This window comes from Neisseria sp. P0009.S010 (genome assembly GCF_051958545.1).
Lineage (GTDB): Bacteria > Pseudomonadota > Gammaproteobacteria > Burkholderiales > Neisseriaceae > Neisseria > Neisseria subflava_A.
Map to the genome: position 1 here is coordinate 111,999 of NZ_JBQCVH010000004.1, position 57,671 is coordinate 169,669.

The following is a 57,671-nucleotide window of genomic DNA, read 5'->3' on the forward strand; positions in this document are numbered from 1 at the left end:
TTTGGCTTAACGATAGAAGATTTAACAGAAACCCTAGCACCATATTTAACAATGGCTGAAGGGCTAAAATTAGTTGCACTTACGTTCGATAAAGATATTTCGAAATTATCTTGTTGTGCAGGCTAAGGGAACTTTTTTAGGATTTTGAGATTTAAGTTATTTGAGGTCTGTAATGTAGACAGCTCAATCTACCTTAAAAAGGTCGTCTGAAAACCCTGTTTCCAAGTTTTCAGACGACCTTTCCTAATTACAGCAATTAATGTCGAATCAGCTTTACACCACGATGTTCACCAGTCTGCCCGGAACGACGATGATTTTCTTCGCAGGCTTGCCTTCCATGAATTTCACTGCGCCTTCGTTGGCAAGGGCGGCGGCTTCGAGGTCGGCTTTGGATGCGTCGGCGGCAACGGTGATTTTGCCGCGCAGTTTGCCGTTGACTTGAACCATCACTTCGATTTCGGATTTGACCAAGGCGGCTTCATCGACTGTCGGCCAGCCTGCTTCCCACAGTTTTGCGCCGTTCAATTCGCTCCACAGGGTTTCGCAGATGTGCGGCACAATCGGCCACAGCAGGCGTACGGCGGTTTCCAATACTTCTTGGGCGACGGCGCGGCCTTGTTCGCCGTCGGTGTCGGTTTTGTCATATTGGTTGAGCAATTCCATCACGGCGGCGATGGCGGTGTTGAACTGCTGGCGGCGGCCGTAGTCGTCGCTGACTTTGGCGATGGTGGAATGCAGTTTGTGGCGCAGGTCTTTGAGTTCTTTAGACAAACCGTCTTGGTTGCCTGCGAACGCTTTGACTGCTTCGCCTTGCTTCAGGTATTCGTAAACGGTACGCCACAGACGACGCAGGAAGCGGTGTGCGCCTTCGACGCCGCTGTCGCTCCATTCGAGGGACTGTTCGGGCGGTGCGGCAAACATCATGAACAGGCGGGCGGTGTCCGCACCGTAGGCGTTAATCAGTTCTTGCGGATCGACGCCGTTGTTTTTGGATTTGGACATTTTTTCCGTGCCGCTGATGACGACGGGCAGACCGTCGGCTTTGAGGATGGCGGAAACAGGGCGGCCTTTGTCGTCGAAAGTCAGCTCGACATCGGCGGGGTTGATCCAGTCTTTGCTGCCGTTGGCGTTTTCGCGGTAGTAGGTTTCGCAGACGACCATGCCTTGCGTCAGTAGGCGTTCAAATGGTTCGTCAACATTGACCAAGCCTTCGTCACGCATCAGTTTGGTGAAGAAACGCGCGTACAAGAGGTGCAGAATCGCGTGTTCGATACCGCCGATGTATTGGTCGACCGCGCCCCAGTATTTTGCGGCTTCTGCTGATACCATGCCTTCTGCGAACTTGGGCGACATATAGCGGAAGAAATACCAGCTCGATTCCATGAAGGTGTCCATGGTGTCGGTTTCGCGTTTCGCCGCGCCGCCGCAGCATGGGCAGGTGGTTTCGTAAAACTCTGGCATTTTTGCCAGCGGCGAACCCATGCCGTCGGGTACGACGTTTTCAGGCAAAACGACCGGCAGTTGGTCGGCAGGGACGGGAACGTCGCCGCATTTTTCGCAATGGATGATAGGAATTGGGCAGCCCCAGTAGCGTTGACGGGAAATACCCCAGTCGCGCAGGCGGTATTGGGTTTTCGGTTCGCCTGCGTCTTGGCTTTGCAGCTTGGTGGCGATGGCGTCGAAGGCCGTCTGAAAATTCATGCCGTCCAAGTCGCCGCTGTTGACCAATACACCGTTTTCTTTGTCGCCGTACCATTCTTGCCATTGGTTTGCGTCGAATTCGTTGTCGTCGACAGCAATGACTTGTTTTTTCGGAAGATTGTATTTGGTGGCGAATTCGAAATCGCGTTCGTCGTGCGCCGGAACCGCCATGACCGCGCCGTCGCCGTAGCCCCACAATACATAGTTGGCAATCCACACTTCCAGCTTGTCGCCGTTGAGCGGGTTGACGACGTAGCGGCCGGTCGGCACGCCTTTTTTCTCCATCGTCGCCATATCGGCTTCGGCAACCGAGCCGGCTTTGCACTCGGCGATAAATGCCTGCAATTCGGGTTTGTCGGCGGCTGCGGCGGTTGCCAGCGGATGCTCGGCGGCAACGGCGATATAAGTCGCGCCCATCAGCGTGTCGGGACGGGTGGTATAAACTTGCAGGAATTTCGCGTAATCGCCTTCCAAGCCCTGTTTGCTGTCGTCTGAAACAGCGAAGCGCACGGTCATACCGCGTGATTTGCCGATCCAGTTGCGCTGCATGGTTTTGACTTGTTCCGGCCAGTGTTCCAGCTTGTCCAAATCGTTGAGCAGCTCTTCGGCGTAATCGGTGATTTTGAAGTAATACATCGGGATTTCGCGTTTTTCGATCAACGCGCCTGAACGCCAGCCGCGTCCGTCGATGACTTGCTCGTTGGCAAGGACGGTTTGATCAACAGGGTCCCAGTTTACCGTGCCGTTTTTGCGGTACACGATGCCTTTTTCAAACAGCTTGGTAAACAGCCATTGTTCCCAGCGGTAGTATTCGGGTTTGCAGGTGGCGACTTCGCGTTCCCAGTCAATCGCAAAACCCAAGCTTTTGAGCTGGGTTTTCATGTATTCGATGTTGTCGTAGGTCCATGCGGCAGGGGCGACGTTGTTTTTCATCGCCGCGTTTTCCGCAGGCATACCGAACGCGTCCCAACCCATAGGCTGCATGACGTTGAAGCCGTTTAAGAGTTTGAAGCGGCTCAATACGTCGCCGATGGTGTAGTTGCGTACATGCCCCATGTGCAGCTTGCCGCTGGGGTAGGGGAACATGGAGAGGCAGTAGTATTTGGGTTTGGAAGCGTCTTCGGAGACGTTGAAAATACGCTCGTCGTCCCATTTTTTCTGCGCCGCAGGCTCGATGGCGGCGGGTTGATATTGTTCTTGCATGATGTTTTGCTTTATACAAAAGGCGTTGGAAAATAAAATCAAACGCAGATTATAGCGGATTCAGAAGCGGATTGCTTGTGTCGTAACATCATGTCAAACCGCTTTGGCATTGTTGTTTCCCGTTTGTTTTGACGTGGAAGAACGCAAACAATCAAAAGGCCGTCTGAAAACAGGGTTTCAGACGGCCTGAGTATGAAACGGTTAACGGTAAGTCTGGCAGCGGTCATCATCAGCATCAGGCATAAAAAGGAAGCAATTTTTTGTATCATGGAAGAAAACCTTTCTAATACAAAACAGCGATATAGAGTCAAATCTTCTTTCACTTTAAGGCCATCATCATGCTTTGACAAGGCGAGGGAGGCCGTCTGAAACAAAATTTTCAGACGGCCTTAAAAATATCGACTTGAGTTTTTTGCCTTTCGCCCACATATCCGACCCAGTTCAAACTTATTCAAAACACTATCAAATTATGAGTACCCAAGATTATTACGAAACCCTTGGTGTTGCCCGCAGCGCTAGCGACGATGAAATCAAAAAAGCCTACCGCAAGCTGGCAATGAAATACCATCCAGACCGCAACCCTGACGACAAAGAAGCGGAAGAAAAATTTAAAGAAGTCCAAAAAGCTTACGACACCTTGTCTGACAAGGAAAAACGTACCATGTACGACCAATACGGCCATGCCGCGTTTGAACAGGGCGCAGGTGCGGGCGGATTCGGTGGCTTTGGCGGTTTCGGCGGCCAAGGCGGATTCGGTGGTGCGCAAGGCTTCGATTTTTCCGATATTTTCAGCCAAATGTTCGGCGGTGGCGGCAGCGCAGGCGGCCGTCAGCCGGATTACAGCGGCGCGGACTTGCAGGTTGGCATAGAGATTTCGCTTGAAGAAGCCGCCAAAGGCGTGAAAAAACGCATCAACATTCCGACTTACGAAGAATGTGATGTCTGCCACGGCTCAGGTGCCAAACCGGGCACATCCGCATCGACTTGTTCGACCTGTCACGGCTCAGGTACGGTACACGTCCGCCAAGCCATTTTCCAAATGCAGCAGACTTGTCCGACTTGTCACGGCACAGGCAAAGAAATCAAAGATCCTTGCGTCAAATGCCGTGGCGAAGGCCGCACCAAAACCAGCAAAACGGTTGAAGTCAACATTCCGGCAGGCATCGACGACGGTCAACGCATCCGCTTGAGCGGCGAGGGCGAGCCGGGTCAACACGGCGCGCCGGCAGGCGATTTGTACGTCAATGTCCGCGTAAGACAGCACAAAATCTTCGAGCGCAACGGCTTGGACCTGCATTGCGAACTGCCGATCAGCTTTGCCATTGCCGCATTGGGCGGCGAAGTCGAAGTGCCGACTTTGGACGGCAAAGTCAAACTGCACATTCCGAAAGAAACGCAAACCGGCCGCCGTATGCGCGTAAAAGGCAAAGGCATCAAGTCTCTGCGTTCCAGCTCGACCGGCGATTTGTACTGCCACATTTTGGTTGAAACACCGGTTAACCTGACCGACCGTCAGAAAGAGTTGCTGGAAGAATTTGAAAAAATCTCCTCCGGCCTTGACCTCAGCCAAACCCCGCGCAAAAAATCGTTTTGGGAAAAAGTAGGAGATTTGTTCTCCGATAATTAATCGCTGTAGAAAGGCCGTCTGAAACATGTTTACATTGGGTTTCAGACGGCCTTTTGTTTTTCTTTTTGTTGCTTCAAGCCATGGTTTGCCTTATAATTCGCGCCTCACTCTTACGGGAGTAGCCATTCGGCGCAATGCCGAAACCGTTGTCAACATAATCGGCTTGTGCGGCCGTGGCGGCGGTATCTTCTCTGCTTTATCGGAAGACAGGCAAGACGTAAGCGTTGTCCATACCCTTGCGGGCGGTATGCACAGCGCTTTTTGTTTGCCCGCTTTTCGGTTGAGTATCTTAAATCATGGAAGCTTTTTTCTCCTCGACGCTGGGCGTTGCCATTGCCGAAATCGGCGATAAAACGCAATTGCTGGCGCTCTTTTTGGCAGCACGTTTTGCCCACAAAAACGCGATTGTTGCCGGTATTTTTATTGCAACCCTGTTGAACCATCTTGTTTCAGCCGCACTCGGTGTCTGGCTGGCATCTGCTATTTCGCCCGAAGTCATGAAATGGGTGGTCGGCGGCAGTTTTATTGCAGTCGGATTATGGCTGCTGTTGCCGGATAAAGACGAAGACCCTGATGGCAAATGGCTGAAATACGGCGCATTTACGGCGACGGTCGTCCTGTTTTTCTTGGCTGAAATCGGCGATAAAACGCAGATTGCAACAGTTCTTTTAGCAGCAAAATACCAATCTATCCTGCTGGTCGTATTCGGCAGTATTGCCGGTTTGATGATTGCTTCTGTGCCTGCAGTGTATTTGGGCGAAATGCTGATGCGCAAGATTCCGGCCAAAGCAGTGCGCATTGTTGCGTGTATCTTGTTCTGCCTGCTGGGCATTTTGACCCTGCTTGGCGACGGTATTGTGTTGAAGGCCGTCTGAAATGTGGGACATTGTTTTTGAACATAAAGACTTTGTGGTCATCAATAAGCCTTGCGGCGTATCGGTGCAGAGCGAATCGGAAGGGGATGTTTGCCTGACCGCTTCGCTGGCGCAGCAGCTCGGCGTTGAACGCGTGTGGCTGGTTCACCGTTTGGATAAAGCCACCAGCGGCCTGTTGCTGTTTGCGTTAAACCGCGACAGCGCAGCGGCTTTGTCGGCACAGTTTGCCGAAAAAACCATGCGTAAAACTTATTTGGCACTCGGTACGCACAAGCCGGCGAAAAAGCAGGGCTGGGTGAAAGGCGGTATGGCGCGTTCGCGGCGCGGTACATGGAAACTGACGCGTGACGAGGATAATTTTGCTGTTACCCGTTTCAGCAGCCAAAGCCTGAAGCCTGGTTTGCGCCTGTTTGTGTTGCAACCGTTTACCGGCAAAACCCATCAGCTGCGCGTGGCCATGAAAAGCATAGGTAGTCCGATTTTGGGCGATACGCTGTATGGCGGCGATAAGGCGGAACATCTGTTTCTGCACGCTTGGCGTTTGGTTTTCGACTATCGCGGCAAGCATTTCGATATTCGGGTTACGCCTGATAAAACATGGCCGTCTGAAATCGATTTGTCGGCATGTTTGGGTTCGGATGAATCTGAAGAGAAGCAGTGAAATTTTTGTGTATTGAAAAGGCCGTCTGAAAATTGTTCAGACGGCCTTTTGATTGTTTCAAGTTTACATTTCCAATTCGCTCAAGCCCGGCAAATCGGCAAAACAGCGGTCATGCGTGATTTGGCAGAAGTTGTCCAAATAGCCTTTGTTGGCGTCTTCCGTACGAATGGCGGCATAAAGTTTGCTTTGCAGGCCGTCTGAAGTGATTTTGCGATGAACGACGTAGCCTTTCTCCAAGTACGGCATGACCGTCCAGTAGGGCAGGGTGGCGATGCCGCGTTTGCTGGCAACCAGCTGAATAATGGCAATGGTCAGTTCGCTGTGGCGGCGCGGCGGATTAATGCCTTTGGGCAGCAGCACTTTTTTTGGTAAATCCAGCATTTCGTCGGGGACGGGATAAGTAATCAGGGTTTCGTCGATAAAATCTTCCGCTTCCCAAACGTCTTTCTCGGCAAGCGGATGGTCTTCTGCGCAGATGCCGACCATTTCATAGGCAAACAGAGGGCGGTAGCTGATGCCGTTGAGCGGCTCAGCTTCGGAAACGATGGCAAGGTCGGCGCGGTGTTGCAGCAGCAGCCCGACCGGATCGGCTTGGAAACCGGAAACGATGTCCAATTCAACTTGCGGCCATAAGGGACGGAACTCGCCCATGGCAGGCATCAGCCAGTCAAAGCAGGTGTGGCATTCGACGGCAAGCCTGAGTTCGCCGGCTTCGCCTTCAATAATCCGCACCAAATCACGTTCGGCGGCGGCAACTTGCGGCAACAGCTCGCGCGCCAGTTGCAATAAGCGCATACCGGCCGGAGTGAAGCGCAAAGGTGTGGATTTGCGTTCAAACAACGGCGTTTCGTAATAATTTTCCAAGGCGCGGATTTGGTGCGACAGGGCAGATTGGGTCAGGAAAATCCGTTTGGCGGCAAGGGAAACGCTGCCGGTTTCTTCTAAAGCCAGCAAGGTTTTGAGATGACGCAATTCGATAATAGAGTCCATGTGTTTTCAGACGGCCTGTGGGTAAGGTGGGATATATTAAAATAATTCATGATGATGTGCAAATGATTAATGTTGGGAATGATTGCTGAAATCGGAATGTAAGAATTTGAGGCATAAACAGATTTTGCGGTTAGAATGCGAAGCTGTTTTTGAAGATAGATATAAGGAGCGGAATATGGCTTTACGCCGTGAAATTCTGGCTTGGTGCGATGAGACATTGCAGGTCGGGCTGTTTAAGGACTATGCGCCCAACGGTCTGCAGGTCGAAGGCAAAGAAGAAATTGCTAAAATCGCCACTTCGGTTACCGCCAGCAAAGCAGCAATCGATTTTGCCGTAGCGCAGGGAGCGGATCTGCTTTTGGTTCACCACGGCATGTTTTGGAAAAGCGAGCCTGTCACGATTACCGGTTGGAAAAAAGCACGCATTGAAACCTTGCTGCAACACCAAATCAATATGGCGGGCTACCATCTGCCACTGGATGCGCACCCGCAATTGGGCAATAACGCGCAGTTGGCCGAGAAACTCGATTGGGTGCTCGAAAAACAATTCGGCGAGCAAAATCTGTTGAATACAGGCCGCCTGAAAACCACGCAAACGCTGGCGCAGTTGTCTGAACGCATTGAGGCGGTATTCGGACGCAAGCCGACCGTTATCGGCGATCTTGAACGCGAAATCAAACGCATTGCCTGGTGTAGCGGCGGTGCGCAGGGATTTTTTCAGACGGCCGCAGACGAAGGTGTTGATGCGTATCTGACCGGTGAAATTTCCGAAGCGCAATATCATCTTGCCAACGAAACGGGTGTGGCATTTATCAGTGCCGGCCACCACGCGACAGAACGTTACGGCGTCCGCGCCTTAGGCGATGCCGTGGCAGAAAAATTCGGTATCGAAGTGGTTCACTTTGATGAAAACAACCCTGCCTGAGTATTGAGCAATATCATAAAAACTTTACCTTATTTTAAATAATGCTTTGAGTATTACAACAAACTAGGTAGAATTACGCTGTTTAATGGCTCGGTATTCCCAAAAATTTAGGACGACTGAATAATGGATAATCAAGAAATCAACAACGGCCGCCGCCGTTTCCTGACACTGGCTACTTGCGGTGCAGGCGGTGTGGCGGCTCTGGGCGTAGCTACGCCTTTCGTGGCCAGCTTCTTTCCATCGGAGAAAGCTAAGGCTGCCGGTGCTGCTGTCGAAGTAGATGTCAGCAAAATCGAAGCAGGCCAAATGCTGACTGCCGAATGGCAGGGTAAACCGATTTGGCTGGTCAACCGCACAGATCAACAGCTCAAAGACTTGAAAAGTTTGGATGGCGCAGTTACGGATCCTAATTCCGAAGTGGATCAGCAACCGGAATACGCTAAAAACGAGCACCGTTCGATCAAGCCGAACCTCCTCGTCGCTATCGGTATCTGTACCCACCTGGGTTGCTCTCCGACTTACCGTCCCGACATTGCTCCCGCCGACTTGGGCGCAGACTGGAAAGGCGGTTTCTTCTGCCCTTGCCACGGTTCGAAATTCGACATTGCAGGCCGAGTATACAAAGGTGTTCCTGCACCGACCAACTTGGTTGTACCGCCTTACAAATATCTGAGCGATACAACTGTTTTGGTGGGCGAAGACTAAAAATAAGGAACGATAATTATGGCAAACCAAACCAATAGCAAAGCAAAAGCATTGTTAGGCTGGATGGACGCTCGCTTCCCTCTGTCTAAAATGTGGAATGAGCATTTGGCTCAATACTATGCGCCGAAGAACTTTAACTTCTGGTATTACTTCGGCTCTTTGGCCCTGCTTGTCCTTGTAATTCAAATCGTCAGCGGTATTTTCCTGACCATGAACTACAAACCGGACGGCAACCTAAACGCCTACCACCTGCCTGCTGCCTTTACCGCAGTAGAGTACATCATGCGCGACGTGTCCGGCGGCTGGATTATCCGCTACATGCACTCCACCGGCGCATCTTTCTTCTTCATCGTCGTTTATCTGCACATGTTCCGTGGTCTGATTTACGGTTCATACAAAAAACCTCGTGAATTGGTGTGGATTTTCGGTTCCCTGATTTTCTTGGCATTGATGGCAGAAGCCTTTATGGGTTACCTGTTGCCTTGGGGTCAAATGTCCTTCTGGGGTGCGCAGGTAATTATTAACCTGTTCTCCGCCATCCCTGTTATCGGTCCTGATTTGTCCACTTGGATCCGCGGTGACTTCAACGTATCCGACGTTACTTTGAACCGCTTCTTCGCCCTGCACGTTATCGCAGTACCTTTGGTATTGCTCGGCTTGGTTGTGGCTCACATCATCGCCCTGCATGAAGTGGGTTCTAACAACCCTGATGGCGTTGAAATCAAGAAAAACAAAGACGAAAACGGTATTCCACGCGATGGTATCCCATTCCATCCTTACTACACCGTTAAAGACATCTTGGGTGTCGTTGTATTCCTGATTGTCTTCTGTTCTGTGTTGTTCTTTGCACCTGAAGGCGGCGGCTACTTCTTGGAAGCGCCAAACTTCGATGCAGCAAATGCGCTGAAAACACCTCCTCACATTGCGCCGGTATGGTACTTCACTCCGTTCTACGCAATTTTGCGTGCGATTCCTTCCTTTGCCGGTACTCAGGTATGGGGTGTAATCGGTATGGGTGCAGCAGTTGTCCTGATCGCCTTGTTGCCTTGGTTGGATAAAGGCGAGGTTAAATCTGTCCGCTATCGCGGCCCAATCTTCAAAACTGCGTTGGTTCTGTTCATCATTGCCTTCATCGGTTTGGGTATTTTGGGTGCAATGGTAGCAACTGATACTCGTACTTTGGTTGCACGTATCCTGTCTTTCGTCTACTTTGCATTCTTCCTGGGTATGCCGTTCTATACCAAACTGGATACCAACAAACCAGTTCCTGAACGCGTAACCATGAGCACTACTAAACAAAAAATTATGTTCTTTGTTTACGTCGGTATTACCGTTGTCGGTGCTTACTTGTTTGCAACCAATATCTGATGAGGGCAGCGAAAATGAAACAAACTTTGAAAAACTGGTTTGCTGCCTTATTGCTGGCAGTGCCTATGAGTGCAGCCGTCGCCAGCGGCGGCCATGCAAACTACGAAAAAGTCGATATCGACCTGCGTGATCAAGTCAGTCTGCAGCACGGTGCGCAAATCTTTACAAACTACTGTTTGTCTTGCCACTCTGCAAGCGGTATGCGCTTCAACCGTCTGAAAGATATTGGTTTGACTGAAGATGAAATCAAGAAAAACCTGATGTTCACAACAGACAACGTTGGTGACGTCATGGTAGCGGCAATGGATCCGAAAGATGCCTCCAAATGGTTGGGTGCGCCTCCTCCGGATTTGACCCTGATTGCGCGTTCTAAAGGTGCAGACTACCTGTACGCCTATATGCGCGGCTTCTATAAAGACCCAACTCGTCCGACCGGTTGGAACAATACTGTTTTGGCCGGTGCGAGTATGCCTCACCCACTGTGGGAACAACAAGGTGTTCAGGCTGTTGAGTTGGATGCCAAAGGTCAGCCTGTTATGATTAAAGACGAGCATGGCAACCTGACTCCTAAGCTGTATTGGGAATCTACCGGTTTGCACAGCCGTCGCCTGCCTAACGGTAAAGTGATCCAAAAAGAGTACGATACTTATGTACGCGACTTGGTGAACTACTTGGTGTACATGGGCGAGCCTGCTCAGTTGCAACGCCACCGCATCGGCTACATGGTTTTGGCATTCCTGTTTGCGGTAATGCTGCCATTGGCTTACTTCCTGAAAAAAGAATTCTGGAAAGACGTTCACTAATTCTTTTGAATCAAAAAGGCAAACCTGTTTCAGGTTTGCCTTTTTTGTTTGTGAAATCAGTTTATGCGGAAATAATGTAAATTTTAAAATTACTTAATATAAACAATGTGATATGTGAAATTTCTGGATTAAGTGTTTGAAATTATGTATAATTCTGTCTGAATTTTTATAAGGCTTAAGGCCGTCTGAAAAGATTTATCAGGAGTAAAAGATTATGATGACATTGTATTCAGGTATTACTTGTCCATTCAGCCAACGTTGCCGTTTTGTGCTGTACGAAAAAGGCATGGATTTTGAAATCAAAGATGTGGACGTGTTCAATAAACCTGAAGACTTGGCTTTGATGAATCCGTATAACCAAGTACCGGTTCTGGTTGAGCGTGATTTGATTTTGCACGAATCAAACATCATCAACGAATACATTGATGAGCGTTTCCCTCATCCTCAGTTGATGCCGGGTGATCCTGTTATGCGCGGTCGCGGCCGTTTGGTGCTGTACCGCATGGAAAAAGAATTGTTCAGCTTGGTGCAAGTGTTGGAAAACCCTGAATCTACCAATAAAGAACAAGCTAAAGCGCGTGAAGCCATTGGCAATGGTTTGACACTGTTGGCACCGTCTTTTACTAAAAACAAATACATCTTGGGCGATGACTTCTCCATGATTGATGTTGCCTTATCTCCACTGTTGTGGCGTTTGGACTATTACGACATCAAACTGGGTAAATCTGCTGCGCCTTTGCTGAAATACGCCGAGCGTATTTTCCAACGCGAAGCCTTTATTGAAGCATTGACGCCGGCTGAAAAAGCCATGCGCCGCTAAAGGACGGATCTATGGCAACTTCAACCAAACCGTATTTGTTGCGTGCTTTGTATGAATGGTGTTTGGATAATAACCAAACACCGCACATCGTAGCTTGGGTAAATGAACATACCCGTGTGCCGATGCAGTATGTGCGCGACAATGAAATTGTTTTAAATATTGGTCCTACCGCCAGTCATAACTTGAATATCGACAACGAATGGGTCAATTTTTCTGCACGCTTTTCCGGCGTAGCGCACGAGATTTGGATTCCGGTCGGTCATATTGTCAGTATATTTGGCCGCGAAAGTGGAGAGGGTATGGGGTTTGAGGTAGAACCATATCAGCCTGCTTCTGTCGAAGCTGCAGCAGCGGAAGATAAAAAAGCTGAATCTACGGAAGAAAAACCGAAAAAAGTATTGAAGCTTGTGAAGTAATTAAAAGATAAAAGGGCGTCTGAAATGTTTCAGACGGCCTTTATTGATTGGGTATTGAAATGGCAAAATTAATGAGCAATTAATTATTAATTAAACCAAACAAAAAAGCTCTTGCGTTTAACAAGAGCTTTTTTGTTTAGTGGTGGAGGTAAGCGGGATCGAACCGCTGACCTCTTGCATGCCATGCAAGCGCTCTACCAACTGAGCTATACCCCCGAAATTTGGTGGCGAATCAGGGACTCGAACCCCGGACACAAGGATTATGATTCCTCTGCTCTAACCGACTGAGCTAATTCGCCGTTTCGTGAAGTCGCTATTATAGTTTTTTTTGAATATTTGGCAAGCGCTAATTTTGCTTTTTTTTATTTCTTATTGTTTTTAAAAAATAAAAAGTAAGTTGTCAGGCTATAGCTTATGGCAAATATCGCCGTGGCTAAAGCCTGTCCAATCAATATCGATGTCTTTGCCAAAAGCGATCACTTTAAAAAGTTCACCCATTTCGTGCTGATGTATCAGTTTCTGTACTGCTGCTGCGGCTTGGATATATTCAACCGAATCCGGGCTGCCGATTTGTGCCAGCAGATCGGTGATGCCGAGATTGAGCAAGAAATAAGATTGGGGCAGGTAGCCGATTAAGTCCAAACCTGATTCCGTGCCGGCGCGTGCGATATCGGTGAAGTTGACGTGCGCAGTCAAATCGGTCAGGCCGATATTGAAAAACGGATCATGGATGGTGTGGTGGCGATAGTGGCCGATAAATGTGCCTTCCTTGCGTTGCGGATGGTAATACTGAGCGGCATCGAAGCCGTAGTCGATAAATATCATGCCGCCGCGCTGCAATTTGGCGGCCAGGGTTTGGATAAAGGCATATTGTGCCGGATGCAGCTCGCTTGTGTATGAGGGAAGGGGAGGGAAGTATAAGGCGGCTGTTTGCGTAAGTTCGGCTTGGGTTAATAGTCTAATGACTTCGATTAGCTCGTCATTCTCTAGGCTAACGCCGATTTGTTGAAACCCTTCATCTTGATAAATCAAGCGTTCCACCGGCATGGCATCCAATACTTCGTTGCCGATGATGATGCCGTCAAAATGTTCGGGCAATGTGGTGAGGTGGATGACTTTGGCGGCTACTTCTGGGGAGGTATGTTCAATAATATATTGGCGTTGTCTCTCTGTAAGTTCTGCCGATAGCTCAATAATATAGTAATGATTCAGGTCGTCTGAAAGGTTTTGCAAGAGTGTAGCAGCGAGATGACCTGTACCTGCACCAAATTCATAGATATTGCCTGCTGTTTGCGGCAGTAATTCGGCAAGTTGTTTGGCAAGGGTTTGTCCGAATAGGGGGGAGAGGGTGGGGGCGGTAATGAAGTCGCCGTCCGTACCAATTTTATGGCTGCCTCCGCTGTAATAGCCGTATTGAGGTGTGTAAAGGGCAAGCTCCATAAAACGGGAGAAGGGTATCCAGTTTTGATGTTGTTCAATTTCGTTTTTTATAAGCTTGGTCAGGTGTGCTGAAGAGGCTTGTGCATCAGGGGAAGGAAGGGGGAGTTGAGGCTTCATGACTGTTAGATAATGTAAAAAAATTGAATTTGTTTGTATATTATAGCTCCTTATGAGAGGGGTGGTAATTGAGTATAAAAATACTATATATAGTATTTTTATACTATGAATAATACTACATATAGTATTTAATGCTAAACGAGACACTTAATAAACCCATATGTCATGCATCATTATATATATAAGATATTGAATTTAAAGTGTTTAGTGTTTTATTTCAGATAAGAAACGGATTTGACCTGATTGCCAAAATTTCTTATAGTGTCGGTTAGTGGGGCATAGTGGGTGAAAGTGGTTACTTTTTCCTAAAAAGTGTTCCGTAGAAGTGAAAACGAAAGATTTTAGAAAGGTGGGATTTTTAATCCCACTCTGTTTTATTTTAATCGAATTTGGGGTGTGATGTGTTTGGCGGTGCTCATGAATTGAGTATGGACAGTAAAGGGCGGTTGGCAATTCCTGCCAAATTCCGCGATATTTTGCTGCGCCGTTATACGCCTGCGATTGTGGTCACACTGGATTCCCGAAAAAAATTATTGATGTACCCCGAGCCCGTTTGGGAAGAAAAAGCCGAGCAGATTTTGAAGTTGAAAGTGGCCGGCAATGAGTCTTTGCAACGGTATCAGAATCTGCTGCTGCACAATGCGGAGATTTTGGAGTGGGACAGCGCCGGACGTGTTTTGATTCCGGCGAATCTGCGTAAACGCGTGGATTTTGAAAAAGAAGTTACTTTGGTTGGCCGTGCAAACCGTATGGAGTTGTGGGGCCGCGAACATTGGGAAGAGGAAATGAATCAGGCTTTGGATATTGATCCTGATGAATTGGCTTTCCAATTGAGTCAAACGGATTTGCAATTGTGAGTAAAGTTGAAAATTATCAGCATGTTACTGTCTTGTTGTATGAGGCGGTGGATGCGTTGGCAATCCGTGAAGACGGGATTTATGTGGACGGTACGTTCGGTAGGGGAGGGCATTCCCGGCTGATTTTGTCGCGTTTGGGTGAGCAGGGTCGTTTGGTTGTTTTTGATAAAGACCCCGAGGCGATTGCGGTAGCTAATGAGCTGGCGGCGCAAGATAAACGTGTCAGTGTCGTACACAATGGTTTTGAAACATTTCAGACGGCCTTGGATGAATTGGGCATCGATAAGATTGACGGTGCGCTTTTTGATTTGGGGATTTCGTCGCCGCAAATTGACGATGGCAGCCGCGGATTCAGTTTCCGCTTTGATGCACCGTTGGATATGCGGATGGATCCGACTCGCGGGATGTCTGCGGCGGAATGGATTGCAACCGCATCCGAACAGGATTTACACGAGGTCATTAAGAATTATGGTGAAGAGCGGTTTAGTCGCCAGATTGCGCGCGCCATTGTTGCGCAACGGGAGGAAAGTCCCATCGATACAACCCGCAAGCTGGCGCAGCTTGTGGCGCAAAACGTCCGTACTCGTGAGCGCGGACAAGACCCTACAACGCGCACCTTCCAAGCAGTTCGCATCTTTATTAACCGCGAGCTCGAAGAGGTAGAGGCAGTTTTACCGCAGGTTGCAGGCCGTCTGAAAGAGAGTGGGCGCTTGGCTGTCATTGCGTTCCATTCGCTGGAAGACAGAATTGTGAAGCAGTTTATTAAAAAATATTCGCAACATGCGCCATTGCCCCGTTGGGCAGTGGTTAAGGAAGCGGATTTACCTCAGCCGCCTTTGAAGGCTGTGGGCAAAGCAATCAAACCGGATTCGACAGAGACTGAAGCCAATCCGCGTGCGCGCAGTGCAGTTTTGCGTGTGGCGGAGCGAAGCAGTGGCGAATTTTCGGTTATTGAGTAGGGGATGGCGTCTAAACGCTGTCGTAAGAGATAGTCCTGTTGACAGGCCGTCTGAAAGTTTGAGATGGGTAAGTTGAATATTTTATTACTGGTTTTGGTGACGGTCTCAGCCTTTGCCGTAGTGTTTAAGCAAAACCAGTCCCGTTTGCATTTTATCGAGTTGGATAAGGCACAAAAACGGGAAATTCAGTTGGAACAGGATTACGCGCGCCTGAAATTGGAGCAAGCAAGATTGGCAAACCACAAGTTGATTAAAGTGGCGGCCGAAAAGCAACATCTGCTTCCTCCGGGTGCGCATAATACGGCTATGCTGGAACGCAAAAAATAAGAATACAGAGCCTTGCATTGGTGCAAGATTTACGGGATTTGATGGCTCACTGAGCAGCTAAGTCATGAGAAGTTCAACATGTTAATTAAGAACGAATATAAACCTCAAATGCTGTCTGGAACAACAAAAACGAAAAAGCCGCTGACAAGTAACGGGCGAATCGGTTTGGTGCTGGGCGCTGTTGCGCTGGCATTTACCGGTCTGTTGGTACGCGGGGTTTATCTGCAAACCAGTCAGCATGAATTTTTGAAAAATCAGGGCGACCAACGTTTTGTGCGTACGCTTCCGCTGCCGGCATCACGCGGTATGATTACCGACCGCAATGGTGCTACATTGGCTTTGAGTGCGCCTACCGAATCATTGTATGCCATGCCTTCCGGTATGGAGGAAATGCCGACTGACGAGCAGTTGGAAAAATTGTCGGCCATTGCTGATGTGCCTGTTGAAGTTTTGAAAAATAAATTGTCTAAAAAAGACAAAGGCTTTATCTACTTGAAACGTCAACTCAGCTACGAGAAAGCAGAAGAAATCAAAGCATTGGGCATTAAAGGCATTGCATTCCAAAAAGAATTGAAACGCCATTACCCGATGGGCAATCTGTTTGCGCATGTTATCGGTTTTACCAATATCGACGGCAAAGGTCAGGAGGGCTTGGAGCTTTCTCGTGAAGACAGCCTGCGCGGTGAAGATGGCGCGAAAGTCGTATTGCGCGACAACAAAGGCAACATCGTAGACAGCCTCGACTCTCCGCGCAACAGCGTGCCTAAAAACGGCCAAGACATGATTTTGTCTTTGGATCAGCGTATTCAAACGCTGGCTTATGACGAGTTAAACAAAGCGGTGGCTTATCACAAAGCCAAAGCAGGTACTGTTGTGGTATTGGATGCGCAAACCGGCGAGATTTTGGCTTTGGTCAACAGCCCGGCTTACGATCCGAATCAACCGGGTCAAGCCAATAGCGAACAGCGCCGCAACCGCGCTGTAACCGACATGATTGAACCAGGTTCTGCCATGAAGCCGTTTACCATTGCCAAAGCATTGGATTCAGGCAAAGTGGATGCAACCGATACGTTCAATACCCTGCCGTACAAAATCGGTCCGGCTACCGTACAAGATACCCACGTTTATCCTACTTTGGATGTGCGCGGCATCATGCAAAAATCTTCCAACGTCGGTACCAGTAAACTTTCTGCCATGTTTACGCCTAAAGAAATGTACGATTTCTATCACGATTTAGGTGTGGGCGTGCGCATGCATTCAGGCTTTCCTGGTGAGACTGCAGGTTTGTTGAGAAGCTGGCGCAGATGGCAAAAAATCGAACAGGCAACCATGTCTTTCGGTTATGGCCTGCAATTGAGCCTGTTGCAATTGGCGCGTGCCTATACTGTCTTGACCCATGATGGCGAATTGTTGCCGGTCAGCTTTGAAAAACAAGCGGTTGCCCCTAAAGGCAAGCGCGTCATCAAAGCCTCTACTGCGAAAAAAGTGCGCGAGTTGATGGTTTCCGTTACTGAAGCCGGCGGTACCGGTACTGCAGGTGCGGTAGATGGTTTCGACGTAGGTGCGAAAACCGGTACGGCGCGCAAACTGGTCAATGGCCGCTATGTGGACAACAAACACGTCGGTACGTTCATCGGTTTTGCTCCGGCTAAAAATCCACGCGTGATTGTGGCCGTTACCATCGACGAACCGACTGCCAACGGCTATTACGGCGGCGTGGTTGCCGGTCCCGTATTCAAAGAAGTCATGAGCGGAAGCTTGAACATCTTGGGCGTTTCCCCGACCAAGCCTTTAAGTAATACCGCTACTGTCAAAGTACCGTCATAATCCAAACAATCAAAGAGATATTGTTTATGTTCAGCAAGTTAACCCCCTTGGCTGAAACCAACTTTCCGCCTCTGCTGTGTGAAAACGCAGCAGGGCGTTTGTTGCATTCAGACAGCCGACAAATTAAACAGGGTGACATTTTCGTTGCCTGTCAGGGTGAATATACAGACGGCCGCAGCTATATTCCTGCCGCCATTGTCAACGGTGCCACCTTTGTTTTTTGGGATGATGACGGCAAATTCACATGGAATCCCGAATGGAACGTTCCCAATCAAGGCATTAAAGATCTGAAACATCGCGCCGGTATGTTGGCGGCACAGGTTTACGGCAATGTTTCAGACGGCCTTAAAGTTTGGGGCGTAACCGGTACCAACGGCAAAACCTCTATCACACAATGGCTGGCGCAAGCTGCTGATCTGTTGGGCGAAAAAACCACTATTATCGGCACAGTCGGCAACGGCTTTTGGGGCGCATTGGAAGAGACCACGCATACCACGCCTGCCCCTGTCGATGTCCAAACTCTGCTCTACCGCTTCCGTCAGCAAGGCGCAACAGCCGCTGCGATGGAAGTTTCCAGTCACGGCCTTGACCAATCGCGCGTCAACGGCGTGCCATTCCGCAGCGCAATCTTCACTAATCTTACCCGTGACCACCTCGACTATCACGGCACCATGGAAGCCTATGGTGCCATCAAATCGCGCCTGTTCTACTGGCATGGTCTGCAACACGCCATCATCAATGTCGATGATGAATACGGCGCAGAACTCGCAGGCCGTCTGAAAAAAGACTGTCCCGATTTAGCCGTTTACGGCTATGGTTTCAGCGAACACGCTGATATCCGCATTACCGATTTCACCGCTTCATCAGACGGCATGGAAGCCGTATTCCAAACACCATGGGGCGAAGGAAAATGCCGCACTCGTCTGCTCGGACGATTCAACGCACAAAACCTCGCCGCCTGCGTTGCCTTGCTGTGTGCCAACGGTTATCCACTCAATAACATTTTGGAAGTACTAGCAAAAATCCGTCCTGCTTCAGGCCGCATGGATTGCATTATGAACAGCGGCAAACCTTTGGTTGTTGTCGATTATGCCCACACGCCGGATGCACTGGAAAAAGCACTCTCCACTTTGCAGGAAATCAAACCGCTGGGCGCGGCTTTATGGTGCGTCTTCGGCTGCGGCGGCAACCGAGACCGCGGCAAACGCCCATTGATGGGTGCGGCAGCAGTTCAGGGTGCCGATAAAGTAGTGGTTACCAGCGATAACCCGCGCTTGGAAAATCCTCAAGACATCATCAACGATATTTTGCCTGCTGTATCTAATCCTGAACGTGTCGAAGTTGATCGTGCCGTTGCCATCCGTTATGCGGTTGAGCAGGCTGCCGCGAACGACATCATTCTGATTGCCGGTAAAGGACATGAAAACTATCAGGATGTACAAGGCGTGAAGCACCATTTCTCCGATTTTGAAATCGCAGAAAAAGCATTGGCAGAGCGCGGTTAAGCCATAACGCAAATATTCAGACGGCCCGAAACCTCAAGGCCGTCTGAAAAAGATTTAAACCTATACAATAAAAGCAATACGACACACGCATTACGGCACGTCAGCCATTAAACCCATCACAGTTGTTTGTTTCAGAGGATTTTTTAACAAGGCCGTCTGAACAACAAGGAGACCGATTTGATGCTGAAAATGCCGATAAAAACCTTATTAATCAGTGCAGCTGTGGTTTTATTCGCAGGTTGTACAACCAAACAACTTCCGCGTCCTACTGCCGAAATCGAGCAGTTGAGGGCGCAACAGCCTCCGGCCGAGCAAAGCCTGCCGAATCCTGTTAAAGGCAAGCGTTTTGACGATACTTGGGGCGCCGCGCGCAGTCAGGGGCGCAGGCATGAAGGTGTGGATATTTTTGCTAAGAAAAACACGCCGATACGCAGTACCACGCCCGGCATCGTCACCAAAATCGGGCGCAACCGATTGGGCGGTAAAGTTATCGGTATTCAAGGGCCGGGTGCGTGGCATTACTATGCCCACCTCAATAAATTTGCCCGTATCCGTCTGTATGAACGAGTAAAAGAAGGGCAGGTCATCGGCTATGTCGGTAAAACCGGCAACGCCAGGACTACACCGGCCCACCTGCATTACGGCGTGTATCTGCCGAGTGGCGCGGTGAATCCGTATCCGCTGATTAACCAGGAAAGATAAAATTTTCAAACGTCGTCTGAAATAAATTTTGAAACAAATAATAAGGGAACATTATGGGTATTTTTCGCTGCAATAAATGCGGTTACATGAATGAGCATTACTACGAATCCGGAATGAGTGAAATTGCTTGTCCAAAATGCACGGCTCCGGTTAAGGTTTACGACACTTTATTTTTTGTCAGTAAATTGTTGGAACGTTATTTTTCAGTGAACCGGGAATTGCAGGCTTTGAAGCAACAGGAAGACGACAGGGAGGAAAATACACAGCAAGATACTGGTTCGGAAAATCAAAATTATAATCTGCTGGCAGGCGTCAATTTATCGGAAACCGACATTTTAGCTACTGAAAAACAACATGAACCAATACGGCAATGGTTTGCCCGAGCCAATATTGTGCCGATGTTTAACTTTCAGGCGGTCAATATGAGCGGTTTTTTTGATGAGGCTGCCATTAAATTAGGCAACAATTATCAGATTACTAAAAATATGTTGGGGCAGATTAGTTGGGCATATAGTCACAACCACACAAGCATTAGTTTGGATATAGGCAAAATGTCGCAAAAAGATGGGCAAACAATGAATAATCTATGCCGACAATTTTATAGCCATACTCTGTTTTCTAAGTATTTCTATCAGAAACAGGAAAAAATTGTTCGCTTGAATCTGCAACGTGCCACTGCCATCAAGCACTTTTTTTGTGGTGGTTGGCTTGAATGGTTTGCGCTGGGCAAAATGCTTGAAGAAGCAAAACACAAAGGCAAAGATTATGCTTTTTCTTGTGCTCGAAATGTAAAAGTCAAATTCGACAATGAAGATAAACAGGAGTTAGATGTTGTATTTTTGCCGATGGGTAAAGAGCCAGTTGTGGTGGAATGTAAATCAGGGGAGTTCAGACGAGACATTGAAAAATATGTACGCTTGAAAAAACGATTGAATTTGCCGGATGACCGCTTTGTGATACTGGTTGCCGATTTAGAGGAAAGCCAGGCAGTGGCATTAGGCAGTATGTACGGTTTAACTTTTGTTACGCCTAAATCTATGATGAAACATTTACAGATGGTTATGTGAGGCCATCTGAAAAAAACAAACGAAAGAAACCATGAAACCACTAGACCTAAATTTCATCTGCCAAACCCTCAACCTTCCGATGCCGTCTGAAAATCAACCTGTTTCGCGTATTGTTACCGACAGCCGCGATATTCAGGAAGGCGACGTATTTTTCGCGCTTGCCGGTGAGCGCTTTAACGCGCATGACTTTGTTGAAGATGTATTGGCAGCGGGGGCGACGGCGGTTGTGGTTTCGCGCGAAGATTGTGCGGCTTTGAAAGGCGCATTGAAGGTTGACGATACGCTTGTGGCTTTGCAAAAACTGGCGAAGGCTTGGCGTGAAAATGTGAATCCGTTTGTCTTTGGTATTACCGGCTCTTCCGGCAAAACGACGGTTAAAGAGATGTTGGCCGGCGTATTGCGTCATCGATTCGGTGATGAAGCTGTGTTGGCGACTGCCGGCAATTTCAACAACCATATCGGCCTGCCGCTGACTTTGTTGAAACTGAACGAAAAACACCGCTATGCCGTCATTGAAATGGGTATGAACCATTTTGGCGAGTTGTCTTTGCTGACCCGAATCGCCGGTCCGAATGTCGCTCTGGTCAATAACGCTTTGCGCGCGCATGTTGGTTGCGGTTTCGATGGTGTCGGCGATATTGCTAAAGCTAAAAGTGAAATCTACGAAGGTTTGTTTGCAGACGGTATTGCGCTGATTCCATGCGAAGATGCCAATATCGCTACATTTGAAGCCGCTACTGCACAACTGAATGCTCAGACTTTCGGCATTGCCAGTGGCGATGTCCATGCAGAAAATATTGAGTTGAAACTGTTGTCCTGCGAGTTTGATTTGGTGCGTGACAATGAACGTGTTGCCGTGGTGTTGCCAGTCCCCGGCCGTCACAATGTGCATAATGCCGTAGCGGCAGCGGCTATGGCTTTGGCGGCAGGTTTGAGCCTTGCCGAAGTTTCAGACGGCCTGAAAAATTTCAGTAATATCAAAGGCCGTCTGAATATCAAGCAAGGCATTAAAGGCGCGACTTTGATTGACGATACTTATAATGCCAACCCTGACAGCATGAAAGCCGCCATTGATGTGCTCGCCGCTATGCCTGCGCCGCGTATTTTTGTAATGGGCGACATGGGCGAATTGGGCGAGGACGAAGCCGCAGCCATGCACGCCGAAGTTGGCGCGTATGCACGGGATAAAGGCATCGAGGCCGCATATTTTGTCGGTGACAACAGCGTTGAAGCGGCAGAGACGTTTGGTGCGGAAGGTTTGTGGTTTGCAGATAAAGATCCGCTGATTCAAGTGTTGAGCCACGACTTGCCTGAACGCGCTACTGTATTGGTCAAAGGCTCGCGCTTTATGAAGATGGAAGAAGTGGTCGAGGCACTGACGGATAAAGAGGTTGTCTGAAAATGGAACAGAAAAGGAAACGGCCTATACTGTTGCAGGTTATCGTTGGGATGATGGTAGTGGCAGCAGTGTTATGGCCGGTTGTAGTGTGGCAGTACATCAAAGATGTAGGATTTGAGACAATAAGCGAAGCATACGAAAGCACAAGAGGACGTTGGGGTTGGTTTGAATTTTGGTTAGGAAATTTTCATTTGCTTGTGCAAGTGATATTGATGCTGGTTAGTGCTGTTGGATTATGGAGAGGTAAGGATTGGGCGCGTAGGTTATGGCTGTATGGCTGTATACTGTATATCGTCTACAATATGGTCGGTTATTTGGTTTCCCCTAGAATCGGGTTTCCATTGTTGGATGTCATTATTCGCGCTGCAATTTGTTACAGCTTGTTTTGCTTACATCCCAAGGATTATTTTCAGACTCAAGAAAATAAAACTTAAGAAGGCCGTCTGAAATATGAAAAAGATTTTACTATTGGCTGGTTTGCTGATTGCTGCGTTTTATGCTGGAATGAAAGTACAGGCATTTATTTATGAAGATACCTGCTTGGATTTGGGCGGCGGAAAGAATCCTGGAAACTATCCGATTTGCGTGGTAGAGAAATAATCTTACTCAACAAGGCCGTCTGTAATTTCAGACGGCATACCGATTTATTTTTAATTGGGCAATAAGCCCGCTGTAACAACAAAAACAAAAAAGGAAGCCCCATGTTTTTATGGCTCGCACATTTCAGTAACTGGTTAACCGGTCTGAATATTTTTCAATACACCACATTCCGTGCCGTGATGGCTGCGCTGACTGCGCTGGTATTTTCATTATTGTTGGGTCCGTGGACCATCCGCAAGTTGACTGCGCTTAAAGTCGGTCAAGCCGTCCGTACTGACGGCCCTCAAACCCACCTGATCAAAAACGGTACGCCAACCATGGGCGGCTCGCTGATTTTGACCGCCATTACCGTGTCCACAATCTTGTGGGGCAACTGGGCAAATCCTTATATCTGGATTCTCTTAGGAGTCTTGCTTGCTACCGGCGCACTCGGTTTTTATGACGACTGGCGCAAAGTGGTTTATAAAGACCCTAACGGCGTGTCTGCCAAATTCAAAATGGTGTGGCAGTCCAGCGTTGCCATCATCGCCGGTTTGGCATTGTTCTACCTTGCGACAAACTCTGCCAACAATATCCTGATTGTTCCCTTCTTCAAACAAGTTGCCTTGCCGCTTGGCGTCGTCGGCTTCTTGGTATTGTCCTACCTGACCATCGTCGGCACATCCAATGCCGTTAACCTGACCGACGGTTTGGACGGTTTGGCCGCATTCCCCGTTGTACTTGTCGCCGCCGGCCTTGCCATCTTTGCTTATGCCAGCGGCCATTCACAATTTGCACAATACCTGCAATTGCCTTACGTTGCGGGTGCGAACGAAGTGGTGATTTTCTGTACCGCCATGTGTGGCGCGTGTCTCGGCTTTTTGTGGTTTAACGCCTATCCGGCACAAGTCTTTATGGGCGACGTCGGCGCGCTCGCGCTCGGTGCGGCACTCGGTACCGTTGCCGTCATCATCCGTCAAGAATTTGTCCTCGTCATCATGGGCGGCCTGTTTGTTGTCGAAGCCATTTCCGTTATGTTGCAAGTCGGTTGGTACAAACGCACCAAAAAACGCATCTTCCTGATGGCGCCGATTCATCACCATTACGAACAAAAAGGCTGGAAAGAAACCCAAGTCGTCGTCCGCTTTTGGATTATCACCATCGTCTTGGTGTTGATCGGTTTGAGCACCCTCAAAATCCGCTGAACCTATGCCGTCTGAACACCTTTCAGACGGCATTTGAACGCGTAATAAACCTGCGGCAGCAATTCGCCCCGCCTTATCGTTAACGGCGGTTGAAACCCACCTTATACTGAAACAGGAGAGAAACCATGAAACAAACAACCAAATGGCTTGACGCCGCCCTGATTGCCTTGGGCTTGAAGCAAGCGGCATGGGCGGATGACGTATCGGATTTTCGGGAAACCTTGCAGGCGGCAGAACGGGGGAATGCCCAAGCCCAAAACAATTTGGGCTTGATGTATGAAACCGGACGCGGCGTGCGCCAAGACGATGCCGAAGCGGTCAGATGGTATCGGCAGGCGGCGGAGCAGGGGTATGCCGTAGCCCAAACCAATTTGGGCGTGATGTATGACTACGGGCAAGGCGTGCGCCAAGACGATGCCGAAGCGGTCAAATGGTATCGGCAGGCGGCAGCGCAGGGGGATGCCCGAGCCCAATTCAATTTGGGCTTGATGTATGCTAATGGACGCGGCGTGCGCCAAGACGATGCCGAAGCGGTCAGATGGTATCGGCAGGCGGCGGAGCAGGGGTATGCCGATGCCCAATTCAATTTGAGCTGGATGTATGCTAATGGACGCGGCGTGCGCCAAGACGATGCCGAAGCGGTCAAATGGTTTCGGCAGGCGGCGGAGCAGGGGTATGCCGATGCCCAATTCAATTTGGGCTGGATGTATGCTAATGGACGCGGCGTGCGCCAAGATGATGCCGAAGCGGTCAGATGGTATCAGCAGGCGGCGGAACAGGGGTTAGCCCGAGCCCAATACAATTTGGGCGTGATGTATGACGAAGGACGCGGCGTGCGCCAAGACGATGCCGAAGCGGTCAGATGGTATCGGCAGGCGGCGGAGCAGGGGCATGCCCAAGCCCAAGATAATTTGGGTGAAGCGTATGAAGAAGGGCTAGGGGTTCATCAAGACTATGTAGAGGCAGTGCAGTGGTATCGCAAGGCTGCAGAACAAGGGCTTGCCAATGCCCAATACAATTTGGGCGTGATGTATGAACGAGGGCGAGGAGTCCGTCAAGATGATGAACAGGCAGTGCAGTGGTATCGCGAGGCTGCAGAACAAGGGCATTTATGGGCCCTATTTAAAATTTAATTTGGGTTGGATGTATGCCAATGGGCACGGCGTGCGCCAAGACCTTACGCTCGCCCAAGAATGGCTTGGTAAGGCGTGTCAAAACGGAGACCAAAACGGCTGCGACAATTACCAACGCCTGAAAGCAGCGGGTTATTAATCGGCTCGCGATGCCGTCTGAAAGCGGCTTGGGCAGGGGGCGGACATCCCCCCTGCACAATATGATTTGTTTTAGGACAAAACCAAAATGACTTTCCAAAACAAAAAAATCCTCGTCGCCGGACTCGGCGGTACGGGTATTTCCATGATTGCCTATCTGCGCAAAAACGGCGCGGAGGTTGCCGCTTATGATGCGGAGCTGAAACCGGAGCGCGTGTCGCAAATCGGCAAGATGTTTGACGGGCTGGTGTTTTACACGGGTCGTCTGAAAGATGCGTTGGATAATGGTTTCGATATTCTGGCGCTCAGTCCCGGCATCAGCGAGCGGCAGCCTGATATTGAGGTGTTCAAGCAAAACGGCGGGCGCGTGTTGGGCGACATCGAATTGCTGGCGGACATTGTGAACCGCCGCGGCGACAAGGTGATTGCGATTACCGGCAGCAACGGCAAAACCACGGTAACGAGCCTGGTCGGTTATCTCTGCATCAAGTGCGGGCTGGATACCGTTATCGCGGGCAATATCGGTACGCCGGTTTTGGAGGCGGAATTGCAGCGTGAAGGCAAAAAGGCGGACGTGTGGGTGTTGGAGCTTTCCAGCTTCCAACTGGAAAACACTGAAAGCCTGCGCCCGACTGCGGCGACGGTGCTGAACATTTCCGAAGACCATCTCGACCGCTACGACGACTTGCTCGACTACGCGCATACCAAAGCCAAGATTTTCCGTGGCGATGGCGTGCAGGTTTTAAATTCAGACGACGTGTTCTGCCGCGCCATGAAGCGTGCCGGGCGCGAGGTGAAATGGTTTTCATTGGAGCACCAAGCCGATTTTTGGTTGGAACGCGAGACAGGCAGCCTGAAACAAGGCAATGAAGATTTGATTGACACGCAAGACATCCCGCTGCAAGGCTTGCACAACGCCGCCAACGTCATGGCTGCCGTCGCTTTGTGTGAGGCTATTGGATTAACGCGAAATGAGTTGCTCGAACACGTCAAAACCTTCCAAGGCCTGCCGCACCGCGTGGAAAAAATTGGCGAGAAAAACGGTGTGGTGTTCATCGACGACAGCAAAGGCACGAACGTCGGCGCGACCGCTGCCGCGATTGCCGGTTTGCAAAATCCGCTCTTCGTGATTTTGGGCGGTATGGGCAAAGGGCAGGACTTCGCGCCCCTGCGCGACGCGCTTGCCGGCAAGGCAAAAGGCGTGTTTCTGATCGGTGTCGATGCGCCGCAAATCCGCCGCGATTTGGACGGCTGCGGCTTGAATATGACCGACTGCGCCACTTTGGAAGAAGCCGTTCAAACGGCATACGCCCAAGCCGAAGCGGGCGATATCGTGTTGCTCAGCCCGGCTTGTGCGAGCTTTGATATGTTTAAAGGCTATGCGCACCGTTCGGAAGTGTTTATTGAAGCGTTTAAGGCTTTGTAAGGCCGTCTGAAAGATGAAAAGAGGGTTGAAAATCGGCTTGGCGACAGTCGTACTTTTGGCTGTCGCTGTCTCGGTGTTTTGGTTTGCTGCGCCGATTCGTTCCACGACTACTGTTACCACGCCAAGTGAAACGCCATTGCCTGAAGATGCCGTTATCGACAGATTGGTTGTGCATAAAAGCAAACGCACCATGTCGGCCTACTCGCAAGGAAAATTACTGAAAATCTATCCCATTTCGTTGGGCAAGCAACCGGTCGGGCATAAACAGTTTGAAGGCGACGGCAAAACGCCCGAAGGAAAATACCGCATCAATGAGCGTAATCCCAATAGCGGCTACCACAAAAACCTCGGCGTTTCCTACCCCAACGAAGCCGACAAAGCCTACGCGGCGGCACAAGGCAAAAGCCCGGGCGGGCTGATTAAAATCCACGGCATAAAAAACGGCTGGGGTTTTATCGGTAAAAAACACCTGAAAAAAGACTGGACCGACGGCTGCATCGCGGTAACGGACGAGGAAATCGACGAGCTCTACCGCAGCGTGAAACACAACGCAGAAATTGAAATTCTGCCGTAGGTTTTTATGCCTGTTGAAGGGATGAATGTAGGGTTAAAACTTATATCGATTGTTTATCATGCCGTCTGAAAAGCTCGGTAGGGCAGGGGCTTGATATTGGGATTTTTATCTAAAATAAGCCACCAATCCTTCCTAAGGACAGGTCAACACGCTTTCTCTTTTTTGAACCGTAGATTCTGAATTGTTGGTTTGGAAATAAACCTTTAAAATAACGTTAATTCATTTTTTCAGACGGCCTCTTGCCCATTTGCAGGCCGTCTGAATATTTTATTCAAGCCGTTACGGATGTTTTCATGATTAGTCTTTCCAAAATGCTTGACCGGCCGATTGCGCGCGATGGTCGGAAGTTTGATGTTTCTCTCTTGTGGATGGTCGTCTTAATGACGGTCTTCAGCCTGATTATGATTTATTCGGCTTCTATTGCGTATGCGGCATCGGAAGGGGGCAGCCAGTTTTCTTTTGTGTCTAAGCAGGCAATGTTTATCCTGTTTACGGTGGCCATATGCTTGCCGCTTTTCCTGCTGAAGATGAGCTTCTGGCGGCGGATTATTCCATTTTATTTTGCTGTTTCGGGTTTGCTGTTGTTGCTGGTATTGTTTGTCGGCCGTGAGATTAACGGCGCGACGCGTTGGATTCATATCGGGCCGCTCAACTTGCAGCCAACCGAGTTTTTCAAATTGGCAACGGTTTTGTATTTGTCCAGCCTGTTTACGCGCCGTGAAGAAATGTTGCGCGATTTAGATTCTTTGGGTTGGTCGTCCCTATTTTCGGGTATCGGTGATTTGCTGTCCTGCCCGTTTAAGGCGGAGGCCAGGAGGCGGGTCAAGGAACGAGCCATCAAGTTCAAAACTCTGTTGTGGCCGATTGTGTCGATTGCTATCAGCCTGATTTTAATTATGTTGCAACCGGATTTTGGTTCGTTTGTTGTGATTGTCGTGATTACTATGGGTATGCTGTTTCTGGCAGGCTTTCCGTGGAAGTATTTTGCCGTATTGGTGGCGACCGTTGTGAGCGGAATGGGTTTGCTGATTTTGGCCGCGCCTTACCGTATGGCGCGTGTGGCGGCGTTTTTGAACCCGTGGAGCGATCCTCTGGGCAAAGGCTATCAGTTGACGCAGTCTTTGATGGCCATTGTGCGCGGCGGCTGGTTTGGCGAGGGTTTGGGTGCGAGCCTGGGTAAACGCTTTTACCTGCCCGAGCCACACACGGACTTTATTTTTGCCGTCATCGGCGAAGAATTCGGCTTTTTAGGGATGCTGGTTTTGGTGTTCTGCTACGGCTGGCTGGTGTGGCGTGCGTTTTCCATCGGCAAACAGGCGCGTGATTCGGGCCTGATGTTCAGCGCGTACATCGCCAACGGCATCGGCATTTGGATTGGTATTCAAAGTTTCTTCAATATCGGTGTAAACATCGGTATCCTACCCACTAAAGGCCTGACTTTGCCGTTTATGTCTTACGGCGGTTCGGCTGTCTTTATCATGCTGGTGTGCGTTACTTTGTTATTGCGCATTGATTATGAAAACCGCCAAAAAATGCGCGGTTATTCGGTGGAGTAAAACCATGAGCGGTAAAACTTTTATGCTGATGGCCGGCGGTACGGGCGGTCATATTTTCCCTGCATTGGCGGTTGCCGAGTCGCTGCAAAAGCGCGGCCATCATGTGATTTGGTTGGGTAGTAAAGATTCGATGGAAGAGCGCATCGTGCCGCAATACGGCATACGCTTGGAAACGCTGGCCATTAAAGGCATCCGTGGCAACGGCATCAAGCGTAAGCTGATGTTGCCGTTTACGCTGTACAAAACCGTCCGCGAGGCGCAGCAGATTATTAAGAAACACCGTGTTGAATGCGTTATCGGTTTTGGCGGTTTCGTTACTTTCCCCGGCGGCGTGGCGGCAAAAATTTCCGGTGTGCCGATTGTGATTCACGAGCAAAACGCCGTAGCCGGTTTGTCCAACCGCCAACTGTCGCGTTGGGCAAAACGTGTTCTGTATGCTTTCCCCAAAGCCTTTCAACATGAAGGCGGATTGGTGGGTAATCCTGTCCGTGCCGATATTGCGGCATTGCCTGTTCCTGAAGAACGCTTTGAAAACCGTCAAGGCCGTCTGAAAGTTTTGGTGGTGGGCGGCAGTTTGGGTGCGGATGTGTTGAATAAAACTGTCCCGCAAGCGTTGGCATTATTGCCTGAAGCGGCCCGTCCGCAAATGTATCATCAGTCCGGCCGCAATAAATTGGGCAACCTGCAGGCGGATTACGATGCGTTGGGTGTGCAAGCCGAATGCGTGGAATTTATTACCGATATGGTATCCGCCTACCGTGATGCCGATTTGGTAATTTGCCGTGCCGGCGCGCTGACGATTGCCGAGCTGACGGCTGCCGGTTTGGGTGCGTTGCTGGTGCCGTATCCGCACGCGGTGGACGACCACCAAACAGCCAATGCGCGTTTTATGGTGCAGGCCGAAGCCGGTTTGTTGTTGCCGCAAACTCAACTGACGGCAGAAAAACTGGCCGAAATTCTCGGCGGCTTGAATCGCGAAAAATGCCTGAAATGGGCGAAAAATGCCCGTACGCTGGCACTGCCGCACAGTGCGGACGATGTGGCGGAAATTGCCATATCCTGTACCGAATAAGCAGGCAGACTTTGTTCAAGGCCGTCTGAAAAGTTGATTAACGGCGTTTCAGACGGCCTTTATTGCTTTTGTTAAAATTCCTTTACAATAAAAGCATAGCGCAGAAGCGGATAGCCCTTTAAAATAACGCCTTTACGCACTAAAAACCAACCGGAACGCAACATTATGATGAAAAATCGAGTCACCAACATCCATTTTGTCGGAATCGGCGGCGTCGGCATGAGCGGTATTGCCGAAGTCTTACACAATTTGGGCTTTAAAGTTTCCGGTTCGGATCAGGCGCGTAATGCCGTTACCGAGCATTTGAGCGCTCTCGGCATCCAAGTTTACCCCGGTCATACTGCCGAACACGTCAATGGTGCCGACGTAGTTGTTACCTCTACTGCCGTCAAAAAAGACAATCCTGAAGTTGTTGCCGCGTTGGAACAGCAAATCCCCGTGATTCCGCGCGCGTTGATGTTGGCAGAATTGATGCGCTTCCGTGATGGTATCGCCATTGCCGGTACGCACGGTAAAACCACGACCACCAGCCTAACCGCTTCTATTCTCGGCGCGGCAGGACTCGATCCGACTTTCGTTATCGGTGGCAAGCTCAACGCCGCAGGTACCAACGCCCGTTTGGGTAAAGGTGAATACATTGTTGCCGAAGCCGACGAATCCGATGCTTCTTTCCTGTATCTGACGCCGATTATGTCCGTCGTAACCAATATCGACGAAGACCATATGGACACTTACGGACACAGCGTTGAGAAACTGCATCAGGCGTTTGTGGACTTCATCCACCGTATGCCATTCTATGGAAAAGCCTTTTTGTGTATCGATAGCGAACACGTCCGTGCGATTTTACCGAAAATCAGCAAACCTTACGCCACTTACGGCTTGGACGATACTGCCGATATCTACGCGACCGATATTGAAAACGTTGGCGCGCAAATGAAATTTACTGTTCATGTTCAAATGAAAGGACATGAGCAAGAACCGTTTGAAGTTGTTTTGAATATGCCCGGCCGCCACAACGTCCTCAATGCATTGGCGGCTATCGGCGTTGCGCTGGAAGTTGGCGCATCGGTTGAAGCGATCCAAAAAGGTTTGCTCGGCTTTGAGGGTGTCGGCCGCCGCTTCCAAAAATATGGCGACATTAAGTTGCCAAACGGTGGAACTGCTTTGCTGGTGGACGATTATGGCCACCATCCTGTCGAAATGGCGGCAACCCTTTCCGCTGCGCGCGGTGCATACCCTGAAAAACGCTTGGTCTTGGCTTTTCAACCGCACCGCTATACCCGTACACGCGATTTGTTTGAAGACTTTACCAAAGTCCTCAATACCGTCGATGCGCTGGTGTTGACCGAAGTTTATGCCGCAGGAGAAGAGCCGATTGCCGCGGCTGACTCCCGCGCCTTAGCGCGCGCCATCCGCGTATTGGGCAAACTTGAGCCGATTTACTGCGAAAATGTTGCCGACCTGCCGCAAATGCTGCTGAATGTTTTGCAAGACGGCGATGTCGTGTTGAATATGGGTGCCGGCAGCATCAACCGCGTTCCGTCTGCATTGGTGGAATTGTCGAAACAATCATAATAAAAAGGCATATTGGCCTTTGAGGACACATAGGTCGTCTGAACAATATTTCAGACGGCCTGTATCAGTATTTAAGAAAGTAGAAATTATGCAGAATTTTGGCAAAGTGGCCGTGTTGATGGGCGGATTCTCCAGCGAGCGCGAAGTTTCTCTGGATAGCGGTGCCGCTATTTTGGCTGCCTTGAAAAGCAAAGGCGTTGATGCCCATGCGTTCGACCCCAAAGAAACCCCGTTGTCTGAATTGAAAACACAAGGTTTTCAGACGGCCTTCAATATTCTGCACGGCACTTTCGGCGAAGATGGCGCGATTCAAGGCGCGTTGGAACTGATGGGTATTCCTTACACCGGCAGCGGTGTAGCCGCTTCTGCGCTGGGTATGGACAAATACCGCTGCAAATTGATTTGGCAGGCCGTGGGCTTGCCTGTCCCTGAATTTGCCGTATTGCATGACGACAGCGACTTTGATGCCGTTGAAGAAAAATTGGGCCTGCCGATGTTTGTGAAACCCGCCGCAGAAGGTAGCAGCGTCGGTGTGGTAAAAGTCAAAGAAAAAGGCCGTCTGAAAAGCGTTTACGAAGAATTGAAACATTTGCAGGGTGAAATTATTGCCGAACGCTTTATCGGCGGCGGAGAGTATTCTTGCCCGGTATTGAACGGCAAAGGCCTGCCGAGCATTCATATTATTCCAGCTACCGAGTTTTACGATTACGAAGCCAAATACAACCGCGACGATACGGTTTATCAATGCCCGTCGGAAGATCTGAGCGAGGCGGAGGAAAACCTGATGCGCGAACTGGCCGTGCGTGGCGCACAGGCGATTGGTGCGGACGGTTGTTCGCGCGTGGACTTTCTGAAAGATACGGACGGTAAACTGTATCTCTTGGAAATCAATACCTTGCCCGGTATGACCAGCCACAGTTTGGTGCCAAAATCTGCAGGCCATACCGGCGTAGATTTTGCTGATTTATGTATTGAGATTTTGAAGACCGCTCATGTGGGATGATGCAGGCGCACTGGGTCGGCTGACCCGCCGGCTATTGGTGCTGATGACCTTTCTGTTGATAGGTTCGGGCATAGCTTGGCTTTACAATTCCAAATATTTCCCTGTGAAACAGATTGCCATTCAGGGCAAGCTGAAATATGCTTCCGGCAAAGAATTGCAAACCGTTGCACGAGAGCATATCAGGGGTAATATGTTCCGCGCCGATATTGATTCGGCGCAGGCCGCTTTTCAGGAGTTGCCTTGGATTGACTCGGCAATGGTACGCCGCCGTTTTCCGGAAACCGTGGAAATTATCCTGACCGAGCGTGTGCCGGTTGCACACTGGCGCGCTGGCGGCTTGGTGGACAGTAAGGGTAATGTGTTTGCCGCAAGCCTGAAACAGGACCTGCCTATATTTGAAGGGCAGCAGGGGACAGGCAAAGACATGGTCAAACATTATGCGGACTTTTCCGGAATTTTGAGCCCGTTGAAACTGACCATCAAAGAATTGATCTACACGCCGCGGTCGGCATGGCTGCTTGTATTGAACAACGGCATTACCGTGCGCTTGGGGCGTGAAAACGAAATCAAACGTTTGCAGCAGTTTGCCCAGATTTGGCCATCGCTGCTGCGTAAAAAACAAAGTCGTATCGAGTATGTCGATATGCGTTATAAGGATGGTTTTTCAGTCCGTTACAGGCCGTCTGAAAACCCTTCCGACAGTGAATAGCCGATTAGACGTGAAGCAATCTTGTTTCAAAAATAATCAAACCGTCAGTCAGACAACATAGCGAACGAGCAATTATGGAACAACAACAAAATAAATATATCAGTGCCTTAGACATTGGTACGTCCAAGGTCATCGCCTTAATCGGTGAGATTCGGGAAGATAACGAAATCCACATTGTTGGCTTGGGTCAAAGCCCTTCACGCGGCCTGCGTGCAGGTATGGTGACCAACATTGACGCCACTGCACAAGCCATTCGTCAGGCGGTGGAAGATGCCGAGCTGATGGCAGATACCAAAATTTCCCACGTCGTCACCGGTATTGCTGGTAACCATATCCGCAGCCTGAATTCACAAGGCGTGGTCAAAATTAAAGATGGCGAAGTATCGCAAGCCGACATCGATCGTGCCATCGAAACGGCCAAAGCCATCAATATTCCGCCTGATCACAATATCTTGCATACTGTGGTTCAAGAGTACATCATCGACAACCAGCCAGGTGTGAAAGAGCCTATCGGCATGAGCGGCGTGCGTTTGGATACCCGTGTTCACATCATTACCGGTGCTAACACTGCCTTGCAAAATATCCAAAAATGTATCCAACGTTGCGGCCTGCAAATGGATCAAATCATGCTTCAGCCTTTGGCAAGCGGTCATGCTGTTTTGACTGAAGACGAAAAAGATTTGGGTGTGTGCGTCATCGATATCGGTGGCGGTACAACCGATATCGCGGTTTATACCAATGGTGCAATCCGCCATACCGCGGTTATTCCCGTTGCTGGCGATTTGATTACCAAAGACTTGGCACAAGCCTTGCGTACGCCGCACAGTGCAGCCGAGTACATCAAAATCCATTACGGTGCCGCGATTCCGACTATGGACGGCTTGGATGAAATGATTGAAGTTCCTAGTGTTGGTGACCGTCAATCACGTCAAATTTCACGCCGTGTATTGGCTGAAATCATCGGCCCGCGTGTAGAAGAGATTTTGGAATTGACGCTGAACGAATTGCGCCGTTCCGGCTTCCCTGAAGAAGTGCTGACTTCCGGTATCGTTTTGACCGGCGGTGCTTCTATGTTGACCGGTATTGTTGAGTTGGCGGAAGAAGTCTTCAACCTGCCGGCGCGTATTGGTGTTCCACAAGAAATGGGCGGCGTATCTGAGCGTATCCGCAATCCACGCTATTCAACAGCGATCGGCCTGCTTCAGACGGCCTATGCCGCAGAAGAGGGTGAACAAACTAGCCGAACCGGTGCGATTGCCCTGAATGATGCAGGAAAAAAAATGGGTCTGTGGGAAAAAATCCAAAGATTCTTCAGAGACAATTTCTGATAAAAGTTTTCAGGGCAGGCGGTGCAGCAACCGTTTGTCCTGAATATTTAAGTGGAATTAAACGGTTTTAAATAATTGCCAAGTGGATAATTTAAAACTTGTATATTTTCTGTTAAAAAATGTAGTAAAAATATAACGCCGACAGCTGAATGGTAAGAAGATTTTTGCCAGTATCTGGATACTTCTTATATAATACGGATAATGAGTTATTTTTGAACCGTCCTTATAAAGCGGGGCGCGGAGGATTATTGAATGGAATTTGTTTACGACGTAGCAGAATCAGCAACAAGCCCTGCTGTTATTAAAGTTATCGGTTTGGGCGGCGGCGGCTGTAATGCCATCAACAACATGGTTGCCAACACTATTCATGGTGTTGAGTTCATCAGTGCCAATACCGATGCGCAATCATTGGCTAAAAACAATGCGGCTAAACGCATTCAATTGGGTACAAACCTGACTCGAGGTTTGGGTGCCGGTGCAAATCCTGAAATCGGCCGCGCCGCTGCTCAAGAAGATCGCGAAGCCATCGAAGATGCCATCCGCGGTGCAAACATGCTGTTCATCACTACCGGTATGGGTGGTGGTACAGGTACCGGCTCCGCTCCTGTTGTGGCTGAAATCGCTAAAGAAATGGGTATCCTGACCGTTGCGGTTGTAACCCGTCCGTTTGCTTACGAAGGCAAACGCGTACATATCGCTCAAGCAGGTTTGGATCAGCTTAAAGAGCGCGTGGATTCCCTGATTATTATCCCGAATGACAAATTGATGACTGCTTTGGGCGAAGACGTGACCATGCGCGAAGCTTTCCGTGCGGCAGACAATGTACTGCGTGATGCGGTTGCCGGTATTTCTGAAGTGGTGACTTGCCCTAGCGACATGATCAACTTGGACTTCGCCGACGTGAAAACCGTGATGAGCAATCGCGGTATCGCCATGATGGGTTCAGGTTTTGCACAAGGTATCGACCGTGCCCGTTTGGCTACCGATCAGGCTATTTCCAGCCCGCTCTTGGATAACGTTACTTTGGATGGCGCACGCGGTGTATTGGTAAACATTACCACTGCCCCTGGTTGCCTGAAAATGTCCGAGTTCAACGAGATTATGCGTATTGTCAACCAAAATGCACACCCTGAAGTGGAATGCAAATTTGGTGCTGCCGAAGACGAGAGCATGAGCGAAGATGCTATCCGTATTACCATCATTGCTACCGGCTTGAAAGAAAACGGTACTGACAACCAACTGCGTGCTGCTGCCCGTACCCAACAATTGGTACGCGGTGCGGCAGAAGCGCCTCAAGCTCAAAGCCAAAGCAGTGCTGAAAGCTTGGTTCGTACCAACCGCAATATCCGTTCTATGAATCTGACTGCGGCTGATTTCAGCAACCAGTCTGTACTGGATGACTTTGAAATTCCGGCTATCTTACGCCGTCAGCAACATACTTCTGATAAATAATCAGGATAATGTATGAAAAGACCTGCTTTTAAGGCAGGTCTTTTTTATTAGCAAAATAAACTTAAGGCCGTCTGAAAATTTTCAGACGGCCTTAAGTTTTCAAATAAAGCAAATAACAAACTTACCCTTTATTTAGGATTTGTTTGTTTTCGCCCTCGCGACGCAACTCTTTGGGCAAGACAAATACAATGCTTTCTTCTGCGCCTTCTCCTTCACGTATGGTCTCATGTCCCCAATCTTGAATGGTTTGTAAGACTTCTCGGACCAATACTTCGGGCGCAGATGCACCGGCAGTGACACCGACCTTGGTTTTGTTTTCAAACCATTCTTTTTTCAGATAGGAGGCATTATCGACCATATAGGCATCAACTCCGCGTAATGCGGCTACTTCACGCAAGCGGTTGCTGTTGGAAGAGTTGGGCGAGCCGACAACAATCACGAGATCGCATTCTTCCGCCAATTCTTTAACAGCGGTTTGGCGGTTGGTTGTGGCGTAGCAGATGTCTTCTTTGTGCGGATTACGGATATTGGGGAAGCGTTGGTTTAAAGCTGCAATGATGTCTTTGGTTTCGTCTACCGATAAAGTGGTTTGGCTGACGTAGGCAAGTTTGTCAGGATTTTTGATGTTCAGTCCGGCTACATCTTCCACTGTCTCAACCAGAAACATTTTACCCGGAGGTAATTGTCCCATTGTGCCTTCCACTTCGACATGGCCTTTGTGGCCGATCATGATAATTTCGTAATCTTGCTCATCAAGGCGGGCTACTTCTTTATGGACTTTGGTTACCAGAGGGCAGGTGGCATCAAAAACGCGGAAACCACGTTGTGCAGCTTCTTCCTGTACGGCTTTGGATACGCCGTGAGCCGAGTAAATCAGCGTTGCACCCTTGGGTACATCCGCCAAGTCATCGACAAAGACGGCACCTTTTGCCCGCAGATTGTCCACGACGAATTTGTTGTGAACGACCTCATGGCGGACGTAAATGGGTGCGCCGTATTCTTCGAGTGCACGTTCAACAATACTGATGGCACGGTCAACGCCGGCACAGAAGCCGCGGGGATTGGCAAGGATAATGGTTTTTTGAGTCATGTGTGTTCCGTTTTCAGACGGCCTTTGTGTCGTTTGAAGGTGTTTTTTTGTGCAGCAAACCATCTAATACCAAGCAAACTGCGCCAACGCAGATAAAGCTGTCGGCAATGTTAAATGCGGGGTAGAACCAGTTTTGCCAATAGAAAAGCAGAAAATCGACAACGTGGCCGTGAATCAGACGGTCAACCACATTGCCAATCGCGCCGCCGATAATCATGGCAGCCCCCAGTTTACCCCAGCGGCCAAACTCATCGCGCCAGATGGCACGGGCCAAATACAGGCTGATAACGACGGCCAGACCTAAAAAGAAGAATTTTTGCCAGCCGCCTTGGTCGGCCAAAAAGCTGAAAGCCGCGCCTGGATTATAGGCAAGCGTCAGGTCAAAAAAGTCTGGAATGATATTGAGGCGTTCGCCTTCGGTAAAGTGTTTCAAGATTTCCCATTTGCTCAGTTGGTCAAGAATGATGGCAACGAGGGAAAGTAAGAAAAAGGGCGTTTTTGCAGAAGAGGATGAACTCATGTTTTCAGACGGTTTATGTAATAAAGGGCTTATTTTACCTGAAAGCAGGCAGGAAGTGTTTGCGATGGCATCGACGTTAAGGCCGTCTGAAAATAGAAACGCCGCCACTTGAATGTATCAAAGGGCGGCGTGGTAAGTATATGCAGGCTTATTGGTTTTTAAGCAATGGGAAGCCCAGTTTCTCGCGGCTTTCAACGAATTTTTGAGCAACGATACGGCTCAGTGCACGAATGCGGCCGATGTAGGTTGCGCGTTCGGTAACGGAAATGGCGCCGCGTGCATCCAATAGGTTGAACGTGTGGCCGGCTTTGAGTACAAGTTCGTAAGCAGGCAGGGCAAGACTGGTGTCTTCAACGGCAAGCAGGCGTTTGGCTTGTTCTTCATAGTCGTTGAATTGGCGCAAGAGCCAATCGGCATCGCTGTATTCGAAGTTGTAGGTGGATTGTTCGACTTCGTTTTGATGATAAACGTCGCCGTAAGTGACGATGTTGCCATCAAGGGTTTTTGCCCAAACGAGATCATACACATTTTCCACGCCTTGCAGATACATGGCGAGACGCTCGATACCGTAGGTGATTTCACCAAGTACAGGGGAGCAGTCGATACCGCCGACTTGTTGGAAGTAGGTGAATTGGGTTACTTCCATGCCGTTGAGCCAAACTTCCCAACCCAAACCCCAAGCGCCGAGAGTAGGGTTTTCCCAGTCGTCTTCGACAAAACGGATGTCGTGTACTTTAGGGTCGATACCCAATTCGCGCAGTGAGTCGAGGTAGAGGTCTTGAATATTGGCGGGAGCTGGTTTGAGCGCAACTTGGAATTGATAGTAGTGTTGCAAGCGGTTGGGGTTGTCGCCGTAGCGGCCGTCTTTGGGGCGGCGGCTGGGTTGAACGTAAGCGGCAAACCAAGGCTCTGGGCCTAACGCGCGCAGACAAGTGGCAGGATGGGAAGTACCGGCACCGACTTCCATATCGAAAGGTTGGATAACGGTGCAGCCTTTGTCTGCCCAGTAGTTTTGTAATTTGAAAATAATTTGTTGGAAGGTGAGCATGGTGGATGGAATAGGTTGGAATAAAGAGGGTATTTTACTGTTTTGAGCTTGTTTTGGATAGGCTGAAGGAAGCGGCGTAGGTTATTTACCGTTCAATAGGTCTGAAAAAGGGTCGTCTTCTGAAGAAACAGTGTATTTTTCTTGTGCCCATTCGCCTAAATCAATGAGTTTACACCGTTTGCTGCAGAAAGGGCGGTAGGGGCTGTCGGTGTTCCAAACGACTTCTTTGTGGCAGGTCGGACATTTTACAACAGGAGCAGTCATGCAGTTTCTTTCAGAGTTTGTGCAATGGATTGATAGTATTGATGCAAGCGGGCAACCTTGATTTTTGCTTCTTCCATGCTATGCGCATTGTCCAATACATCGTTGGTATGAAGCAGTCTGTCAGATCGAGAAGCTTGAGTGGCCATGATTTGACGCGTTTGTTCTTCTGAAAAACCATTGCGTTGGTGTACGCGTTCGATTTGGACGGACTCCGGAACATCTACAACCAAAATGCGGTCAGTCTCCGCTTTAAATGCCGGATTCTCAATTAAAAGCGGTACATCGACAATGCCGTAGGCAGAGGAAGCAAGTTTTTGTTTCTGCTGTTGGATTTTGTTTAAGATTAACGGCAGAAGCAGATTTTCCAGTTGTTTTTTTGATTGAGGCCGTCTGAAAACTTCTTCCCGTAAAGCCATACGATTCAGACGGCCTTCACTGTCAAAAACCTCATCGCCGAAAAGTTGGCGGATGGCTGGAAGGGCTTCGCCGTTTTCAGCAGTCAGTGAACGGCTGATGGCATCGGCATCAATAATGGGTACGCCAAGCTCGGCAAACATTTGGGCAATAGATGATTTGCCGCTGCCAATACCGCCGGTCAAGCCTATCCATAATGTCATTATCGGAATCCTGATTGTATGAGCCACCATTGTACCAGTTGGGTAATAGGTGTATTGGCAACCAAAATAATCCATCCTGCCACAGCAAGGCTGGGACCAAAAGCAAAATATTGACCTTTGCCGACGCGGGCAATGAGTGCGCCCACCAGTCCGACCAAGGCAGCCATGAAGATCAGAACAGGCAAGATACCTACGCCCAGCCATGCACCGAGCGCGGCCAAAAGTTTGAAGTCGCCATTGCCCATGCCGATTTTACCGGTCAGAAGTTTATAGACGGCGCATAAAGTATAAAGGCTCATATAGCCTGCGATTGCGCCTAAAACGGCTGAATGCAGGGGAACGAATGTGTCATTCAGATTAAACAGCAGGCCGATCCAGATTAGGGGCTGAGTCAGGCTGTCGGGCAAATATTGCGTATCGGCATCGATAAAGGTCAGTGCAATCAGTATGGCAGTCAGAATTAATCCGCCAATAGTCGCCCATGACCAGCCGTATTGCCACGCGACAATACCGAATAAGACACCTGTCAGCAGCTCAATCAGCGGATAGCGTATGCCGATCGCGGTTTTGCAGGAGTGACATTTTCCTCTCAGGAAAACATAGCTGAGGATAGGGATGTTTTGCCAAAGTTTGATTGGGCTTTTGCATTTGGGGCAGCGTGAATCCGGTTTACGCAGATTAAATGGCTGTGTTTCTTCGTCTGTCAGCTCGATGCCCAAATGCTCTTTAGAAAATTGTGTCCATTCGCGTTCCATCATTATCGGCGTGCGATAAATAACAACGTTTAGAAAGCTGCCAATCAGTAATCCCAAAATAACGGCTAAAGGAATAGCGAATGGCGCAAGAACGGAGAGGGTGTCGATGGCGGAGTAAATACTATCAAACATATCAACCTACGACATTACCCAAGTTAAACAGCGGCAGATACATGGCAATCAGCAAGATACCGATGAGCGAACCCAATACCACCATGATGATAGGCTCCATCAAGTGAGACAATCGGGAGACGGAGTTGTCTACTTCATCTTCGTAGAATTCGGCTGCTTTGTTCAGCATATCATCCAAAGAGCCTGACTCTTCGCCGATGGCCGCCATTTGGATCACCATGTTGGGGAACATATCCGTACTTTGCATACTGGATGTCAGCGACAGACCTTGGGTTACCTTGGCGCGGATGTCTTGAGTAGCTTCTTCATAGAGAATATTGCCGGATGCGCCTGCAACTGAATCTAATACTTCCACTAAAGGAACGCCGGCGGCGAAGAGGGTGGAAGTCGTACGCGCCCAACGGGCGATGGTCGCTTTTCGGACAATGGTGCCAAAAACAGGCAGTCTCAAAATCAGAGCATCGATTCGTTTTTGGAAGGTAGGCGATTTTTCATGGAGTTTGTACAGGCCGAAGGCGGAAACAATCAAAAGGATGATCATAATCCAGCCGTAGTCGACGAATAAATCAGACAAGCTCATGACGAGTTGGGTAAGGCTTGGCAGCTCTGCACCCATATTGGCATAAACTTCTTTAAAGGCAGGCAGTACAAACATCATCATGATGAAGATAAGCGCAATCGCCACCACGATAATGGCAATCGGGTAGGTCAATGCGGTTTTGACTTTTTTCTTAATGGCTTGGGTTTTTTCTTTATAGACAGCCAGTTTGTCCAATAGGCTTTCCAGTACGCCGCCGGACTCGCCTGCGCTGACCAGATTGCAATAGAAACGGTCGAAATATTTTGGATATTTGGAGAACGATTTACCCAATGCGCTACCTTGTTCGACATCAGAGCGAACCTGCATCAGCATTTCGGTCATGCTCGGATTGGAGTGGCCGCGAGCAACGATTTCAAAAGCCTGCATCAGCGGCAAGCCTGCCTTCATCATCGTTGCCAGTTGGCGCGTAAACACCGTGATGTCTTCTTGGGTAATACGGCGTTTGCGTGCAGTTTTGACTTTGCTGATGCGCAAAGGACGAATGCCTCTGCGCTGGAGTTTTTTGCGCGCCTCTTCTTCATCTTTGGCAACTACTTCGCCGCGGACAAGACGTTCGGTCTCGATGTTTTTTCCTTCAAACGTAAAACGCTTACCTTTGCTTCTTGAACCGAACAGACTTCTTTTTTGCTCTGCTTGAGTCATGAGTTATCCCTTGTTAGTAAGAAATAAAGCGGACTGTTTCCCCGTGCCGCTTTATTGTAATTTTCGAAAATATGGCAGTTTTAGTCATTGGTATGAGCAGTTACTTCTTCCAACGAAGTCAGGCCCTGCATGACTTTCATGAGGCCGGCACGACGCAGGTCTACCATGCCTTCCTGATAGGCCATGTTCATGATATCAACTTCCGTACCGTTGTTCATAATGACTTTTTGCATTTCATCGCTGACCGGCATGACTTCATAAATACCGACGCGGCCTTTAAAGCCTTTGCCGCGGCAGCTGTCGCAACCAACAGGGCGGTAGAGCTTCCAATCTTGAGCCAAGTCCGCATCGGTAAAGCCGGCTTTTTTCAATGCCGGAACCGGCGGGCGCTCAACTTCGCGTTTGCAATTTGGACACAGTCTGCGCAACAGCCTTTGCGCCATAATCAGGCTGACTGAACTGGCGATGTTGAAAGGCGCGACACCCATGTTCAAAAGGCGGGACAGGGTGGCCGGTGCATTATTGGTATGCAGGGTAGAGAAAACCATGTGGCCGGTTTGGGCGGCTTTAATGGCGATGTCGGCGGTTTCCAAGTCGCGGATCTCGCCGACCATAATAATATCAGGATCTTGACGTAAGAAGGATCGGAGTGCGGTGGCAAACGTCAGGCCTTGTTTTTCATTGACGTTGACTTGGTTGACGCCCGGCAGGTTAATCTCGGCCGGATCTTCTGCCGTTGAAATGTTGACATCTTCCGTGTTCAAAATGCTCAGGCAGGTATAGAGCGAAACGGTTTTGCCCGAGCCTGTCGGACCGGTAACTAACACCATGCCATAAGGGCGGTTGATGGCCTCAAGCAGCATTTCTTTTTGGAAAGGCTCTAAACCGAGCTGGTCGATATTGAGCGATGTACCATCGGAATTTAGGATGCGCATCACCACTTTTTCGCCAAACAGCGTCGGCAAAGTGCTGACACGGAAGTCAATCGGACGGCCGTGTTTGTGGAAGGCAATTTGAATTCTACCGTCTTGCGGAATACGTTTTTCAGAAATATCCAAACGCGCCATCACTTTGATGCGCGATGCCAACTGACCGCGCACGGCGACAGGCGGCTGTACGACTTCACGCAACTGTCCGTCCACGCGGAAACGGACGCGCGCCATTTGCTCGTAGAATTCAAAGTGGATGTCCGATGCGCCCGCGTTCAGGGCATCGGATAAGGTTTTGTGGATGAAGCGGGGGATAGGGCCGTCTTCAGCTTCTTCGTTATCGATATAAAGCGATTGAGATTGCTGCGTTGCTTCATGTTCGTCGTTGATTTCTTTCAGAATGGTGGTCGAGCGTTGACCCAGCCATTCCAGCAATGAGCTGAGCTGGTCATCTGGAACCACTACCAAGTCTACACTTAAACCTGAAGCAAAAGCGATTTTTTGAAAGTTTTGGATTTGGGTCGGATCGGATACGGCGAAATAAACCTTGCGTCCGCGTTTGAAAATCGGAATGCAACGGTTTTGTACCATTTGCTCTTCCGTCAGAATGTCGCTGACTACATTATTGCGCGGGTAGTAGTGCAAATCCAAAAGGGGATAGCTGAATACGCGCGCAACTAACTCCCCCAAAGCTTTAGGGGAGATGATGCCGTCTGAAAACAGGTTGGGCAGGATTTCTTTGCCCGATTGTAAAAGGTTGTTGTAATGTTCCGCTTGTTGATTTGAGATGGTCTGGCTTTGAACCAAAACACGCAATAATCCGACACTCATTTTATTTTCCGTTTCTTGTGCAGTTTTCCCTTTAATTTAGAGGAAAGCCGTATTATTTTATCATTATTATGATTAAAGCATATATTCAATTATGCAAATCTGCTTAAGTTGCAAAGACATGCTTTTGCTTTAATTGTATTTTTATTTTGGACGGCCATTATAAAGCAAGGAGAATAGGCGTTAAACTCGATATTTTGGGATTATGATGAAAAAACAACAATTTTGTCGTATGAATCCAATCAATAACGAAATTATATTTCATGTTGTTATTGCTTGTTTGGAGATGGCAGAAAAGGTTGTTTTGATGGACAGACGGTTGGAATTTGAAATATGAAAAGGCCGTCTGAAAAGCGGAAAAACATAATTTCAGACGGCCTCTGTTTTTGATTCTCTTATCCGTAAATCTTGGTTCGGATTTCGACGAGGGCATTGATTGCCAAACTGCTGTTTACAGTTTCCGGCAGATCGGACTGGGCGAACAAATTTTCTACTTCGTTAATCAATGTTTCTGCACGCGCCAACAGTTCATTGTAAGGAAAAGAACCGCGCTTGATGGCCAGCAATTCGTCACGATTGGGACGGCGTGGACGGATTTCGCCATGAAGGGCAATATCGCGCGCAGTTTCAAGCAGGCGGAAGGTGTGCATCATATTTTTTGCATCGTAACCTTGGCCGTGTGCCTGCGTGCCTTGATAGCGTGTTTCGTTGCGTTCTACTAGCCATTGTTGATAAGAGGCATATTCGCGGCAGTAGCTGCTGTATCCGTCTTGGTTGAAGGATAGATGGGCAAGCGGTGTTTCACCTTCTGGAATGGTGCTGAGTGAAAGCGTTGTGGCTTCGGGTTTGGGTGCAATACCGTGGTAGCCAAGTGTGCCGTCGGCATCGTAAAACAGGGCATAAAGTTCTCGGGCATGGGCGATTTTGACCAAGCCGATGCGCCGCTGCTCCATTCCGCGTTGCGAAAGCCAGTGTTGCAGCGGTACAGTTTGCGCGCCTTCTACGATGTGGCAGAAATCAAGGATGCTTTTCTTTTCAGACGGCATCGGATTGCTGATTTTTTTATTCAATCCCCGTGCTTTTTTGATTTGTCCGTAGGCATAGCCTGCAAAACTTTGCTGGCAGGTTTTAGAGATAAACCATTCGGTTTTGAACGCATCCATCAATGGCGAACGGTATCGCACACAGTCGGAAGGGGAAGCCAGCAGCTCCAGCGTGTTCGGATTGCTTTGCAGCAGCAATTCGATAAACCGTCCCAGTTCGTAATACACAATATCGTTGGTTTCATTGCTGATTTGCGGGATGTATTCCATACCGTAAAACATGGATTTGGGCAGGTAAAACACGCCTTTGATGTCGGTATCGGACTCGGGCGTTGCCAAACCGTAGGCACGGCTGCCGGACACGGCTTCAAGCAGAATCAGGTTTTGCGTGTGCAAGTCTTCGAGGGTCAGCATATTCAGACGGCCTTTTACGGATAAATGGTTGCCAAGGTGGAACGGAATAATTCGTTCAAAGGCCCACTATTGGCAGGTTCGGCAGGTTCGGCAGGTTCGGCAGTAGAGGCAGACAAGGCAGAAACTTCGTTATATAGATCAATAGTCAGCTTTTGCAGCTCTGGCGATAATGTGTGCAGATAACTTTCGTCCTGACCTGCTTTTAATGCAACCAGATCAGTAATTTGGGTGGCACAATTTGTCTGCCACTCATTCATCAACTCGACCAAAGTCATTGGCGGAATACCGCCTTGTTTCACTGCCCAGCGTGCCGCCAATAAAGGGCGTAAGACGTAAAACCATTTCTTCAATTTAATCGGCTGCGCCAAATCCATGGCTTTCAAAGCATTGCCGGCGATACCGCGATAATGGTGCAACAACGCGGCGGCTTGGACGTATTGGGGTGCAAGTTCGTTCAGACGGCCTATGAATGCCTCATCTTGTGTATAAACAATCGGCGAACGAAACCACTCCAGCAATACAGCATTGCTTTTTCTCAACAGGCGCAAAGCCTTGCGGATGTCCCAGCCGCCTACGTCAAACCATTGGTTTTCAATAAATTCAAACGTATCTTTTGCTTCATCGATTTGCAGATAATGTTCCTGTGGACGGATATAAATGGCGCGAACGTCATAATCGCTGTCGGGCGAAGCAAAGCCCCATGCGCGGCTTCCGCTCTCCGCCGCCAGCAGAAAATGCAGTGGTTCGGCAAGTGAAATTTGAGTCAGTCTTTCTTGAATAGTTTGTTTCATTACGTTTTTCTTCTTTTTGCAGAAAGGCCGTCTGAAACTGAGCAATCAGGTTTCAGACGGCCTTTTAACTATTTAAATCCGATAGGATTGATTAGGCTTTGTTTTTCAGACGGCCATGCAGTTCCTGTACGCTGTACACGCCCAAGTGTTCGCGGCTTTTTGCACCTTCGCTCATGGCTTCGCCGCCGGCGATGGTGGTGTATTGCGGTACGCGTTGGGTGAGGGAAGTACGGCGGATGCTGTGGCTGTCGGTAACAGATTGCACTGTGCTGCCGACGGTGTTGACTACCAGTGCGATTTCGCCGTTTTTAATTGCGTCCACGATGTGTGGGCGGCCTTCCTGCACTTTGTTGACCGCTTGCACGATGATGCCGTGTTCTTTCAAGTATTCGGCGGTACCGCGTGTGGCGCAAACACCGTAGCCGAGTGCTTGGAAGTTTTGTGCGGTTTTGACGATGAGCGGTTTGTCTTCGTCGCGTACGGCGAGGAACACTTTGCCTGTTGTGCTCAAGCGTTCGCCTGCCCCGAGTTGGGCTTTGAAGTATGCTTCGCCGAAGCTTGCGCCTACGCCCATGACTTCGCCGGTAGAGCGCATTTCAGGGCCGAGAATGGTGTCCACACCCGGGAATTTGATGAATGGGAACACGGCTTCTTTAACAGCGTAGAAGTCCGGGATGACTTCTTTTTCTACGCCTTGCTCTTTCAGCGAAATGCCTGCCATCACGCGTGCGCCGACTTTGGCGAGCGGTACGCCGGTGGCTTTGGATACGAACGGTACGGTACGGCTGGCGCGTGGGTTCACTTCCAGTACGAAGACCACGCCGTCTTGTACGGCAAACTGTACGTTCATCAAGCCGACCACGCCCAGTGCGTATGCCATGGCTTTGGTTTGACGGCGGATTTCGTCTTGAATTTCTTCGTCCAATGAGTATGGAGGCAATGAGCAGCCGGAGTCGCCGGAGTGGATACCTGCTTGTTCGACGTGTTGCATGATGCCGCCGATAACGACATCTTGGCCGTCTGAAACGCAGTCTACGTCCACTTCGATGGCGTTGTTCAAGAAGAAGTCGAGCAATACAGGGCTGTCTTCGGAAACTTGTACGGCTTCGCGCATGTATTTTTGCAACTCTTCGGCAGAGTGAACAATCTGCATGGCGCGGCCGCCGAGTACATAAGAAGGACGGACAACCAACGGATAACCGATTTCTTCGGCTTTAACGAGGGCTTCTTCTTCGTTGTGGGCGATGCGGTTAGGCGGTTGACGCAGGCCTAAGTCGTTCAATACTTTTTGGAAGCGTTCGCGGTCTTCGGCAGCGTCGATGCTGTCGGCAGATGTACCAATGATGTTCACGCCGTTTGCCACCAAAGCATTGGCCAGTTTGAGCGGGGTTTGGCCGCCGTAATGAACAATCACGCCCCATGGGTTTTCGGTGCGGACGATTTCCAATACGTCTTCCAAGGTCAGCGGCTCGAAGTACAGGCGGTCGCTGGTGTCGAAGTCGGTGGATACGGTTTCCGGGTTACAGTTGACCATGATAGTTTCAAAACCGGATTCGCGCAGGGCGAGTGCGGCATGAACGCAGCAGTAGTCAAATTCGATACCTTGGCCGATACGGTTTGGACCACCGCCGAGGATCATCACTTTTTTACGGTCGGAAGGACGGGATTCGCATTCTTCTTCGTAAGTGGAGTAGAGGTAGGCGGTTTCGGTGGCAAACTCGGCGGCGCAGGTATCGACGCGTTTATAGACAGGATGCAAGTTCAGCGCGTAGCGGTGTTCGCGGACTTCTTTTTCGCTTACGTTCAACAATTGTGCCAAACGTTTGTCAGAGAAGCCTTTGCGTTTCAGACGGCGTAAAGCGGCGTAATCTAAGTCTTGCAACTGGCCGTCTGAAACCGATTTTTCTTCTTTTACCAAGTCTTCGATTTGCGCCAAGAACCAAGGGTCGATGGCACAGATTTCGTGGATTTCTTCCAGCGTGAAGCCCGCGCGGAACGCGTCTGCCACAAACAGCATACGTTCAGGGCCAGGGTTGGCCAGTTCGCGGCGGATTTCCGCTTTGTCTTCGCTGCGAGGGTTGAAGCCGCACAAGCCGGTTTCCAAACCGCGCAGGGCTTTTTGGAAGCTTTCTTGAATGGTACGGCCCATCGCCATTACTTCGCCCACCGATTTCATCTGCGTGGTCAGGCGGTCGTCTGCAGCGGGGAATTTTTCAAACGCAAAACGCGGGATTTTGGTCACGACATAGTCGATAGAAGGCTCGAACGAAGCTGGGGTGCGGCCGCCGGTAATGTCGTTGCGCAACTCGTCCAGCGTAAAACCGACAGCCAGTTTCGCCGCCACCTTCGCAATCGGGAAGCCGGTTGCTTTAGATGCCAACGCGGAAGAACGGCTTACGCGCGGGTTCATCTCAATGACAATCATCTCGCCGTTTTCAGGGTTTACTGCAAACTGAACGTTTGAGCCGCCGGTATCCACGCCGATTTCGCGCAATACTGCCAACGAAGCATTACGCATGATTTGGTATTCTTTGTCGGTCAATGTTTGTGCAGGTGCAACAGTGATGGAGTCGCCGGTATGCACGCCCATCGGGTCGAAGTTTTCAATCGAGCAAATGATGATGCAGTTGTCGTTTTTATCGCGTACAACTTCCATTTCGTACTCTTTCCAGCCGAGAACGGATTGCTCAATCAGCAACTCATGAGTAGGCGATGCATCAAAACCGCGTTCGCAAATCGCCAAAAACTCGTCTTTGTTGTAGGCAATGCCGCCGCCCGAACCGCCCATGGTGAAAGAAGGGCGAATCAGAGTAGGGAAGCCGACCTGTTCTTGCGCTGCCAAAGCCTCGTTCATGGTGTGGCAGACAAAAGATTTCGGGCAAGACAAACCGATTTTTTCCATCGCTTCTTTAAAGCGGCCGCGGTCTTCCGCCTTGTCAATCGCGTCTTCGGTTGCACCGATTAATTCAACATTGTATTTCGCCAACACGCCGTTGCGCGCCAAATCCAGCGCACAGTTCAGCGCAGTCTGACCGCCCATCGTGGGCAGAATCGCATCAGGACGCTCTTTGGCGATAATCTTCTCCACCGTCTGCCACATAATCGGCTCGATGTAGGTAACATCCGCCATTTCAGGGTCGGTCATGATGGTGGCGGGGTTGGAATTCACCAGAATGACTTTATAGCCTTCTTCACGCAAGGCTTTGCAGGCCTGTGCGCCCGAATAGTCAAATTCGCAGGCCTGACCGATAACGATAGGGCCGGCGCCGATGATAAGGATGGATTTTAGGTCGGTACGTTTAGGCATGATGTTTCCTGTTGGATTAAGTCTAAAGTTAATCTATTTTAACTGAAGGTAATGTTTTCAATGAATTGAGAAAGTTATGCCATTCTGCAACTTCCTCCTGTTTCTCAATAATTTTTTCAAATGGCAATAAATTCTCAAAGGTTAGGAAATTAACGCAAAATTTAATGGCGGTATCTATTTTATTTTTTAAATTTGGAATTTCTTTTACTTCCTTTGCCCAATATGCTAAGTCTTTGGATGATAATAAATCAATTTTATCTATTGGGAAATTTTCTATAAATTTTTTTAGTGTATCAGTAATTAGAAGTTTTAAATTATTCTGATCATACATTGCTTCTATACCAGAAACTGTAGCTATATTTTCTTCGATATATTTAATTCCGGTCCTACCTATATTTTCGTAGATAGCTTTTTCTTTTTCTGTCAGTTCTCTTTCAATTGTTATTTGATAAGTCCTATCTCTAGACATTTTTGAAATTTTTTTTCGAACAGTTTCCGGAATTTCTTTGCCATCTCTTAATTGACTAATATATCGATTAATATTTTTTGCAATTTTAAGTCGTGTCTCACACCATTCATTTAAGTTGTTTAAATTGAAGGTATGTAATTCTTCTCGATTAGTGTAGTCTTTGATATCTTGAGTTAATTTCGATGACATAGTTTTAAAATCAACCCCAAAATATTTTTCACCACAATCTTTTCCAATATTTGTAATATGTCCATCAGTAGATACTACAATGTAACCATTTTGATGTTGGGTGTGGCAATTTTTCAATCCACATATAACTTTTCCATGTTCTCCACTATACTGACCTATAATTTCTTTTAATTTGGTTTCTTCTGGATTTATCTCTCTTCTAAAACCAGCCATTTCTTCTAAGTCAGACCAGTTTTTTATGTAAACTAAGTTTCTATCTTTTTTTAAAGTAATCATGATAAGTCTTTAAGATGCAGTAATGTATATATAGAGTTGAATGATCTTTTATTGCTTTAAAAGTTATCTGAAAATTAGTTGACTCTTCTTGAGAGTAAGCCATAGCCCGCATGTATGGTGTGTGCGGTACGCACGCGTTCTTCATTTTCCCTGCAATCCCAACCCACTGCGTGTGTGTCTTGCGGTACATACCCCACCGATGGGTTCAAAGGTAGTCTGAAAAAACGCTTAAGACGTTTGTTCCATCTGCCTTTCGATAAAAAGCTACCTGAAAAATTCCTGCCGTTGATATTTTGGTGACTCTTTTTCAGACGGCCTTTTGTGTTTTTATGTTGCACAGGCCGTCTGAAAACTTCCTTAAAAACTAGTGATAAATGTAATCAAACCCAAAATAATGCCTGGGGCGTTTGCCAGTATGATGGGGTAGTCGCGTTTTTCTTTCAAAAAGCCGTAGGCAAACCATAATGTGCAGTTGATGGCGGCGACGAGGGGTTGCAACGGCGAGCCGGGGTTGCCGGCAAGGTTGTTTTGGATTTGCGGGATATAAGAAACGTACATACCGACGCCGGCCAGGGTGGCGGTGACGGAAAGAATGTGCATTTGTTTTTCAGTCATTGGTTTTCCTTTCTGATTAGACGATTGGGTTTTCAGGCTGTACAGATGTTGATTTGCACAGGCCGTCTGAAAACTTCCTTAAAAACTAGTGATAAATGTAATCAAACCCAAAATAATGCCTGGGGCGTTTGCCAGTATGATGGGGTAGTCGCGTTTTTCTTTCAAAAAGCCGTAGGCAAACCATAATGTGCAGTTGATGGCGGCGACGAGGGGTTGCAACGGCGAGCCGGGGTTGCCGGCAAGGTTGTTTTGGATTTGCGGGATATAAGAAACGTACATACCGACGCCGGCCAGGGTGGCGGTGACGGAAAGAATGTGCATTTGTTTTTCAGTCATTGGTTTTCCTTTCTGATTAGACGATTGGGTTTTCAGGCTGTACAGATGTTGAGAGGGGGCTGAATTTATATTTTTGAAGTTTGGTTTTCAGACGGCCTGTTGTCGAGTTGAGTGTGGCCGTCTGAAAAAATCAGCTTTATTGTTTTGCTGCTTTGATATTGTCAATGAATTTGTCGAATAGATAGCCGACGTCTTGCGGGCCCGGGCTGGCTTCGGGGTGGCCTTGGAAGCAGAATACAGGTTTGTCTGTCAGTTCGATGCCTTGCAAGGTGTTGTCGAACAAGGATTTGTGGGTAATGCGTGCGTTGGTGGGCAGAGTGTCGGCATCGACGGCGAAACCGTGGTTTTGGCTGGTGATGACGACTTTGCCGCTGTCTAAATCTTGTACAGGGTGGTTGGCACCGTGATGGCTGAAGCGCATTTTCAGGGTTTTGGCGCCGATGGCGAGGCTGATCAGTTGGTGTCCTAAGCAAATGCCGAAAATCGGTTTGCCGCTTTCCATCAGTTTTTGTACGGCTTTGATGGCGTAGCCGCAAGGCTCGGGGTCGCCGGGGCCGTTGGATAGGAATACGCCGTCAGGATTGAGTGCCAAGACGTCTTCCGCGCTGGTTTGTGCGGGAACGACGGTCAGGCGGCAGCCGCGTGAGGCGAGCATGCGCAGGATGTTGGTTTTCACGCCGAAATCGTAGGCGACGACGTGGTAAGGCTGTTCGGAAGGTGTAACGAAACCTTTGCCCAATTCCCATTCGCCTTCGGTCCATTCGTAAGTTTCTGTGCAGGAAACTTCTTTTGCCAAGTCTTTGCCGACCATGCTGCCGAATGCGGCAATCAGTTCTTGTGCTTTTTCAACCGTAGCGTCCGCACCGGTCAAGATTGCACCGCCTTGCGCGCCTTTTTCACGCAACAGGGTGGTCAGGCGGCGGGTATCGATATCGGCGATGGCGACGGTTTTGTTGCGTACCAAATAGTCGTGCAGGCTTTCGGATGCGCGGAAGTTGCTGTGCAAGAGCGGCAAGTCGCGGATAATCAAACCGGCGACGTAAACGCAGCGGCTTTCTTCATCTTCGGCGTTGGTGCCGGTGTTGCCGATGTGTGGGTAGGTAAGGGTAACGATTTGTTTGCAGTAGGAAGGGTCGGTCAGGATTTCCTGATAGCCGGTCATGGAAGTGTTGAACACGACTTCGCCGGAAGTCGAACCTTCGTAACCGATTGATGTGCCGTGAAATACGCTGCCGTCAGCGAGAACGAGAAGAGCCGGAGTGGTCATGATGGAATCCTGTTTGCCTGATGATGGTCGGTTCGAAAAAAAATGGGTCAGGCCGTCTGAAAAATAAAAATTGTTTACAAAAAAGACAGCCTTCGGAAATCTCGGCTAAAAAAAAACACGCTCCGCAGCTTTGATTTTGCTGTGTAACGTGCTTTTTCAGACATAGCGGTCTATGCCGTAGAAGCAGTGTATTTTAAGTCAAAGTAATAGGAATTTCAAGCGTAGAGCCAATAATCGATAATTTAAAAACGTTTTATCTTTACGGTACAGTCCCTTGCTTTTGGAATGCCTGATGAATAAGGTTGAACTAAATATTCAGTCAGGCCGTCTGAAAACTGAGCAGGCAGATTGTTTCATTTTTGTTGTGCTTGAAATGCGCGCTTAGGGAAATTCAGCCGAATCAAACATGAAACAGGCTGTTTATGCTAAAATCGTAGCCCCATAAAAAATAAAAACAACGTCATTTTTAACTGAGATTATCCGATGAAAAAAGAACACATTATGCAAAACGCTCCATCAGGCCGCCATCGCCTCATTCATGCAAGCATCGCTTCCGCTTTAGCCCTCATTAGCTTTTCCGTTCAGGCAAATCCCCAGCAATCTAAAGAAAAGAATGGTTTTGCCGAAATTCCGTTTTACCTGAAAAACGTAAACGAGCCTATTGGCCAGCCCAGAGTCAAACACAATATTATGTTTTTGATTGATGACTCGGGCAGTATGTTGGCTGATGCTAAGGGTGAATATCATGTAGATGATAAGAATAGAAAAATCAATATTGCAAAATCGGCATTAAAGAAGATTTTGGAGCGGTATAAAGATCAGTTTAACTGGGGCTTGCAGACTTTACATAATAATCCTCGGTATTGGAAATGGGATGAGGAAAAAAGGAAAAAGGATAATGCTCTTTACGCATATGCAGAATTGTCTAGCCCCGACGATGACAAAGGCGATATGAAGGATTCTGATGGCTTTACGGATGGTTCTGCCGGTCGAAACTGGGAATATGTCAGGAAAAAGGTAGACGAGATGTTGGCTTACCAAGCTACGCCGACAACGCGCCGTTATTATGAAGTTGTCAAAAATTTCGTTATTCCAAATATTAAATACCGTTGTCAAAAATCCTATGTTGTCGTGGTTTCTGATGGCGATGCCAATATGAGTTGTAGCAATCAGGCCTCTGGAGAAGACCCACGTAAATCTCCCAATACTAACTTCAATTATGACCGAAAATATTATTATTCAAACTATTACCGTGCTATTGATCGTAGCTCGGATGAGGTCTATGAATATTTTGGGCCGTCTGAAGTAAAAGCTTATGAAAATAAACATGGGCAAGGTAAGGAATTTTCAGGAATCGGCCTTAAAGGTGAAGTATATTTTGATCTGCCAAATTATGATCCGAGATTGGATACTCCTGAAGGGAAGAAAAAGTTTCAATGCCAATATACTGATTATGCAAAAGATGATGATTCAGGGGATTGGGTGCTTTTAGGTGAAAAAGATGGTAAACGAGAAGTCAAAGGCATTGGCGAAATTATTGTTCCTTATTGGGATAGGAACTATGAGGATGAAAAACGCGGTATGCGTTTCTTTAGCCAGACTTTGGCAGAAAAAGATATTAAACCTGCGATTAAGTCAGAAAATCGTCTAGATGCTGCGATTAAGCCAGAGGATCGTCGAGATGCTGCAGGCAAGAGCTGGGATGGTGATCCAAGCGATCCTAAGGGCGTAGATTATAGCAAGCAATTGGTTCAGACTTTTACCGTGGGCTTTGGTGAGGGAATCTCTAAAGTCGGGAGAGATTATCTGGAAAAGGGTGCCAGTCGCCCGGAATGGTATTTCAATGCCTCAAAACCTGAAAAGTTGCTTGAGGCCTTTAAAACCATTATCGACAATATTGAAACTGACAGCAAAATAATGAAATTTGAAGGGGCAGCTTCAACTGCGCCGGTGACGACCAGTACAGGTATTCCCAATATGGCGGCAACGGTTCATTTAAATACCGGCTCTTGGAGCAGTCAGTTGCGGTTTTATAAATTAAACCGCAATGGTACGCCTATTAATACGACTGAGTTTGTTCAGCCATCATTTAATAACCGTCTTACTTTGGTTAATGATGGCAGTAAGACCTATTTCATCGATAGCGTTGCAGATAATGAGGCTTCAAACGCCGATTTTGGCATTTCAGACGGCAGTGCGAAAGATGAGTTGAAGTTGGAATGGAAAAATGCATTGTTGAAATGGACTGGCCGAGCAGGTAGTGATGAAGCCATCAAAGCGGATGCAGAGGCAAAAGGTTATAGTCAGTCTTATCGTATCCGTCCGACTGACCCTAATGATCCAAATAAAGATGAACGTAATTTGGGCGATATTTTAGACGGTTCGGTTGCGGCTATTGGCAATAAGCGCGACAACCGTCAAGAGTTTTTGGTTGCCGCTGCCAATGACGGTATGGTACATATTTTCCGTAATGGTACGCCTAGCAATCCTTATGACTTGAAACTCAGCTATATTCCGGCAGGTATGGAACGTGAGGACGAGAAAGGTCAAGCAACAACTTTGGGCAAAGTCCTGAAGGATATTGCTCGTGAGGGCTATGGCTCCAGCACGCCACACCGCTATATGGTCAATGGTGGCTTTGTTCTCCGTCAAACACCTGATAAACAAACCTTTATGTTTGGTGCAATGGGTCAGGGCGGACGCGGTGCATATGCGTTGAATATTGATGCGGTAGCTAACAGTGATCGTAGTAGTTGGAATACGACTGTGCCTTTGTTTGAAACAAAAAAAGGCACTGGCAATAAGCTGGGTTATACCATTGGTTCGACACAAATCGGCCGTGTTTCCATCAAGCGCGATACCACTCCGGTCAATTTGAAATCTGATGTGCGCTATGCGGGTTTCTTGGCCAGCGGCTATCGTACTGAAGATGTGAACAGTGTCGACAATGAAACGGCTTTATATGTCTATGATATGACAGGTAAAGAAGCTGGTACGCAAGATACCGGCAAAAATGTTTCTAGTGCCGGTAATCTCTTGGCTAAAATTCCTGCACCGAATGGCAAAGGTGGCCTCTCCACCCCCACTTTGGTAGACACCGATTTTGACGGTATTGTCGATATTGCCTATGCAGGCGACCGTTATGGCAATATGTTCCGCTTCGACTTGAGAGGTAAAACCCCGTCTGAATGGTCGGCGCAAATGATTTTCCAAGGTTCGGGTAATCAACCGATTACGTCTGCGCCTGCGGTATCACGTCGTGGTAAAGACAAGTATGTCGTCATTTTTGGTACGGGTAGCGAGATTTATCAGAATGAACTAGAAGGTACCAACGGACAAATCAATGCCGTTTATGGTATTTACGACGATGTGTCTACTGATGAATCTAAAAAAGCGGTTTTGGCAAACAGCAGTGAGTTGGAGCAGCAAACCAGAGAAAGTGACGGCGAACATATTTATGTCAGCAACAATAAGGTTGGTGAAGGCAAAAAAGGCTGGAGTCTGACTTTAGGTCCGAATGAACGTGTGACTGTCAAACCGACGATGATTTTGCGTACAGCTGTTCTGACCATTCGTAAGTATGAAAGCAAAACAATTCATACTGATTCTTCCAGTACCGATGTTTGTTTGCCGGACAGCACGTCCACACAAACGACAGCGAAAACGATTATTCTGGGCGTAAATGCCGAAAACGGCGGCCGTTTGGGCTTGCGTGATGCTCGTATCTCCAGTAAGGATCGTAAGTTTATCAGGCGCGAGAATAATGGCCAGATTGATTACGCCAACGGTATGACTTTTGATGGCGTTATCAACTTTACTTATATGAATTCCAGTAAAGCCGACGATTCTCCGGTAACTGCCGATGGCGATAGTGGTGGCACGGGTACGGATAAGGAGCTGAACGCCACGCCGAGCGTGCCAAATAATAAATGTTTTGCAACCAAAGGTGATCGCAGTCTCTTGTCTAACCAACTGGTCAGCCTAAAAGTAGAAGGCCGTACATGCGGACTCAAACGTATCAGCTGGCGTGAATTGTTCTTTTAATTTGTAAGGCTTGAATATCGAGGCCGTCTGAATTTTTCAGACGGCCTTTTCTGTTGAGTAGTAGTAATTCAAAAATGTTGGATTGGTGGATAGAAAAGCTTGTTTGAGGGCAAAACAAGCTTTGATCAAATTGAAAGCTTGGATAGAGCTAAACGACAGATTTGGACTATTCTTTTTTTAAATTTCTACCATTTGGCTGATAAGTTAAAAGGCCGTCTGAAAAGTATCTTTTCAGACGGCCTTTGATTTAAAGAGAACGAGTCAAGGAGCGCATTGTTAGATGCTGTTTTTAATGATTTTCCGCAGGGTGGAGAGTTGCCGGCGGCTGACGGGCAACGGGGTCGGAATATCGAGAATTTTAGCGCTCCACGTGGATGCGGATTCATCGTTTTCGTCATCGTCCAGTCGAATCAGACTGTCGAGGGTGTGGCGGAAGACGAGGGCATTGCGGTGGATGCGGATGACTTTGTCGCCCAGCAATTCTTCCCAGTAAACCAAGGTCTTCGGTAATTCGTAGCTTTGGCCGTCGCCAGTAAACAGATAGACGGTTTTGTGTTCCGCCATCAGGTAACGCGCCTGTTGCCATGGAATTTCAACCATGCGTTCGCGGTTGTACACTTTGAAATGGGTAAAACTGTCTGCTTTTTCGCGGTTTTTCTCGATGATGCGGTCAAGCGCGGTTTGCAGGCGGGTCATTTTGATCGGTTTGAGCAGATAGTCTGCGGCAGCCAGCTCAAATGCGCGCAGGGCGTGTTCTTCGTAGGCTGTGGTGAAGACAATTTCCGGCTGGCGCTTGGCGGTACGCTTAATGCGTTCGACAAATTCGAGACCGTCGATTTCCGGCATGCCGATGTCGGCAAAGACGATGTCAACTTCGTGGACGCTCAGCCACTCCAATGCTGGCATGGCATGGTGAAAGACGTTGAGCAGTACGACATTGCACTCTTCCAATAATACACGTAAGCGTTCTGCTGCTAATACTTCGTCTTCTACAATAATGGCACTTGGCATAGCGGTATTCTTTTTGTTGTATCGTGGGAGATCTGTCGCGCTTTGTCGTCCTTGATAACGCGTCAGCCGTATGTTGTTGTCAGCTTGAAATTATCAGTTTGTGACAATTTTAGGAAATTTTTAAAATATACATGATTTTTCGCTTCTTGGGCATGGTTTGGGATGAATCGGAAGATTACTTACATAATTTTATGAAATATTGTAATACCTAGAGTAATTTTGTTGTAATTGCGCTAATTCAGTCCGTGATAATGGACGATTTTGGGATTTTGTCCATTTGCCAGTGTACCACCGCCCAATCAAGCAATTCCTGCGGACGGTTCACGGTAGGTGCATCGGGTAGGTTGAGGTAGGTTAGGACTTGGCGTAGGAGTTGTTCTTTTTGATTCAAATCCAAAGCCGGGGCAAGGGTTTGTTTCGACCATTTTTGCCCTTGGTT

The 57,671-nt window shown here is 48.6% G+C and carries 53 protein-coding genes and 2 tRNA genes (2 of these 55 cut by a window edge); 33 read left to right on the top strand and 22 right to left on the bottom strand.

What is annotated here, in order from left to right:
• On the top strand, nt 1-126 hold the end of the coding sequence (gene merA / locus ACTHSN_RS05410) for a mercury(II) reductase (protein WP_001031935.1). It extends 1,515 nt beyond the left edge of the window; 126 of the gene's 1,641 nt are visible here — the last part of the coding sequence; the start codon falls outside the window, past its left edge; its stop codon occupies nt 124-126.
• A gap of 147 nt (nt 127-273) precedes the next feature.
• Here merA and leuS read toward each other — a convergent pair whose 3' ends face one another.
• A complete protein-coding gene (leuS, locus tag ACTHSN_RS05415; protein WP_440365149.1) occupies nt 274-2,904 on the bottom strand; it encodes a leucine--tRNA ligase in 2,631 nt (876 codons plus the stop codon).
• A gap of 469 nt (nt 2,905-3,373) precedes the next feature.
• On the opposite strand from leuS, the gene dnaJ reads away from it, so the two are divergent.
• The 3 genes from dnaJ (at nt 3,374) to ACTHSN_RS05430 (ending at nt 6,067) form a co-directional block, all read left to right on the top strand.
• Nucleotides 3,374-4,531: a molecular chaperone DnaJ gene (dnaJ, locus tag ACTHSN_RS05420; protein WP_107868007.1), complete on the top strand. Its 1,158-nt coding sequence runs from the start codon at nt 3,374-3,376 to the stop codon at nt 4,529-4,531.
• A 296-nt stretch (nt 4,532-4,827) separates the two neighbouring features.
• Nucleotides 4,828-5,406 carry a TMEM165/GDT1 family protein gene (locus ACTHSN_RS05425; protein WP_101756040.1) on the top strand — a complete coding sequence of 193 codons (579 nt, stop codon included), beginning with the start codon at nt 4,828-4,830 and terminating at the stop codon, nt 5,404-5,406.
• A gap of 1 nt (nt 5,407) precedes the next feature.
• The gene (locus ACTHSN_RS05430; RefSeq protein WP_440365150.1) at nt 5,408-6,067 is read left to right on the top strand and encodes a TIGR01621 family pseudouridine synthase; all 660 of its coding nucleotides are present in this window, start codon (nt 5,408-5,410) and stop codon (nt 6,065-6,067) included.
• A gap of 63 nt (nt 6,068-6,130) precedes the next feature.
• On the opposite strand, the gene ACTHSN_RS05435 is transcribed toward ACTHSN_RS05430, so the two are convergent.
• Nucleotides 6,131-7,057 carry a LysR family transcriptional regulator gene (locus ACTHSN_RS05435; RefSeq protein WP_107868009.1) on the bottom strand — a complete coding sequence of 309 codons (927 nt, stop codon included), beginning with the start codon at nt 7,055-7,057 and terminating at the stop codon, nt 6,131-6,133.
• Nucleotides 7,058-7,232: 175 nt separating this feature from the next.
• On the opposite strand from ACTHSN_RS05435, the gene ACTHSN_RS05440 reads away from it, so the two are divergent.
• From ACTHSN_RS05440 to ACTHSN_RS05465, 6 genes are all read left to right on the top strand, one after another.
• Nucleotides 7,233-7,982 (top strand): Nif3-like dinuclear metal center hexameric protein, encoded by a 750-nt coding sequence (locus tag ACTHSN_RS05440; RefSeq protein ID WP_070585199.1) that lies wholly within the window; start codon nt 7,233-7,235, stop codon nt 7,980-7,982.
• Nucleotides 7,983-8,105: 123 nt separating this feature from the next.
• Nucleotides 8,106-8,687, top strand: coding sequence for a ubiquinol-cytochrome c reductase iron-sulfur subunit (gene petA, locus ACTHSN_RS05445; RefSeq protein ID WP_003685865.1), 582 nt, complete (start codon nt 8,106-8,108; stop codon nt 8,685-8,687).
• Between the two features lie 18 nt (nt 8,688-8,705).
• Nucleotides 8,706-10,055, top strand: coding sequence for a cytochrome b (locus ACTHSN_RS05450; protein ID WP_003681866.1), 1,350 nt, complete (start codon nt 8,706-8,708; stop codon nt 10,053-10,055).
• A 14-nt stretch (nt 10,056-10,069) separates the two neighbouring features.
• The gene (locus ACTHSN_RS05455) at nt 10,070-10,858 is read left to right on the top strand and encodes a cytochrome c1 (RefSeq protein WP_070824152.1); all 789 of its coding nucleotides are present in this window, start codon (nt 10,070-10,072) and stop codon (nt 10,856-10,858) included.
• Between the two features lie 214 nt (nt 10,859-11,072).
• Nucleotides 11,073-11,678, top strand: coding sequence for a glutathione S-transferase N-terminal domain-containing protein (locus ACTHSN_RS05460; protein WP_039861850.1), 606 nt, complete (start codon nt 11,073-11,075; stop codon nt 11,676-11,678).
• 11 nt (nt 11,679-11,689) lie between these two features.
• Entirely contained in the window at nt 11,690-12,094 is a 405-nt protein-coding gene (locus tag ACTHSN_RS05465; protein WP_070459585.1) for a ClpXP protease specificity-enhancing factor, read from the top strand.
• Between the two features lie 140 nt (nt 12,095-12,234).
• Here the strand turns inward: ACTHSN_RS05465 and ACTHSN_RS05470 are convergent.
• The 3 genes from ACTHSN_RS05470 to ACTHSN_RS05480 all read right to left on the bottom strand — a co-directional run bounded on the left by ACTHSN_RS05470 (nt 12,235) and on the right by ACTHSN_RS05480 (nt 13,651).
• A tRNA-Ala gene (locus ACTHSN_RS05470) sits at nt 12,235-12,310 on the bottom strand.
• A 6-nt stretch (nt 12,311-12,316) separates the two neighbouring features.
• Nucleotides 12,317-12,393 (bottom strand) — tRNA-Met (locus ACTHSN_RS05475).
• Between the two features lie 106 nt (nt 12,394-12,499).
• Entirely contained in the window at nt 12,500-13,651 is a 1,152-nt protein-coding gene (locus ACTHSN_RS05480) for a class I SAM-dependent methyltransferase (RefSeq protein WP_070459582.1), read from the bottom strand.
• A gap of 401 nt (nt 13,652-14,052) precedes the next feature.
• Here ACTHSN_RS05480 and mraZ point away from each other — a divergent pair, with 401 nt between their 5' ends.
• The 22 genes from mraZ to ftsZ all read left to right on the top strand — a co-directional run bounded on the left by mraZ (nt 14,053) and on the right by ftsZ (nt 36,044).
• Nucleotides 14,053-14,508, top strand: coding sequence for a division/cell wall cluster transcriptional repressor MraZ (gene mraZ, locus ACTHSN_RS05485; protein ID WP_003748265.1), 456 nt, complete (start codon nt 14,053-14,055; stop codon nt 14,506-14,508).
• Nucleotides 14,505-15,467: a 16S rRNA (cytosine(1402)-N(4))-methyltransferase RsmH gene (rsmH, locus tag ACTHSN_RS05490; RefSeq protein WP_440365151.1), complete on the top strand. Its 963-nt coding sequence runs from the start codon at nt 14,505-14,507 to the stop codon at nt 15,465-15,467. Before mraZ ends, rsmH begins: the two co-directional genes overlap by 4 nt.
• A gap of 63 nt (nt 15,468-15,530) precedes the next feature.
• Nucleotides 15,531-15,794, top strand: coding sequence for a cell division protein FtsL (gene ftsL / locus ACTHSN_RS05495; RefSeq protein WP_003681879.1), 264 nt, complete (start codon nt 15,531-15,533; stop codon nt 15,792-15,794).
• Nucleotides 15,795-15,872: 78 nt separating this feature from the next.
• Nucleotides 15,873-17,621, top strand: a complete 1,749-nt coding sequence (locus ACTHSN_RS05500; RefSeq protein WP_004518895.1) for a peptidoglycan D,D-transpeptidase FtsI family protein — start codon at nt 15,873-15,875, stop codon at nt 17,619-17,621.
• A gap of 26 nt (nt 17,622-17,647) precedes the next feature.
• The gene (locus tag ACTHSN_RS05505) at nt 17,648-19,126 is read left to right on the top strand and encodes a UDP-N-acetylmuramoyl-L-alanyl-D-glutamate--2,6-diaminopimelate ligase (RefSeq protein WP_107792137.1); all 1,479 of its coding nucleotides are present in this window, start codon (nt 17,648-17,650) and stop codon (nt 19,124-19,126) included.
• A gap of 180 nt (nt 19,127-19,306) precedes the next feature.
• Nucleotides 19,307-19,828, top strand: a complete 522-nt coding sequence (locus ACTHSN_RS05510) for a M23 family metallopeptidase (RefSeq protein ID WP_440365175.1) — start codon at nt 19,307-19,309, stop codon at nt 19,826-19,828.
• Nucleotides 19,829-19,881: 53 nt separating this feature from the next.
• On the top strand, nt 19,882-20,895 hold the full coding sequence (locus ACTHSN_RS05515; RefSeq protein WP_440365152.1) for a hypothetical protein: 1,014 nt from the start codon (nt 19,882-19,884) through the stop codon (nt 20,893-20,895).
• A gap of 31 nt (nt 20,896-20,926) precedes the next feature.
• Nucleotides 20,927-22,294 (top strand): UDP-N-acetylmuramoyl-tripeptide--D-alanyl-D-alanine ligase, encoded by a 1,368-nt coding sequence (locus ACTHSN_RS05520; RefSeq protein ID WP_070712112.1) that lies wholly within the window; start codon nt 20,927-20,929, stop codon nt 22,292-22,294.
• A gap of 2 nt (nt 22,295-22,296) precedes the next feature.
• On the top strand, nt 22,297-22,728 hold the full coding sequence (locus tag ACTHSN_RS05525) for a hypothetical protein (RefSeq protein ID WP_049331932.1): 432 nt from the start codon (nt 22,297-22,299) through the stop codon (nt 22,726-22,728).
• Nucleotides 22,729-22,744: 16 nt separating this feature from the next.
• The gene (locus ACTHSN_RS05530; RefSeq protein WP_003748282.1) at nt 22,745-22,894 is read left to right on the top strand and encodes a hypothetical protein; all 150 of its coding nucleotides are present in this window, start codon (nt 22,745-22,747) and stop codon (nt 22,892-22,894) included.
• A gap of 101 nt (nt 22,895-22,995) precedes the next feature.
• Nucleotides 22,996-24,078: a phospho-N-acetylmuramoyl-pentapeptide-transferase gene (gene mraY, locus ACTHSN_RS05535; RefSeq protein ID WP_003685861.1), complete on the top strand. Its 1,083-nt coding sequence runs from the start codon at nt 22,996-22,998 to the stop codon at nt 24,076-24,078.
• A gap of 125 nt (nt 24,079-24,203) precedes the next feature.
• Entirely contained in the window at nt 24,204-25,211 is a 1,008-nt protein-coding gene (locus tag ACTHSN_RS05540) for an SEL1-like repeat protein (RefSeq protein ID WP_440365153.1), read from the top strand.
• 10 nt (nt 25,212-25,221) lie between these two features.
• Nucleotides 25,222-25,350 carry a hypothetical protein gene (locus tag ACTHSN_RS05545; protein WP_440365154.1) on the top strand — a complete coding sequence of 43 codons (129 nt, stop codon included), beginning with the start codon at nt 25,222-25,224 and terminating at the stop codon, nt 25,348-25,350.
• An 87-nt stretch (nt 25,351-25,437) separates the two neighbouring features.
• A complete protein-coding gene (gene murD / locus ACTHSN_RS05550; protein ID WP_440365155.1) occupies nt 25,438-26,775 on the top strand; it encodes a UDP-N-acetylmuramoyl-L-alanine--D-glutamate ligase in 1,338 nt (445 codons plus the stop codon).
• 13 nt (nt 26,776-26,788) lie between these two features.
• Entirely contained in the window at nt 26,789-27,349 is a 561-nt protein-coding gene (locus ACTHSN_RS05555) for a L,D-transpeptidase family protein (protein WP_440365156.1), read from the top strand.
• A gap of 293 nt (nt 27,350-27,642) precedes the next feature.
• Nucleotides 27,643-28,905 (top strand): FtsW/RodA/SpoVE family cell cycle protein, encoded by a 1,263-nt coding sequence (locus ACTHSN_RS05560; RefSeq protein ID WP_440365157.1) that lies wholly within the window; start codon nt 27,643-27,645, stop codon nt 28,903-28,905.
• A 4-nt stretch (nt 28,906-28,909) separates the two neighbouring features.
• Entirely contained in the window at nt 28,910-29,977 is a 1,068-nt protein-coding gene (gene murG / locus ACTHSN_RS05565; protein ID WP_003748297.1) for an undecaprenyldiphospho-muramoylpentapeptide beta-N-acetylglucosaminyltransferase, read from the top strand.
• Nucleotides 29,978-30,142: 165 nt separating this feature from the next.
• The gene (murC, locus tag ACTHSN_RS05570) at nt 30,143-31,552 is read left to right on the top strand and encodes a UDP-N-acetylmuramate--L-alanine ligase (protein WP_070645581.1); all 1,410 of its coding nucleotides are present in this window, start codon (nt 30,143-30,145) and stop codon (nt 31,550-31,552) included.
• Nucleotides 31,553-31,640: 88 nt separating this feature from the next.
• The gene (locus ACTHSN_RS05575; RefSeq protein ID WP_070749181.1) at nt 31,641-32,555 is read left to right on the top strand and encodes a D-alanine--D-alanine ligase; all 915 of its coding nucleotides are present in this window, start codon (nt 31,641-31,643) and stop codon (nt 32,553-32,555) included.
• Nucleotides 32,545-33,264: a cell division protein FtsQ/DivIB gene (locus ACTHSN_RS05580; RefSeq protein WP_049331910.1), complete on the top strand. Its 720-nt coding sequence runs from the start codon at nt 32,545-32,547 to the stop codon at nt 33,262-33,264. The genes ACTHSN_RS05575 and ACTHSN_RS05580 overlap by 11 nt, the downstream gene beginning before the upstream one ends.
• A gap of 74 nt (nt 33,265-33,338) precedes the next feature.
• Nucleotides 33,339-34,592 (top strand): cell division protein FtsA, encoded by a 1,254-nt coding sequence (gene ftsA, locus ACTHSN_RS05585; protein WP_440365158.1) that lies wholly within the window; start codon nt 33,339-33,341, stop codon nt 34,590-34,592.
• 252 nt (nt 34,593-34,844) lie between these two features.
• Complete coding sequence (gene ftsZ / locus ACTHSN_RS05590; RefSeq protein ID WP_070459532.1) at nt 34,845-36,044, top strand: cell division protein FtsZ; 1,200 nt, start codon at nt 34,845-34,847, stop codon at nt 36,042-36,044.
• Nucleotides 36,045-36,165: 121 nt separating this feature from the next.
• Here the strand turns inward: ftsZ and ispH are convergent, their stop codons facing one another.
• The 15 genes from ispH to carA form a co-directional block, all read right to left on the bottom strand.
• A complete protein-coding gene (gene ispH, locus ACTHSN_RS05595; protein WP_070459529.1) occupies nt 36,166-37,134 on the bottom strand; it encodes a 4-hydroxy-3-methylbut-2-enyl diphosphate reductase in 969 nt (322 codons plus the stop codon).
• Nucleotides 37,135-37,147: 13 nt separating this feature from the next.
• Nucleotides 37,148-37,654 carry a signal peptidase II gene (gene lspA, locus ACTHSN_RS05600; protein ID WP_049331903.1) on the bottom strand — a complete coding sequence of 169 codons (507 nt, stop codon included), beginning with the start codon at nt 37,652-37,654 and terminating at the stop codon, nt 37,148-37,150.
• A gap of 148 nt (nt 37,655-37,802) precedes the next feature.
• Nucleotides 37,803-38,702: a glycine--tRNA ligase subunit alpha gene (gene glyQ, locus ACTHSN_RS05605; protein ID WP_003685919.1), complete on the bottom strand. Its 900-nt coding sequence runs from the start codon at nt 38,700-38,702 to the stop codon at nt 37,803-37,805.
• Between the two features lie 81 nt (nt 38,703-38,783).
• Nucleotides 38,784-38,966, bottom strand: coding sequence for a DNA gyrase inhibitor YacG (gene yacG / locus ACTHSN_RS05610; protein ID WP_070459526.1), 183 nt, complete (start codon nt 38,964-38,966; stop codon nt 38,784-38,786).
• Complete coding sequence (gene coaE, locus ACTHSN_RS05615; RefSeq protein ID WP_070459522.1) at nt 38,963-39,583, bottom strand: dephospho-CoA kinase; 621 nt, start codon at nt 39,581-39,583, stop codon at nt 38,963-38,965. The genes yacG and coaE overlap by 4 nt, the downstream gene beginning before the upstream one ends.
• The gene (locus tag ACTHSN_RS05620) at nt 39,583-40,470 is read right to left on the bottom strand and encodes a prepilin peptidase (RefSeq protein ID WP_070459519.1); all 888 of its coding nucleotides are present in this window, start codon (nt 40,468-40,470) and stop codon (nt 39,583-39,585) included. The genes coaE and ACTHSN_RS05620 overlap by 1 nt, the downstream gene beginning before the upstream one ends.
• A 1-nt stretch (nt 40,471) precedes the next feature.
• Complete coding sequence (locus ACTHSN_RS05625; RefSeq protein WP_440365159.1) at nt 40,472-41,713, bottom strand: type II secretion system F family protein; 1,242 nt, start codon at nt 41,711-41,713, stop codon at nt 40,472-40,474.
• An 80-nt stretch (nt 41,714-41,793) separates the two neighbouring features.
• Nucleotides 41,794-43,473 (bottom strand): type IV-A pilus assembly ATPase PilB, encoded by a 1,680-nt coding sequence (gene pilB / locus ACTHSN_RS05630; protein ID WP_070645567.1) that lies wholly within the window; start codon nt 43,471-43,473, stop codon nt 41,794-41,796.
• A 392-nt stretch (nt 43,474-43,865) separates the two neighbouring features.
• Nucleotides 43,866-44,927 carry a nucleotidyltransferase domain-containing protein gene (locus ACTHSN_RS05635; protein ID WP_440365160.1) on the bottom strand — a complete coding sequence of 354 codons (1,062 nt, stop codon included), beginning with the start codon at nt 44,925-44,927 and terminating at the stop codon, nt 43,866-43,868.
• Between the two features lie 14 nt (nt 44,928-44,941).
• A complete protein-coding gene (locus ACTHSN_RS05640) occupies nt 44,942-45,718 on the bottom strand; it encodes a nucleotidyltransferase domain-containing protein (protein ID WP_440365161.1) in 777 nt (258 codons plus the stop codon).
• A 91-nt stretch (nt 45,719-45,809) separates the two neighbouring features.
• On the bottom strand, nt 45,810-49,025 hold the full coding sequence (gene carB / locus ACTHSN_RS05645) for a carbamoyl-phosphate synthase large subunit (RefSeq protein ID WP_070824178.1): 3,216 nt from the start codon (nt 49,023-49,025) through the stop codon (nt 45,810-45,812).
• A gap of 28 nt (nt 49,026-49,053) precedes the next feature.
• Complete coding sequence (locus ACTHSN_RS05650) at nt 49,054-49,959, bottom strand: hypothetical protein (protein ID WP_003748321.1); 906 nt, start codon at nt 49,957-49,959, stop codon at nt 49,054-49,056.
• A gap of 357 nt (nt 49,960-50,316) precedes the next feature.
• Complete coding sequence (locus tag ACTHSN_RS05655) at nt 50,317-50,574, bottom strand: SemiSWEET family transporter (protein ID WP_049225703.1); 258 nt, start codon at nt 50,572-50,574, stop codon at nt 50,317-50,319.
• 78 nt (nt 50,575-50,652) lie between these two features.
• On the bottom strand, nt 50,653-50,910 hold the full coding sequence (locus ACTHSN_RS05660; RefSeq protein ID WP_049225703.1) for a SemiSWEET family transporter: 258 nt from the start codon (nt 50,908-50,910) through the stop codon (nt 50,653-50,655).
• A gap of 136 nt (nt 50,911-51,046) precedes the next feature.
• Entirely contained in the window at nt 51,047-52,177 is a 1,131-nt protein-coding gene (carA, locus tag ACTHSN_RS05665; RefSeq protein ID WP_070656162.1) for a glutamine-hydrolyzing carbamoyl-phosphate synthase small subunit, read from the bottom strand.
• A gap of 483 nt (nt 52,178-52,660) precedes the next feature.
• Here carA and pilC point away from each other — a divergent pair, with 483 nt between their 5' ends.
• Nucleotides 52,661-56,221 (top strand): PilC family type IV pilus tip adhesin, encoded by a 3,561-nt coding sequence (gene pilC / locus ACTHSN_RS05670; RefSeq protein WP_070459498.1) that lies wholly within the window; start codon nt 52,661-52,663, stop codon nt 56,219-56,221.
• A 276-nt stretch (nt 56,222-56,497) separates the two neighbouring features.
• Here the strand turns inward: pilC and ACTHSN_RS05675 are convergent, their stop codons facing one another.
• Both ACTHSN_RS05675 and gluQRS read right to left on the bottom strand, forming a co-directional pair.
• On the bottom strand, nt 56,498-57,232 hold the full coding sequence (locus ACTHSN_RS05675) for a LytR/AlgR family response regulator transcription factor (RefSeq protein ID WP_070459495.1): 735 nt from the start codon (nt 57,230-57,232) through the stop codon (nt 56,498-56,500).
• A gap of 238 nt (nt 57,233-57,470) precedes the next feature.
• On the bottom strand, nt 57,471-57,671 hold the 3' portion of the coding sequence (gene gluQRS / locus ACTHSN_RS05680) for a tRNA glutamyl-Q(34) synthetase GluQRS (RefSeq protein WP_070459492.1). 687 nt of this gene lie beyond the right edge of the window; only the last 201 of its 888 coding nucleotides appear in the window; its start codon lies beyond the right edge, outside the window; its stop codon occupies nt 57,471-57,473.

Bases quoted from the DNA above. Each gene is read 5' to 3' on its own strand.
- leuS (WP_440365149.1), bottom strand. From the start codon at position 2,904: ATGCAAGAACAATATCAACCCGCCGCCATCGAGCCTGCGGCGCAGAAA.
- dnaJ (WP_107868007.1), top strand. From the start codon at position 3,374: ATGAGTACCCAAGATTATTACGAAACCCTTGGTGTTGCCCGCAGCGCT.
- ACTHSN_RS05425 (WP_101756040.1), top strand. From the start codon at position 4,828: ATGGAAGCTTTTTTCTCCTCGACGCTGGGCGTTGCCATTGCCGAAATC.
- ACTHSN_RS05430 (WP_440365150.1), top strand. From the start codon at position 5,408: ATGTGGGACATTGTTTTTGAACATAAAGACTTTGTGGTCATCAATAAG.
- ACTHSN_RS05435 (WP_107868009.1), bottom strand. From the start codon at position 7,057: ATGGACTCTATTATCGAATTGCGTCATCTCAAAACCTTGCTGGCTTTA.
- ACTHSN_RS05440 (WP_070585199.1), top strand. From the start codon at position 7,233: ATGGCTTTACGCCGTGAAATTCTGGCTTGGTGCGATGAGACATTGCAG.
- petA (WP_003685865.1), top strand. From the start codon at position 8,106: ATGGATAATCAAGAAATCAACAACGGCCGCCGCCGTTTCCTGACACTG.
- ACTHSN_RS05450 (WP_003681866.1), top strand. From the start codon at position 8,706: ATGGCAAACCAAACCAATAGCAAAGCAAAAGCATTGTTAGGCTGGATG.
- ACTHSN_RS05455 (WP_070824152.1), top strand. From the start codon at position 10,070: ATGAAACAAACTTTGAAAAACTGGTTTGCTGCCTTATTGCTGGCAGTG.
- ACTHSN_RS05460 (WP_039861850.1), top strand. From the start codon at position 11,073: ATGATGACATTGTATTCAGGTATTACTTGTCCATTCAGCCAACGTTGC.
- ACTHSN_RS05465 (WP_070459585.1), top strand. From the start codon at position 11,690: ATGGCAACTTCAACCAAACCGTATTTGTTGCGTGCTTTGTATGAATGG.
- ACTHSN_RS05480 (WP_070459582.1), bottom strand. From the start codon at position 13,651: ATGAAGCCTCAACTCCCCCTTCCTTCCCCTGATGCACAAGCCTCTTCA.
- ftsL (WP_003681879.1), top strand. From the start codon at position 15,531: ATGGGTAAGTTGAATATTTTATTACTGGTTTTGGTGACGGTCTCAGCC.
- ACTHSN_RS05500 (WP_004518895.1), top strand. From the start codon at position 15,873: ATGTTAATTAAGAACGAATATAAACCTCAAATGCTGTCTGGAACAACA.
- ACTHSN_RS05505 (WP_107792137.1), top strand. From the start codon at position 17,648: ATGTTCAGCAAGTTAACCCCCTTGGCTGAAACCAACTTTCCGCCTCTG.
- ACTHSN_RS05510 (WP_440365175.1), top strand. From the start codon at position 19,307: ATGCTGAAAATGCCGATAAAAACCTTATTAATCAGTGCAGCTGTGGTT.
- ACTHSN_RS05515 (WP_440365152.1), top strand. From the start codon at position 19,882: ATGGGTATTTTTCGCTGCAATAAATGCGGTTACATGAATGAGCATTAC.
- ACTHSN_RS05520 (WP_070712112.1), top strand. From the start codon at position 20,927: ATGAAACCACTAGACCTAAATTTCATCTGCCAAACCCTCAACCTTCCG.
- ACTHSN_RS05525 (WP_049331932.1), top strand. From the start codon at position 22,297: ATGGAACAGAAAAGGAAACGGCCTATACTGTTGCAGGTTATCGTTGGG.
- ACTHSN_RS05530 (WP_003748282.1), top strand. From the start codon at position 22,745: ATGAAAAAGATTTTACTATTGGCTGGTTTGCTGATTGCTGCGTTTTAT.
- mraY (WP_003685861.1), top strand. From the start codon at position 22,996: ATGTTTTTATGGCTCGCACATTTCAGTAACTGGTTAACCGGTCTGAAT.
- ACTHSN_RS05540 (WP_440365153.1), top strand. From the start codon at position 24,204: ATGAAACAAACAACCAAATGGCTTGACGCCGCCCTGATTGCCTTGGGC.
- ACTHSN_RS05545 (WP_440365154.1), top strand. From the start codon at position 25,222: ATGTATGCCAATGGGCACGGCGTGCGCCAAGACCTTACGCTCGCCCAA.
- murD (WP_440365155.1), top strand. From the start codon at position 25,438: ATGACTTTCCAAAACAAAAAAATCCTCGTCGCCGGACTCGGCGGTACG.
- ACTHSN_RS05555 (WP_440365156.1), top strand. From the start codon at position 26,789: ATGAAAAGAGGGTTGAAAATCGGCTTGGCGACAGTCGTACTTTTGGCT.
- ACTHSN_RS05560 (WP_440365157.1), top strand. From the start codon at position 27,643: ATGATTAGTCTTTCCAAAATGCTTGACCGGCCGATTGCGCGCGATGGT.
- murG (WP_003748297.1), top strand. From the start codon at position 28,910: ATGAGCGGTAAAACTTTTATGCTGATGGCCGGCGGTACGGGCGGTCAT.
- murC (WP_070645581.1), top strand. From the start codon at position 30,143: ATGATGAAAAATCGAGTCACCAACATCCATTTTGTCGGAATCGGCGGC.
- ACTHSN_RS05575 (WP_070749181.1), top strand. From the start codon at position 31,641: ATGCAGAATTTTGGCAAAGTGGCCGTGTTGATGGGCGGATTCTCCAGC.
- ACTHSN_RS05580 (WP_049331910.1), top strand. From the start codon at position 32,545: ATGTGGGATGATGCAGGCGCACTGGGTCGGCTGACCCGCCGGCTATTG.
- ftsA (WP_440365158.1), top strand. From the start codon at position 33,339: ATGGAACAACAACAAAATAAATATATCAGTGCCTTAGACATTGGTACG.
- ftsZ (WP_070459532.1), top strand. From the start codon at position 34,845: ATGGAATTTGTTTACGACGTAGCAGAATCAGCAACAAGCCCTGCTGTT.
- ispH (WP_070459529.1), bottom strand. From the start codon at position 37,134: ATGACTCAAAAAACCATTATCCTTGCCAATCCCCGCGGCTTCTGTGCC.
- lspA (WP_049331903.1), bottom strand. From the start codon at position 37,654: ATGAGTTCATCCTCTTCTGCAAAAACGCCCTTTTTCTTACTTTCCCTC.
- glyQ (WP_003685919.1), bottom strand. From the start codon at position 38,702: ATGCTCACCTTCCAACAAATTATTTTCAAATTACAAAACTACTGGGCA.
- yacG (WP_070459526.1), bottom strand. From the start codon at position 38,966: ATGACTGCTCCTGTTGTAAAATGTCCGACCTGCCACAAAGAAGTCGTT.
- coaE (WP_070459522.1), bottom strand. From the start codon at position 39,583: ATGACATTATGGATAGGCTTGACCGGCGGTATTGGCAGCGGCAAATCA.
- ACTHSN_RS05620 (WP_070459519.1), bottom strand. From the start codon at position 40,470: ATGTTTGATAGTATTTACTCCGCCATCGACACCCTCTCCGTTCTTGCG.
- ACTHSN_RS05625 (WP_440365159.1), bottom strand. From the start codon at position 41,713: ATGACTCAAGCAGAGCAAAAAAGAAGTCTGTTCGGTTCAAGAAGCAAA.
- pilB (WP_070645567.1), bottom strand. From the start codon at position 43,473: ATGAGTGTCGGATTATTGCGTGTTTTGGTTCAAAGCCAGACCATCTCA.
- ACTHSN_RS05635 (WP_440365160.1), bottom strand. From the start codon at position 44,927: ATGCTGACCCTCGAAGACTTGCACACGCAAAACCTGATTCTGCTTGAA.
- ACTHSN_RS05640 (WP_440365161.1), bottom strand. From the start codon at position 45,718: ATGAAACAAACTATTCAAGAAAGACTGACTCAAATTTCACTTGCCGAA.
- carB (WP_070824178.1), bottom strand. From the start codon at position 49,025: ATGCCTAAACGTACCGACCTAAAATCCATCCTTATCATCGGCGCCGGC.
- ACTHSN_RS05650 (WP_003748321.1), bottom strand. From the start codon at position 49,959: ATGATTACTTTAAAAAAAGATAGAAACTTAGTTTACATAAAAAACTGG.
- ACTHSN_RS05655 (WP_049225703.1), bottom strand. From the start codon at position 50,574: ATGACTGAAAAACAAATGCACATTCTTTCCGTCACCGCCACCCTGGCC.
- ACTHSN_RS05660 (WP_049225703.1), bottom strand. From the start codon at position 50,910: ATGACTGAAAAACAAATGCACATTCTTTCCGTCACCGCCACCCTGGCC.
- carA (WP_070656162.1), bottom strand. From the start codon at position 52,177: ATGACCACTCCGGCTCTTCTCGTTCTCGCTGACGGCAGCGTATTTCAC.
- pilC (WP_070459498.1), top strand. From the start codon at position 52,661: ATGAAAAAAGAACACATTATGCAAAACGCTCCATCAGGCCGCCATCGC.
- ACTHSN_RS05675 (WP_070459495.1), bottom strand. From the start codon at position 57,232: ATGCCAAGTGCCATTATTGTAGAAGACGAAGTATTAGCAGCAGAACGC.